At 36.9% G+C, this 57,671-nt stretch carries 53 protein-coding genes (1 of these 53 running past the window's edge); 43 read left to right on the forward strand and 10 right to left on the reverse strand.

What is annotated here, in order from left to right:
* The first annotated feature begins 137 nt into the window (after window positions 1-137).
* The 8 genes from ACEN36_RS09030 (at window position 138) to ACEN36_RS09065 (ending at window position 9,029) form a co-directional block, all read left to right on the forward strand.
* On the forward strand, window positions 138-632 hold the full coding sequence (locus ACEN36_RS09030) for a DUF1538 domain-containing protein (protein ID WP_407126413.1): 495 nt from the start codon (window positions 138-140) through the stop codon (window positions 630-632).
* A 3-nt stretch (window positions 633-635) separates the two neighbouring features.
* Complete coding sequence (locus tag ACEN36_RS09035; protein ID WP_407126414.1) at window positions 636-1,304, forward strand: P-II family nitrogen regulator; 669 nt, start codon at window positions 636-638, stop codon at window positions 1,302-1,304.
* 273 nt (window positions 1,305-1,577) lie between these two features.
* Window positions 1,578-2,699, forward strand: coding sequence for a PfkB family carbohydrate kinase (locus ACEN36_RS09040; protein WP_407126415.1), 1,122 nt, complete (start codon window positions 1,578-1,580; stop codon window positions 2,697-2,699).
* A gap of 76 nt (window positions 2,700-2,775) precedes the next feature.
* The gene (locus tag ACEN36_RS09045) at window positions 2,776-3,291 is read left to right on the forward strand and encodes a signal peptidase I (protein WP_407126416.1); all 516 of its coding nucleotides are present in this window, start codon (window positions 2,776-2,778) and stop codon (window positions 3,289-3,291) included.
* A 572-nt stretch (window positions 3,292-3,863) separates the two neighbouring features.
* The gene (locus ACEN36_RS09050) at window positions 3,864-4,451 is read left to right on the forward strand and encodes a hypothetical protein (protein ID WP_407126417.1); all 588 of its coding nucleotides are present in this window, start codon (window positions 3,864-3,866) and stop codon (window positions 4,449-4,451) included.
* Between the two features lie 118 nt (window positions 4,452-4,569).
* A complete protein-coding gene (locus tag ACEN36_RS09055; protein ID WP_407126418.1) occupies window positions 4,570-6,327 on the forward strand; it encodes a hypothetical protein in 1,758 nt (585 codons plus the stop codon).
* A gap of 685 nt (window positions 6,328-7,012) precedes the next feature.
* Window positions 7,013-8,302, forward strand: a complete 1,290-nt coding sequence (gene ltrA, locus ACEN36_RS09060) for a group II intron reverse transcriptase/maturase (protein WP_407126419.1) — start codon at window positions 7,013-7,015, stop codon at window positions 8,300-8,302.
* A gap of 166 nt (window positions 8,303-8,468) precedes the next feature.
* Complete coding sequence (locus ACEN36_RS09065) at window positions 8,469-9,029, forward strand: GNAT family N-acetyltransferase (RefSeq protein WP_407126420.1); 561 nt, start codon at window positions 8,469-8,471, stop codon at window positions 9,027-9,029.
* Window positions 9,030-9,096: 67 nt separating this feature from the next.
* On the opposite strand, the gene ACEN36_RS09070 is transcribed toward ACEN36_RS09065, so the two are convergent.
* Window positions 9,097-10,440 carry an MATE family efflux transporter gene (locus tag ACEN36_RS09070; protein WP_407126421.1) on the reverse strand — a complete coding sequence of 448 codons (1,344 nt, stop codon included), beginning with the start codon at window positions 10,438-10,440 and terminating at the stop codon, window positions 9,097-9,099.
* Between the two features lie 338 nt (window positions 10,441-10,778).
* Here ACEN36_RS09070 and ACEN36_RS09075 point away from each other — a divergent pair, with 338 nt between their 5' ends.
* The gene (locus tag ACEN36_RS09075) at window positions 10,779-11,480 is read left to right on the forward strand and encodes a hypothetical protein (protein ID WP_407126422.1); all 702 of its coding nucleotides are present in this window, start codon (window positions 10,779-10,781) and stop codon (window positions 11,478-11,480) included.
* Between the two features lie 87 nt (window positions 11,481-11,567).
* On the opposite strand, the gene ACEN36_RS09080 is transcribed toward ACEN36_RS09075, so the two are convergent.
* On the reverse strand, window positions 11,568-11,780 hold the full coding sequence (locus ACEN36_RS09080) for a hypothetical protein (RefSeq protein ID WP_407126423.1): 213 nt from the start codon (window positions 11,778-11,780) through the stop codon (window positions 11,568-11,570).
* A gap of 183 nt (window positions 11,781-11,963) precedes the next feature.
* Here ACEN36_RS09080 and ACEN36_RS09085 point away from each other — a divergent pair, with 183 nt between their 5' ends.
* The 11 genes from ACEN36_RS09085 (at window position 11,964) to ACEN36_RS09135 (ending at window position 21,883) form a co-directional block, all read left to right on the forward strand.
* Window positions 11,964-12,797 carry a metallophosphoesterase gene (locus ACEN36_RS09085; protein ID WP_407126424.1) on the forward strand — a complete coding sequence of 278 codons (834 nt, stop codon included), beginning with the start codon at window positions 11,964-11,966 and terminating at the stop codon, window positions 12,795-12,797.
* Between the two features lie 137 nt (window positions 12,798-12,934).
* Window positions 12,935-13,846 carry an aldo/keto reductase gene (locus tag ACEN36_RS09090; RefSeq protein ID WP_407126425.1) on the forward strand — a complete coding sequence of 304 codons (912 nt, stop codon included), beginning with the start codon at window positions 12,935-12,937 and terminating at the stop codon, window positions 13,844-13,846.
* A gap of 686 nt (window positions 13,847-14,532) precedes the next feature.
* The gene (locus ACEN36_RS09095) at window positions 14,533-15,531 is read left to right on the forward strand and encodes a Gfo/Idh/MocA family protein (RefSeq protein ID WP_407126427.1); all 999 of its coding nucleotides are present in this window, start codon (window positions 14,533-14,535) and stop codon (window positions 15,529-15,531) included.
* 120 nt (window positions 15,532-15,651) lie between these two features.
* The gene (locus ACEN36_RS09100; protein ID WP_407126428.1) at window positions 15,652-16,938 is read left to right on the forward strand and encodes a DEAD/DEAH box helicase; all 1,287 of its coding nucleotides are present in this window, start codon (window positions 15,652-15,654) and stop codon (window positions 16,936-16,938) included.
* Window positions 16,939-16,968: 30 nt separating this feature from the next.
* Window positions 16,969-19,647 carry a sigma 54-interacting transcriptional regulator gene (locus ACEN36_RS09105; protein ID WP_407126429.1) on the forward strand — a complete coding sequence of 893 codons (2,679 nt, stop codon included), beginning with the start codon at window positions 16,969-16,971 and terminating at the stop codon, window positions 19,645-19,647.
* Window positions 19,648-19,814: 167 nt separating this feature from the next.
* Entirely contained in the window at window positions 19,815-20,123 is a 309-nt protein-coding gene (locus ACEN36_RS09110; protein ID WP_407126430.1) for a PTS sugar transporter subunit IIB, read from the forward strand.
* 192 nt (window positions 20,124-20,315) lie between these two features.
* Entirely contained in the window at window positions 20,316-20,618 is a 303-nt protein-coding gene (locus tag ACEN36_RS09115) for a PTS lactose/cellobiose transporter subunit IIA (protein ID WP_407097012.1), read from the forward strand.
* A gap of 78 nt (window positions 20,619-20,696) precedes the next feature.
* On the forward strand, window positions 20,697-20,918 hold the full coding sequence (locus tag ACEN36_RS09120; protein ID WP_407096998.1) for a hypothetical protein: 222 nt from the start codon (window positions 20,697-20,699) through the stop codon (window positions 20,916-20,918).
* Between the two features lie 12 nt (window positions 20,919-20,930).
* Window positions 20,931-21,104 carry a hypothetical protein gene (locus ACEN36_RS09125; RefSeq protein WP_407096997.1) on the forward strand — a complete coding sequence of 58 codons (174 nt, stop codon included), beginning with the start codon at window positions 20,931-20,933 and terminating at the stop codon, window positions 21,102-21,104.
* Window positions 21,105-21,167: 63 nt separating this feature from the next.
* Complete coding sequence (locus ACEN36_RS09130; RefSeq protein ID WP_407126431.1) at window positions 21,168-21,662, forward strand: SRPBCC family protein; 495 nt, start codon at window positions 21,168-21,170, stop codon at window positions 21,660-21,662.
* Between the two features lie 56 nt (window positions 21,663-21,718).
* A complete protein-coding gene (locus ACEN36_RS09135) occupies window positions 21,719-21,883 on the forward strand; it encodes a hypothetical protein (protein ID WP_407126432.1) in 165 nt (54 codons plus the stop codon).
* A 787-nt stretch (window positions 21,884-22,670) separates the two neighbouring features.
* Here ACEN36_RS09135 and ACEN36_RS09140 read toward each other — a convergent pair.
* Both ACEN36_RS09140 and ACEN36_RS09145 read right to left on the reverse strand, forming a co-directional pair.
* On the reverse strand, window positions 22,671-23,696 hold the full coding sequence (locus ACEN36_RS09140) for a YeiH family protein (protein WP_407126433.1): 1,026 nt from the start codon (window positions 23,694-23,696) through the stop codon (window positions 22,671-22,673).
* A gap of 76 nt (window positions 23,697-23,772) precedes the next feature.
* On the reverse strand, window positions 23,773-24,264 hold the full coding sequence (locus tag ACEN36_RS09145) for an N-acetyltransferase (RefSeq protein ID WP_407096993.1): 492 nt from the start codon (window positions 24,262-24,264) through the stop codon (window positions 23,773-23,775).
* A gap of 1,375 nt (window positions 24,265-25,639) precedes the next feature.
* Between ACEN36_RS09145 and ACEN36_RS09150 the strand changes: the two genes are divergently transcribed.
* From ACEN36_RS09150 to ACEN36_RS09170, 5 genes are all read left to right on the forward strand, one after another.
* Window positions 25,640-25,969, forward strand: a complete 330-nt coding sequence (locus tag ACEN36_RS09150; RefSeq protein WP_407096992.1) for a thioredoxin family protein — start codon at window positions 25,640-25,642, stop codon at window positions 25,967-25,969.
* An 87-nt stretch (window positions 25,970-26,056) separates the two neighbouring features.
* On the forward strand, window positions 26,057-26,908 hold the full coding sequence (locus ACEN36_RS09155; RefSeq protein ID WP_407096991.1) for an aldo/keto reductase: 852 nt from the start codon (window positions 26,057-26,059) through the stop codon (window positions 26,906-26,908).
* A 222-nt stretch (window positions 26,909-27,130) separates the two neighbouring features.
* Window positions 27,131-28,444, forward strand: a complete 1,314-nt coding sequence (locus ACEN36_RS09160) for an ABC transporter substrate-binding protein (protein WP_407126434.1) — start codon at window positions 27,131-27,133, stop codon at window positions 28,442-28,444.
* 121 nt (window positions 28,445-28,565) lie between these two features.
* Window positions 28,566-29,486 carry a carbohydrate ABC transporter permease gene (locus ACEN36_RS09165; protein ID WP_407126435.1) on the forward strand — a complete coding sequence of 307 codons (921 nt, stop codon included), beginning with the start codon at window positions 28,566-28,568 and terminating at the stop codon, window positions 29,484-29,486.
* Window positions 29,476-30,321 carry a carbohydrate ABC transporter permease gene (locus ACEN36_RS09170; protein ID WP_407126436.1) on the forward strand — a complete coding sequence of 282 codons (846 nt, stop codon included), beginning with the start codon at window positions 29,476-29,478 and terminating at the stop codon, window positions 30,319-30,321. Before ACEN36_RS09165 ends, ACEN36_RS09170 begins: the two co-directional genes overlap by 11 nt.
* A gap of 144 nt (window positions 30,322-30,465) precedes the next feature.
* On the opposite strand, the gene ACEN36_RS09175 is transcribed toward ACEN36_RS09170, so the two are convergent.
* Window positions 30,466-31,704, reverse strand: a complete 1,239-nt coding sequence (locus tag ACEN36_RS09175) for an aminopeptidase (RefSeq protein ID WP_407126437.1) — start codon at window positions 31,702-31,704, stop codon at window positions 30,466-30,468.
* 520 nt (window positions 31,705-32,224) lie between these two features.
* On the opposite strand from ACEN36_RS09175, the gene ACEN36_RS09180 reads away from it, so the two are divergent.
* On the forward strand, window positions 32,225-32,776 hold the full coding sequence (locus tag ACEN36_RS09180) for a TetR/AcrR family transcriptional regulator (protein WP_407096986.1): 552 nt from the start codon (window positions 32,225-32,227) through the stop codon (window positions 32,774-32,776).
* A gap of 36 nt (window positions 32,777-32,812) precedes the next feature.
* On the opposite strand, the gene ACEN36_RS09185 is transcribed toward ACEN36_RS09180, so the two are convergent.
* Entirely contained in the window at window positions 32,813-33,265 is a 453-nt protein-coding gene (locus ACEN36_RS09185) for a flavodoxin (RefSeq protein WP_407102858.1), read from the reverse strand.
* 103 nt (window positions 33,266-33,368) lie between these two features.
* The gene (locus ACEN36_RS09190) at window positions 33,369-34,217 is read right to left on the reverse strand and encodes a formate/nitrite transporter family protein (RefSeq protein WP_407126438.1); all 849 of its coding nucleotides are present in this window, start codon (window positions 34,215-34,217) and stop codon (window positions 33,369-33,371) included.
* 425 nt (window positions 34,218-34,642) lie between these two features.
* On the opposite strand from ACEN36_RS09190, the gene ACEN36_RS09195 reads away from it, so the two are divergent.
* From ACEN36_RS09195 to ACEN36_RS09245, 11 genes are all read left to right on the forward strand, one after another.
* Complete coding sequence (locus ACEN36_RS09195; protein WP_407126439.1) at window positions 34,643-35,386, forward strand: MurR/RpiR family transcriptional regulator; 744 nt, start codon at window positions 34,643-34,645, stop codon at window positions 35,384-35,386.
* Window positions 35,387-35,515: 129 nt separating this feature from the next.
* Window positions 35,516-36,952 carry a glycoside hydrolase family 1 protein gene (locus ACEN36_RS09200; protein ID WP_407126440.1) on the forward strand — a complete coding sequence of 479 codons (1,437 nt, stop codon included), beginning with the start codon at window positions 35,516-35,518 and terminating at the stop codon, window positions 36,950-36,952.
* A 48-nt stretch (window positions 36,953-37,000) separates the two neighbouring features.
* Window positions 37,001-38,347: a PTS sugar transporter subunit IIC gene (locus ACEN36_RS09205; protein WP_407126445.1), complete on the forward strand. Its 1,347-nt coding sequence runs from the start codon at window positions 37,001-37,003 to the stop codon at window positions 38,345-38,347.
* Window positions 38,348-38,416: 69 nt separating this feature from the next.
* A complete protein-coding gene (locus tag ACEN36_RS09210; RefSeq protein ID WP_407096981.1) occupies window positions 38,417-39,325 on the forward strand; it encodes an ROK family protein in 909 nt (302 codons plus the stop codon).
* Between the two features lies 1 nt (window position 39,326).
* Window positions 39,327-40,133 carry an alpha/beta hydrolase gene (locus ACEN36_RS09215; protein ID WP_407126441.1) on the forward strand — a complete coding sequence of 269 codons (807 nt, stop codon included), beginning with the start codon at window positions 39,327-39,329 and terminating at the stop codon, window positions 40,131-40,133.
* A gap of 170 nt (window positions 40,134-40,303) precedes the next feature.
* On the forward strand, window positions 40,304-41,602 hold the full coding sequence (locus tag ACEN36_RS09220) for a PTS sugar transporter subunit IIC (RefSeq protein ID WP_407102856.1): 1,299 nt from the start codon (window positions 40,304-40,306) through the stop codon (window positions 41,600-41,602).
* Between the two features lie 18 nt (window positions 41,603-41,620).
* Window positions 41,621-43,039, forward strand: coding sequence for a glycoside hydrolase family 1 protein (locus tag ACEN36_RS09225; protein ID WP_407126442.1), 1,419 nt, complete (start codon window positions 41,621-41,623; stop codon window positions 43,037-43,039).
* A 149-nt stretch (window positions 43,040-43,188) separates the two neighbouring features.
* The gene (locus ACEN36_RS09230; protein ID WP_407126443.1) at window positions 43,189-43,911 is read left to right on the forward strand and encodes a GntR family transcriptional regulator; all 723 of its coding nucleotides are present in this window, start codon (window positions 43,189-43,191) and stop codon (window positions 43,909-43,911) included.
* 118 nt (window positions 43,912-44,029) lie between these two features.
* Window positions 44,030-44,785 carry a type I methionyl aminopeptidase gene (gene map, locus ACEN36_RS09235; protein ID WP_407126444.1) on the forward strand — a complete coding sequence of 252 codons (756 nt, stop codon included), beginning with the start codon at window positions 44,030-44,032 and terminating at the stop codon, window positions 44,783-44,785.
* A 656-nt stretch (window positions 44,786-45,441) separates the two neighbouring features.
* Complete coding sequence (locus ACEN36_RS09240) at window positions 45,442-46,485, forward strand: acyltransferase (protein WP_407096975.1); 1,044 nt, start codon at window positions 45,442-45,444, stop codon at window positions 46,483-46,485.
* A 104-nt stretch (window positions 46,486-46,589) separates the two neighbouring features.
* On the forward strand, window positions 46,590-47,513 hold the full coding sequence (locus ACEN36_RS09245) for an aldo/keto reductase family oxidoreductase (protein ID WP_407096974.1): 924 nt from the start codon (window positions 46,590-46,592) through the stop codon (window positions 47,511-47,513).
* Window positions 47,514-47,902: 389 nt separating this feature from the next.
* On the opposite strand, the gene galE is transcribed toward ACEN36_RS09245, so the two are convergent.
* From galE to ACEN36_RS09260, 3 genes are all read right to left on the reverse strand, one after another.
* Window positions 47,903-48,916: a UDP-glucose 4-epimerase GalE gene (galE, locus tag ACEN36_RS09250; protein WP_407096973.1), complete on the reverse strand. Its 1,014-nt coding sequence runs from the start codon at window positions 48,914-48,916 to the stop codon at window positions 47,903-47,905.
* A 124-nt stretch (window positions 48,917-49,040) separates the two neighbouring features.
* Entirely contained in the window at window positions 49,041-50,129 is a 1,089-nt protein-coding gene (locus tag ACEN36_RS09255; protein WP_407096972.1) for a glycosyltransferase, read from the reverse strand.
* 72 nt (window positions 50,130-50,201) lie between these two features.
* The gene (locus ACEN36_RS09260) at window positions 50,202-50,948 is read right to left on the reverse strand and encodes a WecB/TagA/CpsF family glycosyltransferase (protein WP_407096971.1); all 747 of its coding nucleotides are present in this window, start codon (window positions 50,946-50,948) and stop codon (window positions 50,202-50,204) included.
* Between the two features lie 390 nt (window positions 50,949-51,338).
* Between ACEN36_RS09260 and ACEN36_RS09265 the strand changes: the two genes are divergently transcribed.
* The 6 genes from ACEN36_RS09265 to ACEN36_RS09290 form a co-directional block, all read left to right on the forward strand.
* A complete protein-coding gene (locus ACEN36_RS09265) occupies window positions 51,339-52,415 on the forward strand; it encodes a glycosyltransferase family 2 protein (protein WP_407096970.1) in 1,077 nt (358 codons plus the stop codon).
* 6 nt (window positions 52,416-52,421) lie between these two features.
* Window positions 52,422-53,849 (forward strand): lipopolysaccharide biosynthesis protein, encoded by a 1,428-nt coding sequence (locus tag ACEN36_RS09270; RefSeq protein ID WP_407096969.1) that lies wholly within the window; start codon window positions 52,422-52,424, stop codon window positions 53,847-53,849.
* 21 nt (window positions 53,850-53,870) lie between these two features.
* Complete coding sequence (locus tag ACEN36_RS09275; protein ID WP_407096968.1) at window positions 53,871-54,824, forward strand: glycosyltransferase; 954 nt, start codon at window positions 53,871-53,873, stop codon at window positions 54,822-54,824.
* Between the two features lie 2 nt (window positions 54,825-54,826).
* On the forward strand, window positions 54,827-55,969 hold the full coding sequence (gene wecB, locus ACEN36_RS09280; RefSeq protein ID WP_407096967.1) for a non-hydrolyzing UDP-N-acetylglucosamine 2-epimerase: 1,143 nt from the start codon (window positions 54,827-54,829) through the stop codon (window positions 55,967-55,969).
* 38 nt (window positions 55,970-56,007) lie between these two features.
* Entirely contained in the window at window positions 56,008-57,195 is a 1,188-nt protein-coding gene (locus ACEN36_RS09285; RefSeq protein ID WP_407096966.1) for a hypothetical protein, read from the forward strand.
* A 173-nt stretch (window positions 57,196-57,368) separates the two neighbouring features.
* Window positions 57,369-57,671: the beginning of a sugar transferase gene (locus tag ACEN36_RS09290; RefSeq protein ID WP_407096965.1), read on the forward strand. The gene runs 1,083 nt beyond the window's last position; the window shows 303 of its 1,386 coding nt (coding positions 1-303); the start codon lies at window positions 57,369-57,371; the stop codon falls past the right edge of the window.

Below are 57,671 nucleotides of genomic sequence, written 5' to 3' on the forward strand. Positions count from 1 at the left end.
GGCTTTTATTACTTTATATTTCTTATCTTCATTCATCGTTAGTATTATCCTTTTCATGATTTTATTTTATCATTTTGGGACATTTTATGCTTCGACCTACTTAGGACATTATCACGTTCGAACGATATCTTGCTGGTATGGATGCATCTGTTTATTTACTTCTGATTGCTTTTGTGTTAGGATTGGTTACGATTTTGGCTGAACCGGCAGTGTATGTTTTAACACAACAAATTGAACAAGTAACGAATGGATATGTAAAAAGAAAAGCTGTCTTAGTAGCTCTCTCTCTTGGTGTAGGTTTAGCAGTGTTGTTGTCCGTTATTCGAATCATGGTACCAGGACTAGAATTATGGCACTACTTACTTCCAGGATATATCATTGCTATCGGGTTGATGTACATCGTTCCTAAAATGTTTATCGGGATGGCGTTTGATGCTGGTGGTGTTGCATCGGGACCAATGACGGCAACCTTTATCTTAGCATTTGTTCAAGGTGCTGCTCAATCGATCGAAGGGGCAGATGTTATACGGGACGGATTTGGTATGATTGCTATGGTAGCTATGATGCCGATTATTACTTTACAATTACTTGGTTTGATCTTTAAATTGAAATCAAAAAGAGAGGATCGTTAAGATATGGCAGAAAATTCCACAGTAAAAGAAAATATAGATCTGCTCTGTCTTATCGTCAATGACGATATGGGGAGTGAAGTTATCCGCATTGCTAAGAAAAATGGTTGTAGCGGTGGAACGGTCTTCTATGGTTTTGGAACGATCAATAATAGTCGCTTAAAAATGCTTGGCTTAGACAATATTCGTAAAGAAATTGTGTTGATGATAGCAGAAGAATCAAAAAGCGAAAGCATCATGAAGGTTCTTTTTGAGAAATTAAAATTAGCACGTCCAAATCGCGGAATTGCTTTTACTATTTCATTACTAAACATTCTTGGAAGAAGAAATAGTATGTATGATCAAAATGCTCAAATTAGAGAGGATGACAGTGTGATGCACCAAGCCATTTTTGTTATTGTAGAGCGAGGACAAGCGGAAGAGGTTATTGATGCCGCTGTAGATGCAGGTTCTCAAGGCGGAACGGTTATTAGCGCACGAGGATCAGGAGTTCATGAAACAAGTCGTTTATTCGGAATGGATATTGAACCCGAAAAAGAAATCGTCTTGATTTTATCGGAAAAAGATAAAGTAGATCCAATCGTAGCGTCGATTAGTAATGCGACTGAAATCGAGAAACCTGGAAAAGGGATCTTATTTACGGTTGATGTAAAAGATACAAAAGGACTATTTTAAAACCTCTAGTTTTTAAATATGGATCTTACAACTAATATTAACCGCAGCCCTAAATGGATTTTTATGAAATCCATTTAGGGCTGCGGCTTTAAATTTCGGTTCTATAATGAATAGAGTTTTTGCTGATATTTGTTTCTGTTCCTTTAAACGACTGACGTCATTAATGCTATAGAACTAAAATTTTTGACTTAAGGATAGAGCTTAACTAAACTTAAGATAAGAAAAGAAAACATTATCATTGTTGTAACTAATTTAAACTCGGAGGAATGTCAAATGGCGCTGAATGAAAATGAAAGAAAAATTTTGGATGTGATACGAGAAGATCCATTTATATCACAACAAAGTCTTGCAGAAACGATTCAACTTTCACGTTCAGCGGCCGCCAATATTATTTCCGGATTGGTTAAAAAAGGGTATCTACTGGGAAAAGCGTACGTCATTAATGAAGAACGGCCAGTAGTATGTATTGGCGCAGCGAATATCGATAATCGTTACATTGTACAAGACGATTTAATAAGGAATACTTCCAATAAGGTACAGGCTACTTCTTCATTAGGGGGAGTTGCAAGGAACATAGCTGAAAATTTAGGGAGATTGGGCGAGCATGTAGATCTCATTTCAGTTGTCGGAAATGATGATGATTGGAAAAGAATTAAAGACCATTCAAAATACTTCATTGGTTTGTCCAGTGTTACAGTGTTGGACAATCAAGCGACAGGAAACTTTATCGAAATTATCGGAAAAAAACAAGAAATATTGATTGGATTATCGGATATGTCAATTTATGACTGTCTCAATCTAGAGTTGATCAATAAGCACTTGGAAAAGATACAAAGAGCCAAATGCGTCATTGTAGACTTGAATTGTTCCAAAGAAACGATTGAATTTTTACAAGCTTTTACAGCTCGATACAATATCGAATTGATTTTGATCACGGTATCTACACAAAAGATGGTGAATCTGCCGGATAGATTAGACGGTATCACTCTTATTACAAAACATGACGAAATGGAAGATAAGTTTCAGCGTCCAGTCCAAACAGATCAAGAATTAAAAAAAATGGTCCAATTGGTTTTAAACAAAGGAGCTAAACAAGTTATGATTTCTAAAGACAGCGACAAAGTGGTCTATGGAAATTATGAATCCATCCAGATATTTGAAAATCCTCAGTACAGTAAAGGGCGCTATGAATGGGGGCAGAACGAAGCTTTATGTGGTGCAATGGTGTATGCAAACTTTCATCAGTATGAAGAATTGGGTTACGACAGTATTCAAGTAGGACTAATAAATGCTTACTTAACGCTTGATTGCCTGCAAATTGTCCGTCCTGACTTAACTCCGGATAAATTAAAAAAAGATATAGTAAACTACCCCATTACGGGCAGAAAGATATAGAACCATATTTATACTAGCTCAATGACACAACTTGTGTTATCTTTTAACTAAACACAAGAAATGTGAGGAAACCAGCGTGAAATACATTAAATATATTGGGAATGCATTGTTAACAATAGTCATTTTGCTTTTTGCAGTCACTGCAGCCATTAGTTTCTTTTCTGGACCGGATGATGAAGGTTTATTGGGGTACAAAGGATATACTGTTGTCAGCGGGAGTATGGAGCCTGTCTTTTCAGCAGGAGATTTTATTTTTGTCAAGACAACTCCTATTGAGGAAATCGAAACAGATGACGTGGTGACTTTTCTCCGGGATGAAGAATTTGTTACCCATAGAGCAGTTGAAGTTACCAATACAGGTCTGGTAACTAAAGGAGATGCCAACAATATAGCGGATCAAGGAGAAGTGACTGAAGAGAACTATATCGGCGAACTGGCTCTTATTGTACCTTATTTTGGATATGTAGTCGTTGCGACACAGCAGCCATTAGTTTTAGGCGGGCTGGTAGCTTTGTTGGGACTTTACTATATTTTGATATATGTTAAAGGGAATAAAGAAGAGAAACAGCGTGTTGAAGACGTCAATAATTAAACCGTGAAATAGACAAATCAAGCATTATTAGAAAAATGTCATTTTTCATTCACAATTAAATAATATACAAAAAAGGACATACACTTTGAATAACCATTTATTCAAAGTGTATGTCCTTTTTTGTTCCGCTATGCACAAAGAATACGATAAAAATTTTGTATAAAAAAGCATGTTCTTACAGAAAAAAATGCTTGTAAAAAATAAGTGTATAAAAATTAGACAACTTATTTAATAAGCCCGATGAAAATGGAAAAAGTTATAAAAAAATATTTTTATTAAGTATATAAATACGTTAAATGAATATTTTGATAGGACAAAAGTTGTATAAAATGAATATAAAGATTGTAATGTTTTGTTTTTTATTAAAAAAGTTCATATACAAGCATAGTTTGAGATTCAAAAAAATAAATAACGATATGGATTTTAATGTATTTATAAACAAAAGTTTTGTTATATTAATTAGTATTAGTTTATAGGAATAAAAATGAAATGTTTGATTTTAAAAAACAATAGTATTATATTAATAAATGGTAAATAATCCGTAAAAATAAAAAATGGAGGAATGATTAGAAATGAAAAAAATCAAAAAGTATTTTCCGCTTATTATAGGATTGCTGTTATTACTTAGTGTGGCTGCTTATGGAACTCGGGCTTATTTCTCGGATTCAACAAGTCAAGAAGCTGGGATTGAACTTACTTTAGGTGACGTAGATGTTGAAGGGACGCCAGGAACCTGGAAATATAATCAATTTAATACTGAGGAACATAACGACAAAATAGTAATAGTAGGAGCTGAAACAGAACCTGATTTTGCTGATTTAGGAACAGAAGTTACTATAAAAAATGCCAGACCTGGGGATTCCTTTTCAAAAGTTTTCACTTTTAAAAACACGGGAACGTTGGATCAAAAATTGGCTTTTACAACTACAAATAATAATAAAGATAGTATTTTTGATGTGACTTGGAATGGGACTTCTGATGAGGTGGTAAAACCGGGCAATTCAGTACAAGTTGAAATGATTGTTACTGTATCTATAGATGGAAACCATCAGCATGGTGTAACCGACTCTGCTAATACATCTGATCTAAAATCTACCCTAAACAAATTAGTTTCGGAAACAGTAGAAGTTAATGCTGTACAAACTAATGCTCTCGAATAGCATTTAAAATCACAATATACAAAATAATTTAATGTGCTATTAATGCTACCCTTTAGTGATTCAACTAGAGGGTAGTACCATATATAGCTCTAAAAATAATAAAGGGGGACACTTTCAAATGGATAAAAGAATCAAAAATAAACTACGTCTGGTAACTTTTTTTGTACTTTTGTGCCTTTTGATTGTACCAAGTCACCCTGTTTATGCTTATTTTTCTGATGCTATTTCCGAAGATACTGGAATCAATTTAACTCTAGGTTCAGTAGATCTGTCTGTTGAAAATGATGTAAATAACGAAACTACAACTGGGCATACATTGAAAAGCGAAAATAATAAAGTTGACCTTAAGAGTTTAATTAAAAACAATGGAACATTAAGTGGAAAATTGGCGTATAAAATAAATCTTACAAAAGCGGATGGTACATCTATAAGCAATGATTTGTTGCAATCAATAAATCTGAAAATAAATGACGAAGACGCCAAAATAAATAATCAATATAATTTAGTATCAAATGTTGATAGCAATGCATTAATCTTAGATCCCGCTGAATCCAAAGATTTCTTAATTCAAATGGAAGTAACCGATTTTTCAAATCAAAATGAAAGTATTAAAATGCATGTTGAATTTCTCTTGTTCCAAACAAATGGAACTATTGAGAAACCTTTATTTCATGATCAGGAAGCTGTATCATATGCTTTTGAAATAGAAAAAGAGGAAGTGGTTACGCCTCCTAAAGAAGAGAATGAGGAGTATTGGCCGACTAACGGATGGAAAGACAAAGGGAATATTCGGTACAATTTAGAAGATTATAGTCCGATTATGTATTTTAGTGAAATAGCTGGTACCACAAAGATAAAAAATTTGAACGACATTATTATTTATATAGAAGTAAAGGCTCCAGAAGGTGTTGATTTAGACGAATTATCAATTAGTTCTCCTGAGGATATGTCTATTGAAGTACATCATGTTAATGAAAATAAGCGACAGCTTAAAGTGACCTTCTCAATCAATAAGAACAAGTTCAAGCGACAAGTTCTTTTTGATCCTATCGACAAATATTCAATTGCTGCTTGGAGAGTGAAGAATACATTTGATTTTAACTATCAAAATGCACCGATATCAGTAAAACGAATTTTACTTTCTACAGATGAGGCAGGAAATCGAAACTTTAGTCCTCGACCAATTAATCTGTTTGGAGAAACAAGAGAGATTCACTTTGCCCAAACGAATCAGCATAATACTCCTTGGCTAAGTGAGCCTTTAGAAAACATTTCTTTTGATGATAAAGTAGAGGTTTCAGTAAAGATAGAAGGAAACAATAAAAATCTCGTACAGATTGGAGAAGACGCTACAGGAAATGCTCAGTTTACTCTTCAACCTACTCAACTCACTGAAGAAATGATGTCTGGTCCTCAATTATCAGTTTTATTAACGGGGACTTCAGGGGAAACAATTGAAATAAAGAGAAACATCCAATTTTTGCCAACTAATTCAGAAGTATATTGGCCAGAAAAAATGGATACTACTTGGGTCACGCGAGACCTGGAAGGTAATTTTACAACTAGTCAAGCTTCTGCTAAGTTAGTTGTAAATAATGGGAAATATAGCTCTGAAAATATGTTTATCTATATAAAAAATTCTTATAAGGAAGCACTTCAGTTTTCTTTAACTAAACCAACAACTTTTCCAGTCCAAATAATTGAGTATAGTGGAAGTGGAGATTACATGCGGGTAGTGTTTAACTATAATGGTTCTAACGCAACGATACCACCTTATTCAAATTCTATTAGTGATGGATTTACCTTTACTGTCGAAAGGGAAATTGGCGGGAGTTTAATATACTCGAAGTATTTGACAGTTGAATTATTTCCGTAAGATGAGACAGTCAAGAAAATTACTTTAAAATAAAAGAAATTGGATATATTATTAGAAATCACATTCACAAACTAAACATAAATCTTTACGGGGAATTAACGGAAGATACACATTCCGTTGCTATACTAGGTATAGTCATAAGCGCCCCTTGATTAGAGACCAAACCATTGAGGGCCAGATATTCTGGTCCTTTTTTGGTTCGCCCAGCATGGGCGAACTCTAACGGGTGTAAGTCCCGAATGCGACCTGACAGTGGTAAGCATATAGCTGACGGCAAGGGTGTCCACCGTGAGGTGGAATCTGAAGCCCAAGGCAAAACTCTGGTCTGACGAACAGAAATCACATAAGAGGTGAGTCGAGTGGATAAAGCTGCCAAAGAAGCTGAAGTCCGATAACTGTTATAACTCGAAGCATATATGTGGCAGATAGATGGAGTGAAAGAGTTCGCACCTTAACTGGGGAGGTCTCATGATGTTATACCAAATACACTTAGTGATAAGTGCTTGACTCATGAGAAGTCAGCAGAGGTCGTAGTAGTGAAGACAGCTAGTGAAAGCTAGAAAGAGCGAAGGACCGAACAATTTTATCGTTACAAACATCTTTATTGGAGGTCGCCAAAGACTACTGGCTACGATAGCGTAAAAGTAGATAGCTGCCTTACGAGAACAGAAAAGGAGTAACAAGCATGCATGAAAACAGGACACTGGATAGAATCCTATCCAGAAATAATTTAAACGAAGCTTTTCGACAAGTGAAACGGAACAAAGGTGCCGCAGGCATTGATGGTATGTCTATCGAAGAGGCTAAAGAATATCTTCGTCAACATAAAGAAGACATTATTCAGGACATTCGCCAACGTAACTATCAACCTAAACCCGTCAGAAGAGTAGAAATACCTAAAGCATCGGGTGGAGTCAGACTACTGGGGATACCGACAGTTGTTGACCGGGTTATTCAACAAGCGATTGCACAAGTTCTCACACCTGTTTTTGACGAACATTTCCACAACAGTAGTTATGGATTCCGTCCAAATCGTAACGCTCATATGGCTATAACGCAAGGGTTAAGAGACATGAACGAAGGGTACCATTGGATTGTCGATATTGATTTAGAGAAGTTCTTTGACACAGTTAACCATGATCGACTGATGAATCTGGTCTCTCGGAAAATAACCGACGGTGATGTGATATCACTTATTCGGAAATATCTCGTGAGTGGCATTATGGTAAACGGAGAATATGAGGAAAGCCCAGTAGGCCCCCCCCAAGGGGGAACCCTTTCGCCGTTATTGAGTAATATCCTCTTAAATGAACTCGACCAAGAACTAGAGAAAAGAGGTCTACGCTTCGTGCGATACGCAGATGATTGTATTATCTGCGTTAAGAGCGAATTCGCAGCGAAGCGCGTGATGCGTTCGGTCACACGATATATTGAGGAAACTCTGGGTTTAACTGTTAATACGACTAAATCGAAAGTCATTAAACCAAGTGACCCAACCTTTAAATTTTTGGGATTTGGATTCTATTGGTCGAGAGCAAACAAAGGCTATCGAGCAAAGCCCCATGCCGTATCAATCGAGACGTTTAAATATAAACTTCATCAGCTAAGCAAGAAAAGCTGGGGAATTGATATGGCTTACCGTATCGTTAGACTGAATCAAGTCATCAGAGGATGGGTGAACTATTTCAAAATAGGAGATATGCATACAAAACTCAAGAAAATAGCGAGTCATCTTCGTTATCGACTGAGGATGTGTATCTGGCACCAATGGAAAACAGCCAAGAACCGAAGGAAAGCACTCATTAAACTAGGAATGAGCGACTATAATGCCTACATGAACAGTCACAGTTCCAAAGGAACTGCCCGAATAGCCCAGTCCTGGGTAATGACAACGACAGTAACCAATAAGATACTAGCCCTTAAAGGTCTAGTATCTCCAGATAGTTACTATTTAAAACAAAAGCATGTTATATAAAATTGAACCGCCGTATACCGAACGGTACGTACGGTGGTGTGAGAGGACGGTAAATAAATTAATTATTTACCTCCTACTCGATATTTTTACATAATTTTTTACCTTTCAAACAGATTGTTTGAGCACATAGCTGAGTACATATAAGATATTTTAGGAGGTGAGAGGATTGTTACCGGTAGACATTGCTTCATATGAACGGATGAATACGAAGAATTTGGTTTTACGAAAAGCGACTATTCGTGATGTAGATGACATATTTGAAATTCGGAACAATCCTCAACTCTTTCGTTATCTCGACGATCATGTGGATGAGACAAAAGACGTGACGAAACTATACCTCGCGCGAATGAATAAAGGGCAAGAAGAACATAAATGGATTATCTGGGTCATAGAATGCAAGGCTGATCGAAAAGTTATTGGGACTATTTGTTTAACCAATATCAATGATGAAGAATCCTCTGCAACCGTGAACTTTGTCATGCATCCTGATTACCAAAACCAAGGGTATATGCAAGAATCTTTAGACACTGTAGCGATGATTTCGTTTGATAAATTAGGCTTAAAAAAGTTGATTGCTGTTGCGGATATCGAAAATAGAGCTGCTATTGAGTTAGTAGAAAATTCAGATTTTCGTTACTCTGAAACCATTTATCACTATTATTCAATTAAAAAAACGAAAACCAAATTAAATAAGTATATTCTAGTAAATGAATACAATTTCTTTTAAGAGGAGAGATTGTATTCTTTTGCATTAAAAAAGAGAACTCCATTTAAAATAGGGGTTCTCTTAACTATTACATTAAGGTTTGCGTTTTCGATTTATTGAAATAATGAGTTAAAAAGACTAAGGTCAGGATAAGAGTTAATCCTTCAGTAACGGGCATCGTTAACCAAACACCTGTCAAATCAAAGAATGAAGCTAATAAAAATAAGATAGGAACAATGAGAATAAGTCCTCTCAATAGAGAAAGGATAAACGATTGCCTTGGTTTAGCGACCGCTGAAAAGAAAGCGATAGTAACAATATTGATGCCCATAAATAAGAAAGCTGTAAAATAAAGCTTAATGCCTTCTTTAGTGATCGAAGCCAGCAGCGGATCGTTTTCTCCGTTGAACCATTGGATAATGGTATCAGAATACAGTAAGCCTGCTCCGTAAAAGAGAATTCCGAAGAATAAAGCAGTGGAAAATCCATACACCATTAAATGAAGAACGTGTTTATGGTTTTTAGCTCCAAAATGAACGCTGGCGATTGGTTGGATTCCTTGTCCGATTCCGGTGAAAATACCGATGCAGACAAGAGAAATATTAGCAATGATGCCATATGCGGCCACCCCGATGTTACCTACTAAATCTAAAATAATTTTGTTGAACATAAAAATAACCAGTCCCGATGAAAATTCTGTAATGAAAGAAGGGAATCCGATAGAAAATATCGAAGTAAAGTCAGTTGATTTCCATTTGAAAGAAGCGAAAGCTAAATTTCGCCTTGGAGAACGTTTATGCAGCGTCAAAATCAACAAACTAATGATTGGGGAAGTAGCAGTTGCTAAAGCAGCTCCTATCATCCCCATTTGTAAGGGAAAAATAAACAAGTAATCCAATACAATATTGGCTAAGCTTCCGACCAACATTCCGGTCATAGCCAAATTAGGATTCCCGTCATTACGGACAAAACAAACAACGATATTATTGACAATAAAAAAGAGAGCGAAAAAGACAATGACACTAAAATATTCTTTTGCCAGAGGAACTATTTTTCCGGTTGCCCCTAATAAAGCCATTAAAGGATCCATAAAAAGGAAGCCTAACACAGTAAGAAGTATTCCTACTATTAACCCAATCACTAGGGTCGAAGTGAAAATTTGATTGCTTTTTTCGATGCGTTTTTCGCCATGAGAAATGGCATAAAGTGTCGCCCCTCCCATTCCAAGCATTAATCCAATACCGTTTACTACATTGTAAACCGGAATCACCACATTCAAAGCTGTTAGGCCATCTTGTCCCACTCCATTGGCCACAAAAAAGGTATCCGCTAAGATGTATAAAGAAAGACCCAGCATACTAAATAAGCTCAAAGAAACATAGTGCAGAAAGGATTTATGTAAGGGTTGCTGTAAGATATCTGTAGAGTTCATATTTTTTCCTCCTAAAATAAAAAAGACACCATTTCTATTGTCCAAGGCCTATGACAACAGGAATGAGTGCATTAAGGAACGTGTTGTCCGGCGACAAACAAGTTCTAGCGCATATAAATTTGATTGAAGTATAGCATATAGAGGAGATTAGGTCAAAAAGGGGGGGATCTCAACAAGTGAAATTAAAATCCAGAAAAGCGATTACATCTATTAACTTATCTTGTTTTTGACCGATAAGATAAGTAACAACTAAATTAATTATTCCTATATACAAGTTCTAAAGTACGTAACAACCATATAAGTTTGTTATTCACATCCATTTGAACGGAGGAAATCTCATGAAAACTACAGTTAACCGCTCCAACTCTAACTTAAAAAATGCTCTCTCGCCCACTAGAATTAGTGCGGCTTTTTTTGTCTTCTTTTTTCTACTTTCAGTCATTGTAGCGGGTCTATTTAATACAGCAAAGGCTGAGACCGTTTCGCTTGCGGAAAGTTTGGGATATGACTTAGTTGAAATGACAAATGAAAATAGTGAAGTACCAATGGAAATTATCATTCAAAAGGAATCCGTTTCTAAAAAAGAAACCATGGCTATTGCCAAGGAATTGAAGAACGAAAAGGACCAAGAAGTAGTTGTTTTTGCGAGTACAAAACCGATTTTTCAACAAGTGCCAGTTGAATACCATGAAAATGTTGAGTATAAAGTGACGATTACAGAAACTAAAATAGAAACCATTGCATTTGATGTTTACAATGATAGCCAACCAGGTGTAGCTGTACATCAGAATTGGGATTTAAGCGATAACGTTTTAGATTTAGTTACAGGAAAAGTAACGGTTAAAATAGAAATGGACAGTCAGTGGTCAAAAGAGATGATTCTTTCTACAGCGCAAGCATTGTCTCAGCAAATTATAGCTAGCAATCAAGAAAGCAGCGTTTCATCAGTGTTTTTCGAAATTACGGTTGGCAAAAAGTTGTATTTATATGATTCAGAACAGTTCTACACTATTGGAGAATACCAGGTTTCGGATATTTAAAAGAATAAGTGCAATATTATAATAGAAGAAAAAGCAACAGAGATAGGGTAGGAAAGCACTCCACCTTATCTCTGTTGCTTTTTTAGCTTACTCTTTATCTGAATATTTTGTTTCTTCTTTGACCTCTTTCAATTTACTAGGATCGCCAAAGGATTGGAAATCTTCTGGAGCTGTTTCGCTTTCTTTTTCAGCTTCCGTTTTTTCTTTGTCAGTTGGTTCTGATTCTTCTTGTAATCCTTCTTTGGCAAATAGAGGGTTTACGACAGGAAGTTGGCCATCTCCAGGTGGTTGTTGTACCATAAAGGCACCTCATTTCTTTTTTTTATTTACTAGCTTCATTATAGCATAATTAACTTGTAAACGCTTTTAATTTGGTTGTGGAAATCCTAAAAAAGACGACGCAATTCTTCTCTTATCACAAAAAAGTATGGTAAACTAAAGGAAAGAATTTAGTGATTGATGAATTGTATCGGAGGAAGAATTATGATTTGGTTTATCTTAGGGATTTTGATTGTTCTACTAGCGATTTACTTATATTTAAATAATACATTACTTGAAACCACTCGTTACACTATTGGTGTTCCTTTTTTAAAGGAGCCATTAGAAGGAGCTAAAATCGTTCATTTGTCTGATTTTCATTTGCCAAAAGAAGGCATCTCAATTCAAACGTTATTGAAAAAGGTAGCTCAAGAAAAGCCTGATGTGATTGCTTTGACGGGAGACTTGATTCAAGTAGATGAAAAATTTCCGGCTAAAAAGTTGGCACAACTATCCAAAGGATTAGCGGATATTGCCCCTACTTATGCAGTAACGGGAAATCATGACTTAGGTGGCGGACACTTAAGAGAGTGGGAACAAGTCTTGAGTGAAGCTGGGGTCACGGTTTTAATTGACGAAGCTGTATGGCAACCTATAAAGGGAAGCGGTTTGGTAATAATGGGGTTATCTGAAAAAGAAAACTTTGAAATGACACCTAAACCGATTTTAAAAGGGGTGGAATTAGCAGAAGGATGGAAAGATGAGACACGTATCTTACTAGCGCACCATCCCGAATTTTTAGAAGAGTATTTAATGGATCTAACGCGTGTGCCAGATGTGATTTTGTCAGGGCATGCTCACGGTGGGCAAATTCGCGTGCCTTTTGTAGGGGGACTATTTGCCCCAGGACAAGGACGTTTTCCAAAATATACGTCGGGTGTTCATTTCGATCCCCATTTGCCGAATAAGCGGATGGTAGTCAGTCGTGGAATCGGGAATTCTTCTTTTCCATTCCGTGTGAACAATCGACCTGAAATGATCGTCATTGAATTGAAGTAATAAAGTAGGCATTCTTCCAAGCATTTGGAAGGTGTCTTTTTTATTTTTGAAAAAAATTTGTAACTGTAAGTGGTTTCTTTTGATGTTTGAAGTGGGGTTAGATAAACTAGGGGTAACATAAATAGGAGGCGAAGCATATGGTAGTAAGCTTATATGACAGAATTCCTTTGAATAATGGTTACACGATTCCGCGTATTGGATTAGGTACAGCAGGATTATCCGGCGCTGAAGCGGAAGAAGCGGTATTCTATGCGTTAAATCAAGGTTACCGTTTGATTGACACGGCAGCATCTTACGACAACGAAGAAGAGGTTGGTCGTGGTATTAACTTAGCGATCAATGCGGGCATTAGTCGGGATGAAATTTTTGTAGTTACCAAAATTGCTCCAGAAGATATGGGATTTAATAAGACGATTGATGCATTCGAAGCGAGCTTGGAACGATTGAACACGCAATACATTGATTTGCTGCTGATTCATAAGCCAGCAAAAGATGACGAAGTAACACTAGACACCTGGAGAGCGATGGAAGATATTTATGCTTCTGGGCGAGTGCAATCGATTGGAGTTTCGAACTTTAGCCGTGGTCATTTAGCGATGTTGCTGGATGAAGCTAAAGTCAGACCGGCAGTAAACCAATATCAAATGTACCCTGGGGCAAGTGACCGCAGTACCAATGGTTATTGTGACGATGAAAATATTGTCTCTATGGCATACTCCCCATTGAAAAAAGGGAAAGTGCAAAAAGAACGAAGATTGATGTCTATTTCAGAAAATTATGACAAATCACCTGAACAAATTGCTTTACGTTGGTCAATTGACCGAAATGTAGTTCCTATTCCACAGTCTGGAAACAAGGACCATATTCGGGACAATATCAATATATTTGATTTCAGCTTGAGTGATAATGATATGACAATTCTAAATAATTTAGACGTTCCAAGAAAAGACCGAGATACCGGAGATGGAGGAGGAAATACTGATCGGACCAATCGTCGTAAAAATATTCAAAAAGGACGAGGCAGCGGAACAGGACGTATGAGACACTAACCGTTGTTGTGTTCAGAGTAAACAAATATCTGTTCAAAAAGACCACAAAAGCTGACAGTTTCTTACTGAATTTGTAAGAAGCTGTCAGCTTTTTGACTATCAGCTGTTTTTCTACAGTTTTTCAATCAACACTAAAGTGCTTGAAAGTATCGGTATTATGTGTGAATAGTTTGGTGGGAGTTATGGTGGACGGGATGCGTTGCTAGTACTATATTGCAGTAACATTTAATACGATATGGTAGATAAGAGTTTGATTCGGACCATAAGTGGTGAAATCATTTGAGGATATGGTAGATGAAGTAGGTTTCAAGTACCATATAGGTGAAATACAAGGTTCAATATAGTATTTTAATCCCTTCACCCTGCAGCTCTATTTGAAAAAACGTACGTATAAGCTTGATCAGTGGAATTTATTCTATTTTCGAGGAACGAGACAAAAAGTTGTAAAGTGGTTTTCACCTCATCTCATCTATTCTAAGATTAACAGCTTTATTTTCAGCTTTGCTTTTACTATTAGAGGAGATTTGGTAAAATAAGAAAATGGAGAGGTATTTTATTTGATTGGAAGCGTGCGAATTGCCTCGTTTAGCTTTGGGAGAAAAGCTTTCTGATCTTAGGAGCAATAGTATACAACAGGATTACCATCTTATTCATAATAAACTCAAAATTACTGGAGGTTTTTTTGTATGACTTTAAATCTTGGAATTATTGGAACAAACTCTATTACAAATGTTTTCGTAGATGCTGCGTTGGAATCGAAACTCTATTCTTTAAAAGCGGTTTATTCACGTTCTGTAGAAAAAGCAGAATCTTTTGGTAAACCATACGGAGCTGACGTCTTTGAAACAGACTTGACTGTTTTTGCGCAACACCCGGAAATCGATGTGGTTTATGTAGCTTCTCCGAATAGTTTGCACTTTGAGCAAGCGATTGAGTTGATGAAGCATGGCAAACATGTGATTGTAGAAAAGCCGATGTTCTCTAATCCAAACGAATGGGAAAAAGCCACACAAAAGGCTAAAGAAAACAAGGTATTCTTGTTTGATGCAGCTCGCCATATCCACGAAGAAAATTTCCAGCGAGTGAAAGTGGAAGTTCAAAACATTGAGAATATCCAAGGGGCTAATTTGACGTACATGAAATATTCTTCTCGTTATGACAATGTGTTAAATGGAGAAGAACCGAATATCTTTTCATTGAAATTCTCTGGGGGAGCTTTAGCAGACTTAGGTGTTTACTTGATTTATGCAGCCGTTTCTTGGTTCGGTATGCCTCAGTCTTCTCATTACTTTGCGCAAAAAGTGTCTACAGGGGTCGATGGAAAAGGGACTATGATCTTACGCTATCCGACGTTTGATGTCACGATGCAGACAGGAAAAATTGCAAGTTCTTATTTGCCGAGTGAAATTTATGGGTTAAACAAAACGATTTCCCTAGATGGTGTTACAGGAATTTCAGCTATTGAAATCATTGACCGTAAATCAGGATTAAAAGATAACATTGCTAAATCTGCTCAAAAATCTCCTATGATCGAAGAAGCTATTGCATTTGCAGATGTGATCAATCACGCAGAAGATGAAGAGCGCTTAAAAGACTATCAAGAATGGACAAACCTGAGTCAACAAGTCAATCAAGTACTTTATGAGCTGCGAAAAGACGCAGAAATCGTTTATCCAGCAGACTAAAAAAAGTGAAAAATGTTTAGGCTGAGAATAATGTCTCAGCCTTTTAAACTGTTTTTCGAAGAGCATCATAAAAAGGGCGATCGAAAAGACCTAAATACCGTAAATAAGAGGAGCAATCACATGAATGAACAATTAATCCCTGCATTCCAGAAACATTGGAATGATTCCGGTTTTGGCGCACCAACGGCCATTCAAACGGAAGTATATGATTTATTAAAAGAGAAGAAAGACGTAGTAGGAATCTCTCCTACTGGTAGTGGAAAAACATTGGCTTATTCTATTCCGCTATTGGAACAGATTGTGCCAACAGAAGGAATGCAGTTATTGATTTTAGAGCCTTCTCAAGAATTGGCCGTTCAAGTTGGACAAGTTGTCAGTGAATGGGCTAAAGCGTTGCAATTGACTACAATAACGTTAATTGGAGGGGCCAACATCCAACGCCAGATTGACAAATTAAAAAGCAAACCTGAAATTATTGTCGGGACACCAGGACGTATCTTAGAATTGGCCGATAAACGCAAATTAAAGCTGCATCAAGTGCAAACAGTCGTGTTGGATGAAGCAGATCAATTGTTGGGACAAGATCAATTGAGCACAGTACGTGAAGTGATCAAAAAAATGCCAAGTGATCGTCAAATGGGATTCTTCTCAGCTACCAGCAACGCATTGATGCAAGATTTGTCTAAATGGTTCAACGTGGAACCAATCTGGAAAGATGTTACAGCAATAGATGATTCAAAAGGTGAAATCGTTCATGCTTATATCGAAACGCCGATTCGCAAACGAGATGCGACATTAAAACAATTGAGTCATTTACCGGATTTTAGAGCGTTAGTCTTTTTTAATGATGTAGCTAGTTTGACGGCTGCATTGGATCGTTTGCGTTTTGAAGGAGTTTCAGCTGGCGTATTGCATAGCGAACGGAACAAAACGGAACGTCAACAAGTCCTGCAAGACTTCCGTAATGGAAAAATCCAATATTTATTGACGACGGATCTAGCTTCAAGAGGTTTAGATATAGAAGCCTTGGATTACGTGATTCAATACGATATTCCTATCTCTAAAGAAAGTTATGTTCACCGTTCTGGGCGTACAGGACGTATGAGACGCAAAGGGACTGTCTTAACGTTAGTCAATGAGCGGGAACTGCGTAATTTCAAACAATTGATCGCTCCGTTGGAATTGTCTTTGATCCAATTGTACTTATATGGTGGGGAATTAGTGACCGAAAAAGTAGTTCAAGAAGAAGCGCCGCATGCTGAAAAAGAAACCATCAAAAAAGTTGTTCCTAAAAAAGTTAAGAAACCTATGTCTACACAACCTGTTGAGGCACCTGTGAAGAAAAAGAAAAAGAATCGTACGAAAAAAACGAAGAATAAAGGAGCAAGACGTAAAAAATCAGAATAGTTTTTTGCTTAAAAGGAGAATGTGTTGAAGATGAGCAATCGTAAAGACTTAGTATTGAAGTATTTACAGCAAAATCCAGATGATTCCTTTTCTGCAAGGGAGCTTGCAGAAGCGCTTGAACTTGATCGAACAAATGTGAGCCGCTATTTAAACGAGCTGTATGCGGATCATAAAGTCCACAAAATTGTCGGCCGTCCGGTATTATTTCAATTCAAATCGCCTCGTTCTAAAAAAGAAGATGGGGAAAGCAAAGCTTTTTCAAAAATGATCGGGTATAATTTGTCTTTAAAAATTATGGTGCAGCAAGCTAAAGCGGCTATACTTTACCCGCCTAGAGGCTTGCATACGATCATTTTTGGTCAAACTGGGACTGGGAAATCTGTTTTTGCCCGCAGCATGTATGAGTTTGCTTTAGAAGCTAAAGCAATGCCGCAAGATGCCCCTTTTATTTCATTTAACTGTGCCGATTACGCTCAAAATCCACAACTATTGTTTGGGCACATTTTTGGAGTGAAAAAAGGGTCGTATACGGGTGCGACTGAAGATACACCAGGTTTGTTGAAAAAAGCTGATGGCGGGATTCTGTTTTTAGATGAAATCCATCGGCTGCCTCCTGAGGGGCAAGAAATGTTGTTTACGTTTATCGACAAAGGTGTCTATCAGCCTTTAGGAGAAAGCGGCAAAGAGTATGAAGCAAGTGTTCAGATTATCGGGGCTACCACTGAAAGTTCTGATGTATTGTTGTCAACATTCAAACGACGGATCCCCATGTCGATTACCTTGCCGCCATTGTCGGAAAGAACCATTGATGAACGGTATCAATTAGTAGCAGCTTTCTTACAGCAAGAAGCCCGTCGTTTGAATCAGGAGATTGTTGCTGAACGGGACGTCATCTTAGCCTTTATGCTTTATCATCCTGAAGCCAATATTGGACAAGTGGAGCGAGATTTAAAACTGGTTTGTGCGAAAGCTTTTTTGCATTACCGTACGAATGATGAAGACCATTTGAACATTACGCAAAAAGATTTGCCATTACAAGTACAAAAAGGATTATTGCTCAAAAAAGAAGCGCCAGATCGCCTGAATCGAATCATTAAACCGCAGCAAAACCGGTTTGTTTTTGAATCAAATCACCAAGATTCGGATTATTTTTTAGGTTCCGGAGAAGATATGAGTGTCTACAATGCGATTGAAGAACGCGTAGATGAGTTGCTCAGATCAGGTGCTCAAAATATCGACTTGGAGAAGTTTGTACAAAATGGCATGGGACATTATTTCAATGATTACATTGAGCAGTTGGCGAGTAGAGAAGTACAGAAAGAATTGATTTCAACGGATATTTTGGAAGCTACCGAAATGGTCTACGATATAGCAGAAAAACGCTTGAATCGAACATTCAATAACAGCACGCGTTTTGCTTTTTCATTGCATTTGCAAAGTACATTAGACCGTATTCGAGAAAATCGACCTATTATCCATCCTAACTTAAATGGTGTCCGTAAACAGTATTCCAAAGAGTTCCAAGTAGCTATCGAATTGTCTTCCTTGATTGAAGAGAAGTTTGTGATTGAGATACCATTAGATGAAATCGGTTTTATTACGATGTTTCTGACGATCGATTTAAAAGAGAAGTCAGAAGAGCTGCAAGAAAAAGTCGGCGTCTTTGTAATGATGCATGGAAAATCTACTGCCAGCAGTATGTTGGAAACGGTCCAAGAATTATTGGATACTAAATTTGGGATTGCTCTAGACATGCCGTTGACGATGAAAGTCAAGGAAATGTACGAATGGGTCAGGATAACGATTCGGGATCGCATGAAAGATTATGCACAAGGCATCTTATTGCTGACTGATATGGGATCGCTGAATTCATTTGGGGATATTTTAGCAGAAGAGTTGGATATGCCTATCAAGACTTTGTCGATGACGAGTACTCCGATTGTGTTGGAGGCTGTTCGAATGGCCAGTTTAGGCAGGTCATTAGAAGACATTTATCAAAGCTGTCAACGTGGAATGAGCAACAGTATCCAGCAAAATTTCACAGTAAAGAAAGACAAGAAACCTGTTATTGTGGTGACTTGCTTTACTGGAGAAGGAGTAGCGAAAAAGCTCGAAGAAAAATTAGAAACAGAAATTGATACGACCATGACAAAAATTATTCCGCTCCAATTTCTGCAGCGAGAGCAATTTCGTCAACGAATTGATCAATTAATGGAAAAATATGACTTAAAAGCTATCGTAGGAACAGTAGGCTTTGATTATTCCTCAGTTCCTTATTACTCGGCTTTTGATATTTTTGAGGGCAACAAATTAACCGATTTAAAGCGTCATTTAGAATTGGATTTTCCAGTAGAAGAAATGGCTCATTCACTCGAAGGAACGATTAAATCGGTGGATTCTGTCCAAGAATTGCTGGAATTGGTGCGAGATGTAGTAGATAAATTACTGGTTAACATGCAGTTTCAGATTGATGCGGGTGTAAAAGTAGGGGTCATCCTTCACCTGGTATTCTTGGTTGATTCTTTAAGAACAGAAGCTTTTTTACGTCCGTTTCCTAATAAAGAAATGTTTGTTAAACAAAATCGAATCTTGATGGATGTGACTAAAACAACGTGCATCGTATTGGAACGTCGTTATGAGATCCAATTTCCAGAAGATGAGATAGCGTACTTGGCTTACATGTTGTTAGAAAATAAGACTCATGAATGACAGAAATACACACTAAAAACAAATGTGTAACCATTTGTTTTTAGTGTGTATTTTTACAATGGTGAGAAAGCCTTTTCTGATAACGTTTACTTTTTAAAAAGTTGGCACGAAAATTGCTTATATATAAGTGTAAGGTAAAAAAATATCATATATGGAGTGAATATAAAATGAAAACAATTATGTTAGTATGTGCAGCAGGTATGAGTACAAGTTTATTAGTAAGCAAAATGGAAAAATCAGCAGAAGCAAAAGGAATCGAAGCAGATATCTTTGCCGTTTCCGCTTCAGAAGCTGATGCTAACTTAGCGAATAAAGATGTAAACGTTCTATTATTAGGACCACAAGTTCGCTTCATGAAATCTCAATTTGAAAAGAAAGTTGCTGATAAAAATATTCCAGTAGACATCATCAACATGCAAGACTACGGTATGATGAACGGTGAGAAACTACTAGATCACGCATTAACATTAATCTAGAGAGTATAGCAAACCGTTTAAGAGAGTGGAGAAAAGCATCCAGCCTATTGGTTTATAGCCACATAGGCTGCTTTTCGCAGCTCATTTAGTAAACTAAACGTACGAAGAAATAAAGATAACCTAATACAGTCAATCTCGTAGTAATGGAAGGGAAGTTTTATTGTGGTAGATGAACAAAATTTAGAAACGATCATGGGTCTTATTATTAATGGCGGGAATGCTAAAAGTGATGCTATGGAAGCTATCCAAGCTGCTAAAAAAGGAAACTTTGAAGAAGCAGACCAAAAAATCAAAGATGCTGATAAATCATTATCAGAAGCACATAAATCTCAAACAGGTATGTTAACGAAAGAAGCCTCTGGGGATGCCGTTACGATATCTTTATTGATGGTACATGGGCAAGATCATTTGATGAATGCCATTACTTTCCGTGATTTAGCAGCTGAAGTTGTAGATGTTTACAAAAAAATAGCTGGCGTTTTGATTGAAGAGTAAACCAACGACAAGCTGCGAAAAGTGAGTATCCCTTTTTGTAGCTTTTTCAGTTTAAACAAAAATTAGGAGGAAATAAACATGATTCTTTTAAATGCACCGATTCAACAAGACAAAATAATTGACACTTTAACTCATTACAGTGAAAATGGGGTTAGCTACAATTTCATAAAAAAAGAAGGTATGAAATTGTACTTTGAATCCACTATGGATAACGAAGAGGAAGCAGCTCAATTAGCTAAAAAAATTATTAAAGGTACAGATTACGGTTCTATATTGTATTTTCAAGCTACAGTGGAATGAGGGAGATAGGCAATGCTTAAAAACGGAATGTTCATCATGTCTTTAGGATTTATTGCGCTGATATTAGGCCTTACAGGTCCAGGTGAGAACAGTGGTTGGGTTTTAGCATTAGCCGTAATCTGTATTGTGGCTGGTTTTATTTTGTATTACCAAGCTGAAAAGAAAGAAAAGATAAATAAAGATTGATACAATGAAAAAGACTCTGATTTTTAGAGTCTTTTTTAATACTACAAAAAGGAAAGAGGTTTTATGATGACAGCGACTATCCAACAGTTTGAAGACAAGGTGATTGCAGAATTTGAACGAGAATTTCCGTATGAAATAGAATTAGTTTGGAAAATGCTAGCAGACAATCAGTATTTGCAAAAGTGGTTCCCTGAATTGAGTGTAAAGTCGCTTGAAGAAAATGGCAAGATTTTATTTGATATGCAAGATGGGACTTTTGAAGAAATGACCATTACGTCATTGAGTGAACCGAATGTTTTAGAGTACACTTGGGACAGGGACTTGGTTCGATTTGATTTAACGCCTTCAGAAAAAGGAACTCACTTAGTATTCAAAGAGACCATTTCTGAAGTGACAGAGCATACTCCTCGAGATATCACAGGTTGGCATATTTGTTTGGATGCGATTGAATCTATACTTGCCAACGAAGAAATGCCAGATACGCAATTGGTGTTTAATGAGTTGTATCCTGTGTACAAAGAAAAATTTGCGACGTTTGGAGAAGAGACAGGACAATAAAGCATGAATGGCATAAATAGGAAAAAGAGTTGCATGTTCCGAAGAAAAGCAAACCGATGATTCTTGAAATCTCGCCTATGAATTATCTTGTGATAGAAGGAGTAGGCCATCTTAATGAAGAACTGTTTTCTAAAAAAATCGAAGCTATGTATTCTGTTTCGTATGGAATTCGGATGTTGCCTAAAAAAGGAGAATCAACTGTATTGGGAATTGACTTTTAGTACACGAAAAAGCTGAAGAACGGATTGTCTGCTCTTCAGCTTTTTACCGTTCTCCAGTATTAACGTTGGTAACTAAAACAATGTTTACTCATTACTCGTTAATCGTTGCTTGGAGCAGGACATGAATGAATCTGAGTCAGCCGGCAGCGCTATTGTTTTAGTTTATTAGTCAAGTGAGGCCTCATTTTAGGTTCACTTGAAGAATAAGTACGGTTTATTAGTCAAGTGAAAGCTTAAGTGAACGCTACTTGATCAATAAATCCCATTTATTCATCAAGTCGGACATTTTCCATTCCTCACTTGATGAATAACCCTCATTTGCTCCACAAATGAAGGCCTCTTTTCACATTGAATAGAGCATTCCTTCCGAAGAAGCCGCTGAATATCGTGACTCTACTCGAATAAAAACAACACCGGCTAGTTTAAGTCCGATTTTACGTCTTTTCATGAACAGCCAAAATGCCGGAATAAATTTCTTCACCAACACTAAAAGATGAAGAACCTTTTTACCGTAAAATGAACGATAGCCCTCTCTATTTAGGAGAAGGCTATCTAACTAATCAATATTCAATATTTTTAGGTTGTCTAAACTATTACTCATTTTCAATATTTCAATTTATACAATGTATTCCCTAACCTCTAATACATCCTTGTAGCCCCATAGCTACTCCAGTGTGAATAAACTTGCCGCGTAAAACATAAAACTCGTATATCAATATCTTTCGTGTATTAATTAGTATAACACAATTTTAACGAAATAGCTAATCCTATTATATTGATTTCTGTTCTACACTTGCCCCAGCACTATTTGAACGACAAATGAAACCACGACTACCAGTGAAGAAATAATAAATCCATGCAGCATCGGTTTAAAACCCGATTTAGCTACTTCATAGAAGTTAGTCTTCAACCCGATAGAGCCGAGTGCCATCACCATCAAAAATTTGCTGATGATAGAAGTGATATTGCTGACCGATTCTGGAACGAGGCCGGTGCTTTTAATAGCTACCATCACTAAGAAAAATAGAATGAAAAAGGGGAAAATGCTTCGGATGCTGACTTTTTTCCGTGTGATCGTTTCCCCATTGGCCAATTGTTCTTTCCGTCTCATACGTGCATTGATGATCGAAAAAATCAAGACGACAGGGACGATAGACAGAGTCCGAGTTAGCTTGACAATGACGGCATACGCACCGGCTGCATCTGAAAAAGCATACCCTGCTGCGACTACGGAAGAAGTATCATTCACTGCTGTCCCAGTCCATAAACCAAATCCTAAATCACTCATCCCAAAGTACATCCCAGCTATCGGAAATAAAATCACCATCAAGATATCAAAAATAAAAGTAGCAGAAATCGAGTATGCGACATCACGATCTTCCGCCTCAATAGTTGGAGCGATCGCTGCAATCGCTGATCCTCCACAAATACCCGTTCCCGCTGAAATCATACTCGACAATTTCCAGTTCATGTTGAATAATTTTCCAATAAGGTATCCTCCGCCAAATGCAGTCAGCAAGGTAAAGACCATGACGATCAAGGAATACTTTCCGACGTTTAATACTTGCGTAAAACTAAGTGTCAGGCCTAATAAGATAATCGATAATTTCAATATTCTTTTGGAAACAAATTGTATGCCTTCTTTAAAAATCGTGTATCTTGAAATTAACGGGTTTAATAACATCCCGATCAATAAAGCAAAGACACTTCCACTAATAACGCTATTTGGGATCCAAGCACTGATTTGATTGGCTGCTACCGCCAGTGCTGCAGTTAATAAAACACCCGCTGTATACTGTTTGACTTTATTCAACGATAAATCCTCCTCTATATTTCTTACCTCTATGATCTTACTCATTTAAAAGGAGAATTTCAACTCTAGATTCATCCTAGTTAGATCTGGTTTTTTGAAAAGCGACTCTTGGCGTTCCGTCATTTACATAAATCGTACCGCACTTTTGGTACCCATTTTTTAGGAGCATTTTTTGCATCGGGATGTTAGTTTCGTGCGTATCAACCTTGATATTGGGTATTTGCTGAAAACACCATTCTAAACAAAAAGCTCCTACTCCTTTTTGCGATCGCAGTGATCCTAAGCGATGCACAACTCCGTATAAACCATCATTTAGCCATTTTCCGTCGTAGATTTCACGATAGGTGGCATCTTCTCCGATCGCAAATGTAAATACTCCAACGATTTCTGCTCCATCTAAACAAACATAACTTGTCCCTTCTTGAATATCGTTGATCAGTAATTCATCACTGGGGTAGCCATTAACCCATTGCTGGTCATTTCCATTCTCTCGCATATATTTCCTTGCTTCAGTATAAATATGCTGAATAAGCGACAACTCGTTTCTTTTTGTAGGTCTAATTTGCATTTCTCTTCACCTCTTATTATTCACAAATAACTATGTATAAAAATTCTACCATAAAATCATCTTAATGATAGGTGGAAAGCAAAAGAATTTTGTCCGTCTGATGAGATGTTCAATAATGGAATAATAGCGGGAGAACATGATGTGAAAAAGATGGATGATGAAGAAGCTTGAGATTTTAACATCAAATAAGGAACCTGAATGATGAAGTTCAAGTTCATAACATCAATCAACCGCTCTACAGAATTAATATACAGTTTACCAGTTAATTGTAAAATAAAAAGAAGCTTCAAACTCAAACAGAGTAGAAGCTTCTTTCTATTTTTAGCGGCCCTAGAGAGATTTGAACTCCCGACCTAACGTTTATACTGATAGGTAACGTTCATCTGCAACCTTACTTGATCAGATTACTTGTTTTCCCCCAGTCCACACCCTGCAGGCGACTTTCGTCGCACAAGGCGTTCCATCAATCAAATATTCGTTGAATAGAGAAAAATCTCTTACGAATAGAATAAGTTATTTTTACATTGACTGAGCAATGCAAAAACTATGATATTGGAAATAAGTGCATTATGTTCCAACGAATGATTTGATTGACTAGCCATCTTTCCTCCGCTGGTTGTTATCCCAGTTTCATCGGTACTACACAGCTGCTGCCGCAACTATTCAATAGCCATTATCCTGCTATTTAGAACCCTCAAATAGGAGATAGCGGTTCTTAGCTGCTTCCAACGTTCCGTTATTACTAGCTTTACAGTTAAACTTAGGTGCTTTCTATAAATGTTTCAGCGTTTTTGATCCACAACCATTTAACCAAAAACTATTGAGGTACATCCTCAACAACAGTATCTGCTTTCCTAAACAAGCCACCGCGCTTTAATTCATTCCATAAAATGAAAAAACATCCGTACATTCGAAAGTTCGTCAGTGCTAAAGCACATTCTCACCGTATTTAATTTATAGCCCTCCGACTACTAAGCGCATGCTGTTCGCCGACTTCACCGAACTTTTGACAACACCCAACTATTTTCAGGGATTGCCAATCGGAGATCAAGGTATTTCTCAAGCGGTTGACTTGAGTGTGCTTTTTTCATTCCGCACAATATCGTAATAACAGTTAAGCCTTATAGGCTCTTACATTTTATAGACTTTTTCAAATCTAGTTTGTAGTAAAACGTTGCGTACAGGAAACGTTTGCTCTATCCAACTGAGCTATAGGACCATACAACTAAATTCATTTTCTCATGATTCGAAAATCTTGTCTAGCACTTTTCGACTTTTCCATTTAGATAAATGAAGTGAATGTGACTTTGCACCTGTTTGTGAATCATGAGATGCGTGTTACAATGATAAAAAATGGTTAAAGGAAGAGGATATTATGGAATCATTTCAACAAGCCCATTCTATTGAAGAAGTACGCCGATTTATTCAAGAAAATGAACTAGCCTTTGTGTATATTTCTCGAGAAGACTGCAGTGTTTGTCATGCAGTACGACCTCAAGTGCAAAGTATACTTGAAAACTACCCACGCATTCGATCGATTCAAGCGGATGCTGATCATATTCCTGAAGTAGCGGGAGATTTTACTGTCTTCAGTGTGCCGGCGCTGCTGTTATTTGCTGAAGGAAAAGAATTGATTCGCGAAGCTCGTTTTGTGAAAATGGACGACTTGGATCGTCAGTTCAAGCGGATAGTGGAAAATTACTAAAGCAACTTCATCATTCGTATCGTTTTACATTGTGTTCAAATAATTGATAAGATAAGACGGTAAAACACAGTGAAAGGGATGAAGAGAATGAGCAAGGTAATTCCAACATATACATTAAATGATGGTCAAGAAATCCCTGTGATCGGTCTAGGAACCGTTGGGATAAAAGGTGCAAAAGGAGTAGCGGAAGTGATGGATGCCCTGGATAATGGGTATCGTTTGATCGATACTTCTACGAATTACAATAACGAAGGCATGGTCGGAGAAGCTGTTCGCAGAAGTTCTGTACCGCGTGACCAGATTCTATTGAGTTCAAAATTGCCGGGAGCCAAACATCAATACGAAGATGCTATCCAAATGATTCAAGAGTCTCTGTATCGTATGGGGATCGATTACTTTGATAAATACTTGATTCATTGGCCTTTGCCAAAACAAGATCAGTATGTAGAAGCATGGCAAGCATTGGTGGATGCTCAAAAATTTGGTCTGATTCGTTCTATTGGAGTTTCCAACTTCTTACCAGAACACTTGGACCGTATTATTGAGGAAACAGGGGTCACTCCGGCTACCAATCAAGTCGAACGCCATCCTTATTTCACGAATAAACGTGTAATAGAATACAATAAGGAACACGGTATTTTAACAGAAGCATGGAGCCCATTTGGAAGAGAAATTAATGACTTACTAGAAAATGAAATCATTGCTGCGTTGGCTGAAAAACATCAAAAATCAGTTGCGCAAATCATATTGCGTTGGAATTACCAAGAAAACGTGCTGGTCATTCCGAAAGCTTCTAGTGCTAAACACCAACGCGCCAATCTTGATATTTTCGATTTCACTTTGAGTGAAGAAGAAATGAAAAGCATCGATAGCCTAGATAAAGGACTAGATGGCTTAGTAGAAGGGCAACATCCAAATGAATATGAAGAGTTTGACTAAATAGAACTACTAATGATGAAAGGGGCTGGGACACTAATGTTGTCTCAGCTTCTTTGCGTGTGTATTGAGTTTTCTAAAATCGTATTAGTAGGAGAACAAGAGGCATTTGTTAAAATAAATGTAAGCTCTTACTTGTTTCTGAACCTGCATCATTCCGCATAAGCTCACCTTTTTGTAATACCACACATCATTTCAATCACATCACAAATTGGAGGGATTCAAATGTCAAAAAAGAAAGCATTTTTACTTATGAGCAGTTTAACGTTAGGAGTTTTGGCTGCATGTGGCAATAATACAGATAATACTGAAGGAGGAGACGGCTCAGGAGATGTAACGATTCAATTTATGACCTCTTCTGTAGAACAAGAACGTTTAACGGTCATCGAAGGAATGATCGACCGATTTGAAGAAGAAAATGACGGCATAACAGTAGAAACTGTTCCGGTAGAAGAAGGGCAATACAATACGAATGTAGTTACTTTGGCTCAAGCAGGAGAATTACCGGCAGTCATTGAAGTAGGACAAGATTTTGCAAAAACAATGGCAAATGAACAACTGATCGATGTAGAGGCCACTACTCAGTTGGTGGAAGATATTGGTCCACAAAGTTATTACGAAGGCGCATTGAATTTATTGAGCAGTGAAGATGGAGAAGGCTACTTGGGAGTTCCATTAAGCGGATGGGTGCAAGGGATTTGGTACAGCCAATCAAAACTTGAAGAAGCCGGAATCGAGGAGCCTGCTAATTGGGAAGAATTATTATCAGCAGCTGAACAACTGACAGATACAGCCAATAATCAATATGGTATTGCGTTGCCAACAGTTGAAGGACCATTTTCAGAACAAGGATTCTCGCAATTTGCTTTATCAAATAATGCCAATATTTTAGATAATGAAGGAAATCTGGACTTAGATACATCAGAAATGCGTGAAGCACTTGAAATGTACCAACAATTAGCTGAATACACTATGCCTGGTTCAAATGATACCACACAAGTAAACGATGCCTTCTCAAATGGAAGTGCAACAATGGCGTTGTACTCAACATATATTTTACCTGGTATCTATGAAAATGGTGATCCAAGCGATATTGGTTTCATTATTCCAACCGAAGAAAGTGAAGCTGTTTATGGGTCTGTTACAGCATTGACGATTTCTGGAGGATTAGAACAAGCAGAAAAAGATGCTGCAGAAGCCTTTATTGCATTTATGTCTGAACCAGAAAATATGACTGAATGGGTACTGATGTCTCCAGGAGGCGCACAGCCTGTCAGTGATGAAGTAACTAATAGTGAAGAATATCAAAATAATGAAGTAGTTCAAGCCTTTGGAGAGCTGTCGACAGAAATCGCCGGTTCATTTGATGCTATTCAAGTTTTTGGATTAGTTGAGGGACAAAACTTCACTCATATGGGAGCAATCACTGGGTCTAATGCGATTGGTACGTTGATCAATCAAATTACAGTCGGAGACGCAAGTATTGATGATGCAATAAACCAAGCTCAATCGACAATCGAAGATGTTATGCCAAAATAAGGCTAGCTCCATAAATAAGCAAAGCGTGGCCAAGTAAGGTAGACGAGCTTACTTGGTCAATTTTTACAGAAATAACAATAAACTAGGAAAAAATTAGTATTTTATTAAGGAAGTGAGAGAAATGAAGCCACCCCAAAATCCAACAGAAACAAGGGGAAAAAATAAAAAAATTAAACGCAGAACAGGTGATTCAAAAATTGCATTAGCATTTTTATTGCCAACGATCATCTTATTAGCTGGGTTGGTTTTGTATCCGATGATTGAAAATATCCGTATCAGTTTCTTTGATGTACCTTTGAATCCAAATTTGGATGAGATTTTTTTAGGGCTAGAAAATTATCAAACGATATTGACCGATCGGGATTTTTATCGATCACTTGGTGTAACAGTATTGTATACAGCCTTAACAGTTGTCGGAAGTACTATTCTTGGTTTAGGAGTAGCGATGTTGTTTAATCGAGAGTTCAGATTCCGAAAATTGTCGCGTTCGATCATTATTTTATCTTATGTTACGCCGTCTATCTCGCTAGTATTTGCATGGCAATATATGTTTAACAATACTTATGGCATCATCAATCATTGGCTGGTAGATGTAACAGGTATCTTAGATGAAGCTCCATTATGGTTTGACAATCCTGCATCAAGTTTTGCATTGGTCACTATTTTTGCGATTTGGCGTTACTTTCCATATGCATTTATTTCCTTTTTGGCCATATTGCAGACAATGGATGAAACACTATATGAAGCCGCCGAAATCGATGGAGCAAATGCCTGGCAGAAATTCGTGAACATTACTTTACCTGCCATTCGACCTGTATTGATCACCATCGTGACTTTGAGAACGATTTGGACATTCTATATGTTTAACGATGTTTATTTGTTAACTAAACAAGTCGATGTGATCGGGGTTTACCTATATGAGCAAGCTTTTTCTCAAAATGACATGGGACAAGCAGCCGCCATCTCCGTGGTTCTTTTTGTTATCTTATTTACAGTTATTTACTTCTCACGTAGAAAGGTGGATGTCACAAATGAAACGTAAAAGAAAAAATGCGCTGAGCCGAACGTTGTTTTATATCTTACTAGTGCTGATCTTAGTTATATCTCTGTTTCCGTTTTTCATCATGTTGATGACATCGTTGAAACCGACTAATGAAGCGATCTCTTATAATCCAACTATACTGCCTGAAGTAGTAACGCTGGAACATTACCAAGATGTCTTTAACCCGTCTTTATTTCCGTTTTTAACGTATTTTAAAAACAGTATGATCGTTTCTTTCCTAGCAGCATTCATCTCTGTATTTATCGGGATTTTTGGAGCATATGCCATGTCGAAATTAAATTTCAAATTTAAATCCACAATGAATTCAGCTTTTTATACTGTGTACATGTTTTCAGGAATTCTATTGGTGGTCCCTTTATTTAAAATCATTTCATCGCTGGGACTATACAACACACGAACATCGATCATTATTGTGATGATCGTACAAACGTTGCCAACATCTATTTTTATGCTGAAAAGTTATTTTGATACGATTCCTAAAAGTATTGAAGAAGCAGCAATGATCGATGGATTGACGCGTGTACAGATCGTCTTTTATATTACTATTCCACTGGCGATATCAGGAATTGCATCTGTTTTCGTGTATGCCTTTATGGTTGCTTGGAACGATTATTTGTTTGCTTCTATATTTGTTTCCAGTTCAGAATTCTTCACCTTAACAGTAGGGTTAAACAGCTTGTTTGCGACTCCTGATTATGTTTGGGGGAGAATGATGGCTGCTTCCTTACTGACTGCATTACCTGTAGTCATCATGTATGCTTTATCTGAACGATTCATTAAGAAAAATTTAGTAGAAGGTGGAGTAAAAGGATAGAAACACCATAAGTTTCAATTGCTTGTATTGAAGGTTTTGTAGCCGAGATGTTAAAAAAAGAGCATGAATTTATCTCTCCATACAAAAAACCAGCCATCCGAACGATAATGTCGGATGGCTGGTTTATCTTATTTACTTAAAAAATTATGCCCATTCACCGTTACGGAAAACAGGAACAGTTGAACCGTCTGCTTTGATACCATCGATATTCATGTCTTTAGAACCAATCATAAAGTCTACATGAACAGTAGAGCGGTTTAAACCGGCTGCTTCCAATTCTTCTTCTGACATTTCAGTTCCGCCAATGATATTGAATGCGTAACCTGATCCCAATGCTAAGTGGTTTGAAGCATTTTCGTCAAATAAAGTATTGAAGAAAGTTAAGCCAGATTGAGAAATTGGAGATTGGTTAGGTACCAACGCCACTTCACCCAAACGTGCAGCTCCTTCATCTGTTTCGACTAAGCGTTTCAAAGTTTCTTCACCTTGAGCTGCAGTTACGTCCGTCACTTTTCCATCTTTGAAATGGAATTCCATATCTAAGATAGTAGTTCCAGCATAGCTTAATGGTTTTGTACTGCGAACTACACCATCCACACGATTAGCGTCTGGAGCAGTAAAAACTTCTTCAGTCGGCATATTTGCCATGAAACGTTCTCCGCGAGCATTTAAGCTTCCAGCACCTTCCCAACGGTGGCCAGCAGGTAATCCAACCGTTAAGTCAGTTCCTGGAGCGGTGTAGTGTAAAGCTGTAAATTGTTGCGCGTTCAATTCTTCAGCTTTTGTTTCTAAAGTCACATCTTTTTCGTTCCAAGTTGCTATAGGATCTTCATCGTAAATATGAACGGCTTTGAAGATAGCATCCCATAAAGCATCTACTTGTTCTTCCGTAGTGTCTAGTTCTGGGAAGACTTTAGCTGCCCATTTAGCGCCTGAAGCTGCAGCAACGACCCAGCTCACTTTGTTGGCTTGAGTAGCTTTACGTTGTTCGATCATGGCTTTACCAGCTGCAGATTGATAAGCAGCGATTTTTTCTGCATCAATTCCTGCTAGAGCATCTGGGTCAGAAGAGCGAACGCTGATACGGCTAGCCCCTTTAGCAATGTGGTCTAAAGACTCATCGATTTTGTATTGCGGGATATCTGTCAGACGTTCCACTGGTGTGTTCATCGTGACTTCACGGTTTACCACGTCATCTGCCCATTTGACAATGACTTCTGTAGCTCCTAAAGCATAAGCTTCTTTTGTAATCATACGAGCAAGTGAAGCTTGGTCTACATCAATAGATAAAACGACTGTATGCCCCTTTGATACATTTACTCCCGATTCTACAATCGCACGAGCATATTTTTGTAAGTTTTCTTCGAAATTTGGTAATACCATATTTTTATTCCTCCTGATTTTATTTCATGTTCGTTGATATTCATACTGCACTTTCATATCATAGCATACGCAAATAACAAAACACAATTTGCTAACAAAAAAATTTCAACAGATTACAATGTTGTAACGAATGCGTGTTTGAAAGTCTTTCCGGTATTTTAGTGGAACACACTATGTTATAATACGAATAGAGAAAGGTTGACTTTCTAAAGAAAAACTTTCGTTATATTGGGAAGCAACTTGTTTTTATAGATGTACAAGTGATACAATAAACCTTGTGCTTTTGTGGCATTCATAAGTAGTTGAAAATGAAAATTTAAAAGAGATTATTGGTAGATTTCTTGATCGCTTTAGAAAGAATAATGGACTTTAGTTTTTTAAGTTGAAAAGCTATTGATTTGTAGACTGCTTTCTCTATCGTTTAAGAACTTTTTTTCATAGGTATTATAACCAGAAGGTAATACTGCATCCGGAACTATAACTGTTTCGTAAGAGTTTAAAGAATTTAGAGGTGAAAGATATGGCAAGAAAAAAGACCATTATGAAGTCCAGCATTCTGGATACAGCTTATGAAGTTGTCAGAACTGAGGGGTTTGATGGATTTACTGCACGCAATATTGCAAAAGAAATGAACTGTTCTACGCAACCGATTTACTTGGAATTCAAAAATATGGATGACTTGAAAAAAGAATTATTGGTAAGAATAAAAGCTCATTTGACGGAAACGATTTATGTCCAAGAAAGAATAGAAAAACCTGTTCTTAATGATGCTTTGAATTATCTGTACTTTGCAAAAGAAGAGTCTGTATTTTTTAAGGCGCTGTATTTGGAAAATCGCTTAGATGCTGAGCAAATTTTTGCTATTTCTCATGACGTGGTGTTAGATTCATTTGAAAATGATGAAAAAACTAAGGAATTGTCCAAAAGCGAAAAAGAAAAATTCTTCAGCTTATTTTGGGCTAGTGTGCATGGACTAGCATCTCTAATTGCTCAAGAATTGATTCCTTTTAATGAAGAAGAATTAATCGGTTATTTAAAACAATCCTTTAAAGGTTGCTTAAAAGTAATCTAAATAAAAAACCTCAACGTTTTTGACGTTGAGGTTTTTTTATTGAGCATTTACTTTTTCGACTAGAGCTTTGGCAAAGGCGTTTAACTTTTCGATATCTGCTTCTTCGGGATCTAAATCAACTTTGACACTTTCGGCACCCTGAACTGCTCCAGCTGCCTTAAGTTGTTCTGTAAAATCATCGACTGATTGACAAAATTTTTCATAAAAGGTATCTCCAGAACCGAAAGTCCCAAAAATTTTCCCCGTTAAATTTACATCAGCTAATTCCTCATAAAAGTCCACGATTTCATCGGGCAAATTCGCATCCGTTCCGTAAGTATAAGTAGCAACCAGACACAAGTCTACATCCAAAAAATCTTCGGGATCAGCTTGCATACTTTCTTCTACCTGAACCTCTACACCTAGTTCTTGTAATGTTTCCTCAACAATATCGACACATTGAGCGGTATTCCCCGTTAAACTCGCATAAACAATCATAGCACTGGTCACGTTTTTTTCATTCCTTTACGGTTAGATTCTCAAAATAGTATACCAAATTTTGAGGAGCAGTACCAATCAGAAAGAACACAAGGAACTCAATGACAAATGAGGTTTAATCGGCATAACGCGTTTTCCCATTGTTCAACCATGAATAGTTTAGGCCCATTATTAAACCACCACCAACATAATTTCCTAATGTCGCAAAAAAGATATTTGTTACAACAGCAGCAATTGTCATTCCCGGAACATTTCCACCGCTGGCAAAAAATGCCAGAGAGAAAGAAGAAAAGTTGGCAATAACGTGTTCAAAACCGAGAAAAGCAAAAATAAAGATCAGAAATACAATAGCTAATACTTTTCCTGCATCATCTTTCATTCGCATAGTAACAAAGAAAGCTATATTCACGACCATATTTGCAAATATCCCCTCAACAAATATTTGTAAGGGTGCTTTAGCCAATTTGCCTGAAACAGCAGTGATTAAGTAGTGGTCTATGGCAACATCATGGAAGACACCTGTATAAGATAAGGCCCAGCTAATCATAATAGCTCCAACAGCATTAAAAAGAATGCAAGTACCCAAAATACTCAATGCTTTTTTCCAAGGAAGAACTTTTCGATGTACAGCAGTTGTCATATACATCATATTAGAAGTACCCAATTCAGCATTCAAATAAATGATCATGACTAATGACCAAGTGAACATAAAAGCATACCCGAATTTACCCCATCCTGGTGTTAAATGTTCAATAGAATTTCCCATACCGACTGCGATCCCAGTACCCAACGTTAAGTAAAAACACGCTAACATGGCTCGCATAATATAACGACCGATGCTCTTATCAAACAAGTCTGCTTTTTTTAAGATGCATTTTTCGATGTCGCCCATCATACCAGTTGAAAAACCTTCTACTATATTTTTACTTTGCCCTACAGATGCTTCAGCTACCTTTTCTTCCACTTATTTTCATCTCCAATTTAATCAAATGATTTAATTCACAATGTTTATCATACACTATTTTAAATTAAAAAGAAATTCTTTGATTATAGATAATGTTTGAAATGTGAATTATTTTAGAATAACTTTGAATAAGAAGAAAAGACCTTAAAAAACTAACATAACAGAGAAGGCTTCCACTGCATTTGTTTCGGCTTTTTTATTGTGAATTCCTTTACTAATACACATTTCCCAAAAAATTAAGAGAGTATGATTCTTATGCGCAAGACTAGATTTTGATTAAATCGTTGAACATCAAGGAGGGAAGCTCCATGATGAAGATTAGCGTTTGAACATCAAGGTTGAAAGCTCCATGATGAATGATAGTGAGGGACAAAGACTTGTGTTAAAATAAAAAAGATTGATAAGAGAGAACAGGGGGAAAGAGTGTGTTCAATTTTGAAGCTATTAAATCATTTACAGAAACAGACCGCGTTATTTATGATTACATCCTGCAGCATAAGGAAGAGATTTATTACATGCGTATTCGCGATTTGGCGGAAGCAGCTCATGTTTCTCCAGCATCCGTAGTTCGTTTGCTGAAAAAAAGCGGGTATGAAAGTTTTGCAGAGTTTAAGTCAGAAGTTCGCCGTCAGACGAAACAAAATCAGCAACAACCAGTATTTGATACAAAAGAAATTGTAGATGAATTTTTTAACCGAACACTAACCAAAGATTACAATCAGCAGTTAGACAAGGCCGTTGAACTAATACATAAATCCGGATTGGTCATTTTTTTCGGTATTGGGACATCCGGAATTCTAGCAGAATATGGTTCTCGACAATTTATTAATTTAGGGAAACGAACCTTTTTCGTAAAAGATCCATTTTACCCCATAAAAAACGCCAGTGAAGATTTTACAGAATCAGCTGCTATCATTTTATCGGTCTCAGGAGAAACGGAACAAGTTCTTGAACAAATGGAAGCCTTAAAAGAACAAGGCAGTAAGATTATCAGCATTACCAATACTTCGGGAAATACATTAGCTAAAAATTCGGATGTGAATTTAGCTTATCATCTCACGCCGGAATTGGTGGGAAAAGAAGTGAATATTACTTCTCAAGTGCCCGTTACTTTTCTACTAGAGACTTTAGCACGAAAAAATTACACGAAGCGTAAACGAAAAGAATGAAACGTATTGTTTCAATATTGAAATATATTTCAAAAAACTGAAACCGGATTCTTTTTGTGAAAAGGTTATTGTGTTATGTAAAAAAACGGTTACAATAAAAAGTGTAAGAAAAGAAAAAGAGGTGAGGAAATGGAACACAAACAGTTGACGCCTTTTCCGGAAAACTTTCTGTGGGGATCGGCTTCGGCTGCCTATCAAGTAGAAGGTGCGATGGAAGAAGACGGAAAAGGACTTTCTGTCTGGGATGAATTTGTTAAGATTCCCGGCAAAACATTTAAAGGAACCACTGGGGAGGTGGCAGTAGATCATTATCATCGTTACAAGGAAGACGTACGATTGATGGCAGAACAAGGGTTGAAAGCTTACCGTTTTTCGGTAGCTTGGAGTCGTGTGATTCCAGATGGAGATGGGGAAATAAATGAAGAGGGGATTCAATTTTATGAAAATTTGATTGATGAACTGTTGGCACACAATATTGAACCAATCGTTACACTATACCATTGGGATATCCCACAAGCTTTACAAGATAAATACAAGGGCTGGGAATCTCGTCAAGTAATTGCAGATTTTACTCGTTATGCAACGATCTTATTTAAACGCTTTAATGGAAAAGTAAACTACTGGGTGACGTTAAATGAGCAAAATGTGTTTACATCGCATGGTTATATGATGGGAAGCCATCCGCCAGATGTAAAAGATCCCAAACGCTTTTATGAAGCCAATCACATTGCAAACTTAGCGAATGCTTCTGTCATTCAGGCTTTCCGTGAATTAGGGATTTCTGGGAAAATTGGTCCGAGTTTTGCTTATGGTCCAACGTATGCACTAGATTCTAGACCAGAAAACCAATTGGCAGCGGACAATAACGAAACGTTCAATGCCCATTTCTGGATGGACATTTATGTATTTGGGAAATATCCTAAACTAGCGTTGAAATGGTTAGAAGAAAATAACTGGGCACCTACAATCGAAACTGGGGACTATGAAATGTTGGCAAGTGGCAAGCCAGACTTTATGGGCTTAAACTATTACCGCAGCTCCACAGTTGAATTCAATCCTTTAGATGGTGTTGGCGAAGGAAAAATGAATACTACCGGAGAAAAAGGGTCTACTGAAGAAGGTGGGATTCCAGGATTGTACAAAGGAACGGATAATCCTTATGTAGAAAAAACCAACTGGGATTGGGACATTGATCCGACTGGTTTACGCATTGCTATGCGCCGTATCGACAGTCGTTATGACTTGCCGATATTAATTACGGAAAATGGACTGGGTGAATACGATACATTAGAAGAAGACGGTTCGATTAACGATACATATCGAATTGATTATTTAAAAGCCCACGTCAAAGCCATTCAAGAAACGATTTCTGATGGAGTAGATGTATTAGGGTACTGTACATGGAGTTACACAGATTTGTTGAGCTGGCTGAACGGTTACCAAAAACGGTATGGTTTCGTTTATGTAGACCGTGAAGAAAACGATGAAAAAGAACTCAAACGATACAAAAAAGATAGTTATTTTTGGTATAAAGAGGTTATTGATGCGAATGGATTAACAGATTAAAACATGCTCAAAACAATTTGATTTATTGGAGGAAACCAAATGGGGTTTATGGATAAATTTGAAGGCGTTTTAGAGAAGACTTTAGTGCCTTTATCAATCAAGTTAAACAGTCAACGCCATATTGGAGCGATCCGAGATGCATTTATTTTAGCTTTTCCATTAACAATGGCAGGTTCATTGATTTTACTATTAAATTTTGCGGTCTTATCACCAGATGGCTTTATCGCATCTCTGCTAAATTTAGACAGTATTTTTCCTAATTTAGCAGAAGCACAAAATATTTTTGCACCGGTTGTTCGAGGAACCAATGACGTATTGTCTATTTTCATCGTCTTTATGATTGCTCGGAACTTAACTGAAACATATAAACAAGATTCATTGTTAGGTGGATTAACAGCTATCGCTACATTCTTTATCTTGTATCCGCCTTATCAAAATGTGGAAGGCGCAAATTACTTAACAACTCAATTCATCGGTGCACAAGGGTTGTTTGTAGCGATGATTGTTGGATTACTGGTTGGTGAAATTTTTAGTCGTCTTTCATTGAACAAACGATTGAAAATTAAAATGCCAGAGCAAGTTCCGCCGGCTGTTGCTCGTTCTTTCTCAGTGTTGATTCCGATTATTTTGATTTTAATGCTCTTCTCTATTGTAAATTACGTTGTGGCACTATTTTTCCCAGATGGAATTAATGAATTGATTTACTCATTGATTCAAGCACCATTAACAAATATCGGAGGAAACGTTTTTGCCGTTATTATTTTGGCACTTGTTTCCAACTTGTTATGGGTATTGGGAATTCATGGTCCTAACACCATTGCAGCTATCCGTGATCCTATCTTCTCACCAATGGGAATTGAAAATTTAAATTACATTGCTGAAAAAGGAACGACTTGGGGTGTTCCTTACCCAATCAACTGGGGTTCTATGAATGATGGTTTTGGTAATTATGGTGGTAGCGGGATGACACTTGGTTTGTTGATTGCTATTTTCTTAGTGTCAAAACGAAAAGACTACCGTAATATTGCTAAATTATCCATTGCTCCAGGTTTGTTTAACATCAATGAGCCCGTTGTATTTGGACTTCCAATTGTGTTGAATCCAATTATGATCATTCCTTTTGTATTCACACCAATCATCAATATTTTAATCGGGTATTTCTTTACAGTTAGTGAAATTATACCGCCTATTGGTTACTCGGTCCCATGGACGACGCCAGGACCATTGATTCCGTTCTTGGGTACCGGAGGAAGTTGGGGAGCATTAGGCGTGGGGCTCTTGTGTCTAGGAGTTTCCGTTCTGACTTACATGCCGTTTGTTATGGCAACAAATAGAGCAGCTGTAAAAATGGAAGAAATGGATAACGCACAAGACACTACAAGCGCAAACGCTTAAAATTTGAAAAACTATCTGCCTCTGATTTATGGAGGCGGATAGTTTTTTGACGAAAAAGGAGATAAAATGATGAATACAGTTTGCTTCGACATCGGCGGAACGTATATCAAGTATGCCTTAGTGTCAAATATTGGAGAGATCTTGCAGCAAGATAAAGTAGAGACCCCTTATCAAAAAGATGCGTTCCAACAAGAGATAGCAGCGATCGTAAACCAATTTGCTCTCGATTATGAAGTGAATGCAGTCGCCATCAGTATGCCAGGGTACATCAATCCTGAAACGGGATACGCTGAAAGAGCGGGGGCTTTAGTTTATTTGGATCACATGAATTTGATCGAGTTACTGAGTGAAAAAATCACGCTGCCGATTTATATCGAAAATGATGCTAACTGTGCAGCTTTAGCTGAGCGGTATTCAGGAAGTGCTCAAGGGATTGATAACTTTATCGTCATGACCATTGGCACCGGAATCGGAACAGCTTTGTTTTTAAACGGAAGTCTCTTTCGGGGAGCCAGTTTTAAAGCTGGTGAATATGGCCATTCCCGAATCAACTATCAACAGCAGCCGCATGCTACCATGCACGATATATTTTCTACTCGCGTTCTCGTCAAACGGTATAAGCAGCTTCTAGGCATAAGCAGTACGGAACACGTAACAGGTGAAGCTGTTTTTGAAGCTGCTCGAAAAAACCCAGCAGTGGAAGCACTTTTAACTGAATGGGTACAGTGGATATGTGTGGGAATCTATAATTTAGCTTGCACTTTAAATCCTGATAAACTATTAATTGGCGGCGGTGTTAGTGCCAACCCTGAACTAATTCCAAGGATTCAAGCACAAATGAAACACGTTGATGAGCGTTGGGTGACTGATTTTAATGTTCCAATTGAACCATGCCGCTATTTGAACGATGCTGGAATCTTAGGAGCCTATTATTTTGCTGCACAGCAACAAACAATCAAACCAGTAGAGGAGAAATAAGATGGCTATTTTAACCGGATCTTTTCAATCAAAGGAATTAATCAGAAAAGTCAGCTTCACTGCCATTATTCCTACAACCACTCGTTCAATTTATGAACCTGAGAATGCTGAATCTGACAATAAAGATGAGCCTTTAAAAACGGTGTATTTATTGCATGGATGGGACGGAAATCATGAAGACTGGCTGCACAACACACGAATCGCCGAACTGGCGATAAAATACCACATCGCTATCTTTATGCCAGATGGACAGAATAGTTTCTATGTGGACCAGCCGAATGGAGATCATTTTGGAAAATTTATCGGAGAAGAATTTGTTCATGAGACCCGCAAATTATTTCATTTGTCGGATAAAAGAGAAGATACAACGATTGGCGGATTATCGATGGGTGGTTATGGGGCGCTGAGAAATGGTTTCTACTACCCCAAAACGTTCGGCAATATTTTAGCGTTCTCAAGTAAAATTTTTACAAAACGCTCATCTTCAGATATTGTTTTTGACCAGCCAATCTCTCGGCGGTACCAAACGTTGATTAAGGGAGAGACCACAGCCGCTTTACCTGATGATATGGATATCGAAGAATTAGCGGTAAAAGTTTTTGAATCAAAAGAGGGCAATCCAAGACTCTATTTATCTTGCGGGACGGAAGATAGCTTGATTGACGAACAAAGAAGTTTCCATCGCTTCTTAAGAGAACACGATTATGCACATGAATGTATTGAAGCCCCAGGCGTCCATAACTGGGATTATTGGAATACCAGTATTGAACAAGGACTGGAATGGCTGTATGGGAATGCGGAAAAGTAATCATTAAAGAATTGGGAAGAGCCGTTGTGGTCAATGGATAGTTGACCACAACGGCTCTTTTTTTAAGATGTGTATTAATTTGTATTTACAAATTAATACACATCTATTTACAATTATTTTGAAAGGGGTTACAATAAAAATGTAAAAAAGATACAAAGGAGGAAGAAAGAATGGAAGATAGTAAATGGGTCATGTGGCTAGGGAATTTTGCAGCTAAGGTAAACAGTTACAAATACATTATTGCGATCAAAAATGCTTTTACGATGTTATTGCCAGTCATTATCACTGGTGCATTTGCCACTTTGGTTTCAAATATGGTATTTGGAACTACGAGTGGTCTAGCCGCTGTTAACGGTTTTGGATTTTTGGAGAATTTAAAACCGATCACTGATTCAATCAGCTATGCAACGTTAAATTTTTTGACAATCAGTGCAGTGTTTTTAATTGGGATGGAGCTAGGGAAGCTAAACAACTTAAAAGGTTTTTTTCCTGGATTACTAGCTGTTATCAGTTACATAGCCGTTATCCCCAAAACAATTGATGCCTTAGTCAATGAAGAGCCGGTTGCTGTAGTAGACGTAATTGCTAAACAGTACACGAATAGTTCAGGTTTATTTTTAGGAATGTTTATTGCTATTTTATCGATTGAATTATTTAGCTGGTTGCAGAGACAAGACAAATTAACCATTCATATGCCGGACTCTGTGCCATCTAATGTTTCTGCCAGCTTCTCAGCATTGATTCCTACTATTTTGACTATCACAGCTATCGCTACATTAGGATTTATTGTATTGGCTGTTACAGGAATGTCACTATATGACATTATTTATACGATTGTTCAAGAACCGTTGTCCAACTTGGTTTCGGGACTACCGGGCATATTATTGCTGATGTTTGTTTCTCAAGTCTTTTGGGTGATTGGGATTCATGGGAATCAAATCATCAAACCGATTCGTGAACCTATTTTACTAGCTGCGATTGCTGAAAATACAGCTGCTTTTGAAGCTGGAGAAGCTATTCCAAATATTATCAACATGCCTTTCTGGGATATCTATATGAGTATTGGTGGATCTGGTGTGACTTTTGGATTACTGATTGCTATTTTCATTGTCAGTAAGCGTGAAGACTACCGTTCTATTTCTAAATTATCGCTAGCACCAGGATTGTTCAATATTAATGAACCAATGATTTTTGGATTACCCATCATGTTAAACCCGGTAATGGCGATTCCATTTATTATTACGCCTTTAGTTACTGGAGTCATTGGCTATTTTGCAACAGCTATTGGATTTGCAGGACCAGCAGTCGTGATGATTCCATGGACAACGCCACCAATCATCAGTGCTTACCTTGCAACAGCAGGTAGTCTTGGAGCTGTTGCGACACAGTTGATTTGTATCGTTGTGGCGACTTTGATTTACTTGCCATTTGTAAAAGCTTCAAATGTGACAAAAGCAGTAGCAGACTAAACTTAGAGGAGAGATTTCGTGATTAAAACAATACCAGAAGATTTTATCGTTGGAGCAGCATCATCCGCATGGCAAACAGAAGGCTGGAAAGGCAAAAAAGAAGGACAAGATTCCTACTTAGATACGTGGTACAAGAATGAACGCCACGTTTGGCATGATGGATACGGACCAGGGGTAGCGACAAACTTTTATGAACGATACGCAGAAGACGTTGCCTACATGAAAGAGATCGGCTTGACTCATTACCGGACCTCTATCAATTGGTCTCGCTTCTTTACCAATTATGAAACTTTTGAAGTAGATGAAGAGTATGCACAACACGTGAGCGACTTGATTGATGCTTTACTGGATGCTGGTGTTGAACCGATGTTGTGTCTGGAACATTATGAATTGCCGACTACCTTACAGGAAAAGTACGATGGTTGGAGTTCGAAAAAAGTCGTTGAATTATTTGTCGGTTACGCCGAAATCGCCTTTGAACGGTACGCTGATCGAGTAAAGAGCTGGTTTACATTCAACGAACCGATCGTAATCCAAACACGTGTGTATTTAGACGCGATCCGTTACCCCCATGAACAAGATACGCGCAAATGGATGCAATGGAATCACCACAAAGTTTTAGCTACAGCAAAAGTGGTCGAATTGTACCACCGAAAAAAATACGATGGAGAAATCGGTGTCGTTTTGAATCCAGAAGTGACGTATCCACGTTCTTCTTCGCCTGCGGACAAAAAAGCAGCTGACATGTATGACTTATTCTATAACCGAGTCTTTATGGATCCATTGGTAAACGGGGAGTATTCAGAAGAATTGTTTTTAACGATGGCATCTCATGACATTACCTTTGACTATACACAAGAAGAGCTGGATATCATCAAAGAAAATACGGTGGATTACTTAGGTGTGAATTTGTACTTTCCGCATCGTGTCCAAGCACCTAAGCATCAGTGGAATGAAAATACTCCATTCCATCCTGCCTATTACTTTGATCCGTTTGAATTACCTGGTCGTCGGATGAACAAATCACGCGGTTGGGAGATCTATCCACAAATCGTCTACGATATGGGAATGCGTTTAAAAGAGGAATATGGGAATATTCCATGGATCCTGACTGAAAACGGAATGGGCATTGAAGATGAAGAACGTTTCATGAACGAAGAAGGAGTTGTTCAAGACGATTACCGCATTGAATTTGTCAGCGAACATATCAGCCGCTTATTAGATGTGCGCGAAGCGGGTTCGAATTGTAGAGGGTACATGCTGTGGGCCTTTACAGATTGTGTTTCGCCTATGAATGCCTTTAAGAACCGTTATGGATTGGTACGGATTGATCTAGAAAACAATCGCGACCGTTCGTTAAAAAAATCGGCTTTTTGGTATAAAGAAATGATTGCACAACGTCAATTGGTTCTCCCGGATGAGCCTGAATTTAAATAGCGCAAATAAAAAAAAGAGTTGATTCTGTCAACTCTTTTTTATTCCTTTAAATTTGACTATACAATTTAGTTCACTGATATGTATAAGTAGACAGCTTCGTGCTATACTAAATAAGAATTCCCGTTATCTTATGAGGTAGGTGAAAAGTGGTGGCAAAATACAAAGAAGTCTCAAATGAAATTCGAAAACGTATCAAAAACGGGACATACCCCATTGAAGACCGAATGCCTGACCAAACGACATTGGCAAAAGAATTCCAAACGAGTCGCGTGACTATTAAAAAAGCGTTAGATCTGCTGACAGTTGTCGGTTTGATTTATACGATTCAAGGCTCTGGAACGTACATCAAACAGAATGCCCTCCAATTAGCAGAATCCAGTATCCGCATTGGACAAAATATTGGTCTAACTGATCATGTGGACGAAAGCATGGAATTGGAAAACAAAACGTTGAAATTCGATGTGCGTTTTCCGACAGAAGAAGAGTGCGAACAATTGCTGCTCAAAAAAGAAGATCCGGTATATGAAATTGAAAGGTTGCGTATTTTGAACAATCAGCCTTATTCATTGGAACATTCGATCTTGCCGCTGACACTTGTTCCAGGCGTGACTCAAGAGGTGTTGCAGCAATCTATGTATGACTACATTCGGAATGAATTAGGGATCGTATTTGGCGAAAATCGGCAAACGATTCGAGCCGCTCAACCGGATGAATTGGATAAGGAATATTTAAACTGTTCAGAAGACGAACCGGTCCTAGAAGTGAGTAAAGTGATGTTCACTTCAAGTGGCATACCTTTGGAATATTCTAAAGTTCGACACCGATTTGACATGGTGGAGATGTCTTTCGTGAATCTCAATACAGAACTATAGTAAGCGTATTTATAGGCTTTTGGGATAAATAACAGACAGAGTTACCCTTCACAATCTGTGAAAATGCGTTATAATAGTAAGGAATGGACAGTGTAAAAAATAGAAATGAGGAATATAAGTGATTACATTAAAGTCAGCACGTGAAATTGATGCAATGGATGAGTCCGGTACTTTACTAGCGAACATGCATATTGCATTGCGTGATTTTATTAAACCTGGGATTACTAGTTGGGACATTGAAGAATTTTGCCATAAATTTATTGTTGATAATGGAGCTATTCCAGAGCAAATTGGTTTTGAAGGATATGAATACGCAACTTGTGTCAGTGTCAATGATGAAATTTGCCACGGCTTCCCACAAAAAAAAGTCTTAAAAAACGGCGATTTAATTAAAGTGGATACGGTAGTTAATTTGAAAGGTGCATTGAGTGATTCTTGCTGGAGTTATGTTGTTGGAGAGTCTACTCCAGAGTTGGACAAATTGATGGAAGTAACTCTTACAGCTTTATACAAAGGAATCGAGCAAGCACAAGTTGGAAACCGCATCGGTGACATCGGTCATGCAATTCAATCTTATGTAGAACCTGAAGGCTTTTCAGTCGTACGTGAATTTATCGGACATGGAATTGGACCAACTCTTCACGAAGCTCCATCTGTACCTCACTATGGTGAAGCAGGTAAAGGCTTGCGTTTGAAAGAAGGAATGGTCATTACGATCGAACCCATGATTAATACTGGTACATGGAAATCAAAAATGGACAATAATGGTTGGACAGCTCGTACAGAAGATGGCGGAATCAGCTGCCAATTCGAGCACACATTAGCGATTACAAAAGATGGTCCACGCATTTTAACTTCTCAAGGAGATCAATAAATAAACTAGCGTCATCATTAGTCGAATTCATCGACTGGTGATGATGTTTTTTGTTTAGTGAGGAGAAAGCTAGAGTTGTGAGAAAGGTTAGGTGTTCCAATTTCCAGTGAGAAAGACAAAACAGGAACGCAAAATCAATTTAGGCAGGTTATTCATCAAGTGAGCATGGAATTGTTTCCCACTTGATGAATAAAGTGGGTTTACTCATTAAGTGGCATTAAAAGAAGTGCTCACTTGACTAATAAAGCATGTTTATTCATCAAGTGAACATTGAAAGAAGACTCACTTGAAGAATAAATTAAAATAACAACGCCACTGGTTGTCTCAAAGCCACTGTATTACTGTTCCAACAGAGTTTAAGGATAGAGTGATAAGAAATATCTTATGTTTCGTGAATAAATGTCCGCAAAAACCCCCTTTAGTCCCCTTTGAACCACTTGCAGCCTAAATTCGTAACTATGCGTGTATATAAAAAATGCACCTGAAAATTAAGTGTTAGCCTAACTTTCGGTGGAGCGTTACCGATTCAGTTCAATCCTATTTAATACAATCACAAGAACGAGTGTGACTAAACTACTGACCCTGAAGAGCAGATAGAAGAACCTTTTCATAATTGTTTGGTATAATACAGTACGATAATGAAAAAGGAGTAAATTATGAAAAATCGTTTATGGTATGTAGATTTAATTCGCATCACGTCCATTTTTTTAGTCATTGTTGTCCATGTTTCATCCAGCAATTTTGATTGGTACCAAATCAATTCGATGGAATGGCAGACATTAAATGCTTTTGATGCGGTAGCGCGTATTTGTGTGCCGTTATTTGTGATGATCAGCGGAATATTTTTCTTAGAACCCACAAAAGAAATTGGAATCAGAAAATTGTACCGCAAAAATATTTGGCGGATCGTACGTGTATTCCTTTTCTGGTCATCTTTCTATGCTGTTTTTATGGCGTTCTATCCATTTCAGTCCTTTTCCACAGATCAAGTGAAGGAAACGATCGATCGCTTTACAGAAGGTCATTTTCATTTATGGTTTTTATTTCGGATTGTAGAATTGTACATTATGACGCCATTTTTACGCAAAATAGCGGAAGATAAGAAGTTGATGCGGTACATAATGGCGTATTGTTTTGTATTAGGCTTTCTCATTCCGACGATTCGCCAGTTTCCAATTGGTTCTACAGTAACGATTGCAGATGACTGGATAAATCTGGACATTACGTTTGGTTATGTCGGATATTTCTTTGCGGGAAGTTATTTGTACCGCTATGGAGTAACACCGAAAGTAAAGCGCTGGATCTATGGATTGGGAATTGTGGGGCTGTTAGTAACCTTGTTCGGAACCAGCTATTTATCTTTAGAAGCCGGAAAACCAGTAGGGTGGTTGTTTGAATATTTGACACCGAATGTCATGATGACCAGTATCGCTGTTTTTGTGTGGTTCAAAGAAACTTTTAACAATCGTGTTTTTTCTGAAACAGCTAGAAAATGGATCAAGGAATTCTCCGATATTTCCTTTGGGGTTTATTTGAGCCATGTATTGATCATCTTTCTGTTGAACTCAGCTAACATAGATACCCAATTGTTGAACCCCTTGATTTCGGTTCCTTTATTAGTATTACTTGTGGCAGCTTTGGGTTATGTTGTCGTGAAAATGCTGATCAAAATACCTGGACTCAAAAAATGGATTTTATAGAACAATGCTAAAAGCAGTGGCTCAGGAGAGGACTTTTTCAGGTAAAGAGTAGTATACTATGATGGAAAACGATTTCAAAAAAATAGTGAAGCGGAGGAAGACAAGTGAAAAAAATCAACATAGGTCAATCAGGACTAATGGCATCTCAAATTTCTCTTGGTATTATGCGTATGAATGCTTTGTCCAACGAAGAAGCTAAAACAGTTATTGAGACTGCTATTCATGAAGGTATTGATTACTTTGATCATGCCGATATTTATGGTAAAGGAGAATCAGAGCAAATTTTTGGACAAGCTTTTAAAGAATTAGGTATCTCGCGAGACAAAGTGTTGTTGCAAACGAAAACGGGAATTGTTCCAGGAGTGATGTTCGATTTTTCAAAAGACCACATCATTGAATCTGTAGAAGCTAGTTTGAAACGTCTTCAGACAGATTATGTCGACACATTACTGTTGCATCGTCCCGATACGTTAGTAGAACCAGAGGAAGTAGCAGCTGCTTTTGATGAACTGGAAAAAGCGGGAAAAGTGCGTTATTTCGGTGTCAGCAACCAAAATCCGCTCCAAATTGAATTGCTCAAAAAAACAGTTCAACAACCTTTGATTGCTAATCAGCTGCAATTGAGCATTACACATGCACCAATGATCGATGCTGGGTTTAATGTCAATATGATCAATGAAGCCTCAGTAGTCCATGATGGTGGGATTTTGGACTACAGTCGGCTAAATGATATGACCATCCAGCCATGGTCGCCATTCCAAGCAGGAAATGGCAAGAAAGGGTTATTCTTTGATCACCCAGATTATCCAGAACTGAATCAATTGATCAATGAAATGGCCGCTGAAAAGTCAGTAGCTCGTGAAGCTATTGCTGTTGCTTGGTTGTTGCGTCATCCAGCACGAATGCAGCCGATTGTGGGAAGCATGAATCCGGATCGTATCAAAGCTATTTGCCAAGCGTCAGAAATCACCTTGACTCGTGAAGAGTGGTATAAATTGTATAAGAGTACTGGGAAAGTTTTACCATAAACTGCAGGAGCCATCATCTGAATTGGGATGATGGCTTTGTACTCGCTAGAAATCCGTCTAGTTCATAATGACAGTTACAGCAAGTTGAGGATTATTAAGTAGAAGCAGTCTATCTCACAATAGCGCTGACAGCAAGTTGAGGATTATTAAGTAGAAGCAATCTATCTCACAATAGCGCTGGTATAAAGGTGAGAATTGTTAAGTAGAAGCAGTCTACCTCACAATAGCACTGGTAGAAGTGTGAGGTTTATGAGCTAGAAGCCGTCTATCGAGCAATTGTGTACCCATTTGATCAAAAGAGTTTATCTTCTAAGTGAGTAGTGTAATAGAATAAAAAAATGCCCCATTCGCTGATGTAATGTTCATCAGCGAATGGGGCATTTCAGTTATTATTCTGCATAACCGTTTGGATTGTTATTTTGCCATTTCCATGAATCACGGCACATGTCTTCTAAAGACAATTCTGCTTTCCAGTCTAGTTCGGCAGCAGCTTTGGTTGCATCAGAGTAGCATGTTCCGATGTCACCAGGACGTCTTTCAACGGTTTCGTAAGGCACTTTTTGACCTGTGGCTTTTTCAAAGTTGTTTACTACATCAAGGACGCTGTAACCAACTCCAGTTCCTAAGTTGTAAGCTTCAATTTGTTCTGTTTCTAAAACTTTTTTCACAGCTTTTAAATGTCCTTTTGCCAAATCAACTACGTGGATGTAATCGCGGACACCAGTACCGTCTGGAGTGTCGTAATCAGCTCCAAACACACTTAAATGGTCCCGTTTGCCGACAGCCACTTGAGTGATGTACGGCATTAAGTTATTCGGGATACCATTTGGATCTTCACCAATACGGCCGCTTTCATGTGCTCCAATAGGATTGAAGTAACGAAGAAGGGCGATGCTCCAAGAATGATCTGCAGCATATACATCCTGTAAAATTTGTTCAATCATCATTTTAGTTGTACCGTATGGATTTGTTGTGCTTAATGGCAAGTCTTCTGTAAGTGGAGAAACATTGTTCATTCCATAAACTGTAGCAGACGAACTGAACACAATTTTCTTCACGTTGTATTGTGCCATCAATTCGCACAGTACAAAAGTACCCGTTAAGTTGTTGTGGTAGTATTTCAAAGGCTCGGCAACCGATTCGCCGACTGCTTTGTAACCTGCAAAGTGGATCACTGCTTCAATATCATTTTCTTTAAAAACAGGTTCCAACGCTTCTTTGTCCAAAATATTCGCTTCGTAAAATTTAAAGCCTTTACCTGTAAGTTCTTTGATGCGGTTTAACACTTCTGGTTTACTGTTTGAATAATCATCTACAATAACCACTTCGTAATTCGCATTCAATAATTCTACTACTGTATGGCTGCCGATATAACCAGCGCCTCCTGTAACTAAGATTGACATAGTTTAGCCTTCTTTCTTAAGTTGGTTTCTTTAATTTAAAAGCTTCTTTCATCTGTTATATTTTACCATACAAATTTTTTTGTGGATAGCTTGGAATAGAATGCTTTATTACTTTAGACCCGTTTTACTGAAGCAGGTGTTGATAAAGAGCAACAGTATCGTTGTAAAAACGTTGAATAGAAAATTGCTCATGAGCCAGCTGATACACTTTTTCTCCTTTAGTTGCTAAGTTGTTGTGTTCCCAATCGCTGTAGGCTTCATTTAAAGCAACTGTCAAATCAATGACAGATCTTGGAGGAACAAGCCAGCCATAACTGTTATCTGGAATCAAGCGTTGGACATCGCCAACATCTGTAGCAATAAACGGCACCTTTTGTTTAGCAGATTCTAAGAGAACTAGCGGAAAGCCTTCATTATACGAAGCTAAAATTGTTACATCAGATTGGACAATTTGAGCTTCAACTTGAACGGCATCTAGGAACCCGTGAAATTGAACCTGATCTTGCAGCTTCAATGTTTGAACCAACTCTTCAAGGGTTGATTTTAGTTCACCATCACCTACTAAATGCAGTGTGAAATCTGTAAATTGAGCAGCAGCCAAGCTCTTCAACAAGACCTCGTGTCCTTTGATAGGATGCAGACGCGCAATACACGTTAAAGTAAAGACCTCATTTTTAGCTGACGGTTGATCAGGATCATTGTCAAATTGAATCCCATTATAAACAACGGTCATCTGTTCCTTTTTCAAACCTAGTTCAAGCAACGGTTCTTTTAGACTGTCTGACACCAATATCAAGTGATCCGCTTTTTTCAGACTAGCCGTATTTAATTTAGTAAAAATAGTACCTTTTATTCCTCTATTCATAAAATCCAATGTAGGATCACTGTGTACTGTAGTGACCCAAATAGGAGGAACTTTTTTGTGTACAGCGGCAAAAATAAAGTTGGCTCGTGCACCGTGGGTATGAACGATGTCAAATGATCCATCTGAAATAAATTGCACCAATCGTTTTAAAATCGCTAAATCATAACGGGAACGTTGTTCAAGAACATGGACTCGAATACCCAATTTTTTCGCTTCTTCAGCGATAATGCCGCGTTCCAATACTAACAATTCGGCTGTTTCTGAATCAAATTGAGAGAGCAGTGATAAAATATGGTTTTTACCGCCGCCGTCTTCTAACCCTGCGTTTATATGAAGTATTTTCATCATTGATTAACCTCGTTTATTATTCATTTGATTTCTTTATTTTCACAAAAAAACTGAACAACGTATTGTTCAGTTTTAAGATTGTTTATTGCGAAGCTGTTTTTTCTCTTGCTTGACTTCATGCAAAAAGTGAGGCAAAGCCATCATCCGCTTGATACGGTAAGGTTGTTTGATCAAACGATACAGCCACTCAATATTTAATTGGATAAATATTTTTGGTGACCGTTTGGACTTTCCAGATAAAACATCAAAACTACCGCCAACTCCCATCAACAACCCCTTAGGAGCCGTTTGCAAATATTGGTGGATCCATTTTTCTTGTCTGGGATAGCCGATTGCCACAAATACCATATCCGGGTTAGTTTGTTGAACTTGTTCAATGATCGATGTATCAGACAAATCAAAGTAGCCATTTCTTGCTCCAACCAACTGAAGAGAAGGATAGCGTTCGTGTACTTTTTGAACAGTACTTTGCAAAACGTCCTCTTTAGCACCTAATAAGTACACCCGACTGCCACTTTTATTGGCTTCTTCAAGCAAACTGATCATGAGATCATATCCCGCAACACGTTCTACGATAGGTGTGCCTAATATCTTAGAACCCTTAATGATGCCGATACCATCAGCAATGACATAGTCCGCTCCTTTTACGAGTGACATGTAAGAAGGATCTTTTTTGGCATACATCACGATTTCTGGATTAGCTGTTACTACAAATGTTTTTTTGTTTTGCTGGATTCGATGCATTAATTCTTTGAGCAGAGTTCCTTTTGTCTTATTGTCAAAATGAACTCCCAGTACCGATACTTTTTTATGTTCCATAATTACCAATCATCCTTAACACCTTCACTAGTCTAAACTTTTTATTTATCATACCATTGAAGTAGAGTAGAGATAAAGCAAAGTTTCCATTTTTATTGAATTAAAAATATGGTTGAATATTTTTTTAAACAATTTATTTTCTAATAAATAAGTTCTACTTTAGTATAACGGAAAAAAAGAAAAAAATTTTTATAGTTGAGTTGGAAAAAAAGTATCTATGTAACCTTGGAGCAATTTGTTCTCATTATGAAAGTATGTAGAATAACAATTTATGTATATAATGACTGCCTAAAGTTCCTTGAAAACTCTTAAGAAAACTGTAATGTTTGAGATGTAAGATTATGCTATAATAGGAAAAGTTGTAGCATCTTTGAACAAAGGGGAAGACCGATGAACAAAGTATCGATTATTATGCCAATATATAATGTGGCAGCTCAATTAGAGAGAGCTATTCAATCTGCCCTCAATCAAACATATAGCAATATCGAAGTTATTTTAATAAATGATGGATCAACAGATAAGTCTGGGGAAATTTGTGATGAATATCAACGAAAAGACAAACGTATTAAAGTCGTACACCAACAAAACGCCGGCTCAGGATATGCTCGTAACGTAGGACTTGATATAGCAACGGGTGTGTATCTTTATTTTGCGGATCCTGATGATTACTTTGAAATGACTTTAATAGAAGAAACGGTAGCAGTAGCAAAAAAAAATAATGCTGACATGGTAGTGTTTGGCTACTATAACGAAGTTTTCCAAAAAAATGGACAAGTTGACACGACAAAAAAACTACCTATATTGAACGGAGAATTTTCTCAAGTAGCTTTCCATAATCAGTTTCGTGAGCATTATGCAGTTTCGCCATATGCTTTATGGAACAAGTTGTATCGGCGAGACTTTTTGATGCAGCATAACTGCCGATTTACCAATCAAAAAGTAGGACAAGATGCATTATTTAATCAGTTAGTACAACGTGATGTCGAAAAAGTATTTTATCATCCAAAAGCCTACTACCATTATGTATCTATGGAAGGCTCTGCAGTTAATCGCTATCGTGAAGAACGTTTTGTTTATGAATACAATATTGCTAATTGTTTTGAGAATTGGATGCAATTCTGGAATAAAGATCAAGAGTACAAAGATTTAGTTTATCGTGAATATTGGGGGGCTCTTTACTTAGAATTAAGTAATTTAAGCTGGAAGGACTCTCCTTTAACGAGTCGGCAAAAAACGATTCGCATTGCGACGTTGATGAAGGATAAAAAAATCAAAGAAGCTGTTTACGGTATACTCTTGGAAGAAGAACCCAATGCTTTTGTTAAACAATTATTGCAATTATTAAGAAAAGAACAATACGCTAATGCACTACGGGTAATGCGGTTTAGAGTAGTTGTTGGTAAAAACTTTCAACAACTATTTGCTTGGTTGAAAAAAAAATTAGTGAAAAATTATAGATGGAGGTAATAGATTATGGGAATGGCAGATGAATTTAAGAAAGGAATATTTTTCAGTGCAATAGGGAAGTACTCCAACGTGGTGATTCAACTGCTAGTAACAGCAATTTTATCACGTATTTTGACCCCTCAAGAATATGGAATTGTGGCGGTAGTAAATGTCTTTTTAATCTTTTTTCAAATGTTAGCTGATTTTGGTATAGGGCCAGCCGTTATACAAAATAAGACTTTATCAAAAGGAGATATAAATAGCATTTTTAGTTTCTCACTTTATTTAGCCCTTATTTTGGCTATCATTTTTGCATTTCTTGGCACTCCAATAAGTGCTTTTTATGGTGATGATGTTTATAAACCTATCAGTATGGTTTTATCAGTGTGTTTGTTTTTCTACGGTATTTTAGTTGTTCCACAATCTTTATTACTGCGAGAGAAAAAATTTGGTACAGTTAATATTGTAACAATTTTAGCAAATCTGGCATCAGGTATCATATCAATCATTTTAGCTTTTGCAGGATTTAGCTACTATGCATTAATTATTGGAAACACCGTAAAAGCTATGTGTATGTTTCTTGTTTTTTATGTTAAAACACCAGTGAAAATAAACTTTAATAGAGATTTTTCTCCATTAAAAAAAATATTTAGTTTTTCAAAAAATCAATTTTTATTTAATTTTATCAATTACTTCTCAAGAAACTTAGATAGCATATTGATTGGGCGATACTTTTCAGCAAGTGCATTAGCTTTTTATGATAAAGCTTATCAAGTGTCTTTGTATCCAAATCAAATTTTAACGAATGTTATTTCTCCTGTCATTCAGCCAATTATGTCCGATTATGAAACAAATCTTGATAAAATCAAACAAGTATATATAAAAATTACGACAGTTTTAGCCACAATAGGTATGCCTTTATCTGTATTTTTATATTTTCATGCAGGAGAAATTATCTTATTTCTGTTTGGAGACCAATGGGGTGGAAGTGTAGCTCCTTTTCAAATATTAGCAATTTCAGTTTGGGTTCAAATGATTTCTAGTAGTACTGGTGGGATTTTCCAATCTGGAAATAGGACCGATTTATTGTTATTGTCTGGAATCTTATCTTCTATTGTAACAATTATTGCTATTTTTATTGGTATTTCAACAGGAAGAATTGAATATGTTGCGCTTATGGTAATCATAGCTTTTGGAATCAATTTTATTCAAGCAAATTATTTATTAATGTATAGAATGTTCGATTCGAATTTTAGTGATGTTTTCAAAGCATTAATAAAACCTTTCTTTATGGCGCTTATACAATTTGTAGTATTTGTTGCAATGCCTGAGCTCCCATTTAATAATTTATTTAACTTAATAATTCTTGGAGTAATATTTGTAGTGCTGTTTGGTTTGGGGTTATTAATTACTGGTCAAATAAACTTATTTAAACAAGTTATTATTAGAAAGTAAGGTATTGAAAGGAAGAAATGAATGAAACAATATCCCTTAGTGTCTGTCATTGTACCAGTCTATAATGTTGAAGATTATATTGAGGAATGCTTAGATTCTATTATTGAGCAAACATATTCTCATTTAGAAATCATTGTAGTAGATGATGGCAGTACTGATACCAGCAATCAAAAAATCCAGCCTTATACTACTGATAATAGAGTGAAATTAATTGAACAAGAAAATAAAGGTTTATCAGGAGCAAGAAATTCAGGGTTAAAAGCTGCTGTAGGAAAATATGTTTTGTTTGTTGATTCAGATGATTACATTGAACGAACAGCTATTGAAATATTGATAAATCAAATGGAAAATCAGAATGTAGACTTGATTCGATTTAACGGGAGAGCTTTTTTAGATAATATGAATACACTGATTGAGCAGAATAATTATAACTTTAGTCACCGTTTAGAAGAAGGAAAGATTTATACCATTGACTCGTATGATGCGAATCGAAGGTCCTTTGTTTCACCAGTCTATTTATATATAGTAAGAAGAGAAATCTTAGGAAAAAACCACATTACCTTTTATGAAGGTATTTTACATGAAGATGAACTATTTACAGCACAAGTATTTTTAGCAATTGATTCAATGATGTATCAAAATGCATTTTATTATCATCGTCGTTACCGAGAAAATTCGATTATGACGGATCAAAACCCAAAACGATTAAATAAGACAATCGATTCTTATTATCGTATTTATATAGAGCTGGAAAAACTGTATGTAAAAGATGAAGTTATCAAAGAACAAAAGAAGCTAATTAAAAGGCAGATGCTGTCGATTTATTCAGGAGTTATAAACATTCCATTGCCAGCAAAAGAAAAGGAACAAGTATTAAAGCAAATGAGTGCAATTACTATAACAGAAAAAATATATTTGAAAGTACAATATGCAGTTCATGCTATCAGAAATAAAAGGAACAGGAGGGAGGTTTAAAAATGAAGAAAATAAAAGTGATGACGGTTTTTGGTACTAGACCAGAAGCTATCAAAATGGCTCCCGTAGTCAAAGAGCTACACGAACAATCCAAACGATTTGAATCGATTGTGGTAGTAACTGCTCAACATCGTGAAATGTTGGACCAAGTATTGGGAACATTTGATATCAAGCCAGATTATGATTTGAATATTATGGAAGAGGGTCAGACCCTTTCGACGATTACCACAAATGTCTTACTTGGTTTGGATAGAATTATGAAAGAGGCTAAACCTGATATTGTGTTGGTTCATGGAGATACAACCACAACTTTTGCTGCCAGTATGTCAGCTTTTTACAATCGAATTAAAGTAGGCCATGTTGAAGCAGGTTTGCGTACATGGGATAAATACTCTCCATTTCCAGAAGAAATGAATCGACAATTAACAGATGTTATTGCTGACATTTATTTTGCGCCAACTACTAATAGTAAGGGAAATTTACTAAATGAAAACCGATTAGAAGAGAATATTTATATTACCGGAAACACAGCTATTGATGCACTGCATCAAACAGTCAAAGAAAATTATCCTTTGCCAATATTTAATAATATAAGTTCGGATAAGAAATTAATTCTTGTTACCATGCACCGTAGAGAAAATCTAGGCGAGCCAATGGAAAGAGTTTTTAAAGCAATCCGAAATGTAGTAGAACAGCACCTCGAAATAGAAATCGCTTTTCCTGTTCACTTAAATCCAATGGTACAACAGAAAGCTGAAAGAATTTTAGGTAAGCATCCACGTATCCATTTGATTAACCCATTAGATGTCATTGATTTTCACAATCTAATCGCAAAAAGCTATATGATTATGACTGATTCTGGCGGTGTGCAAGAAGAAGCTCCATCATTAGGGAAGCCTGTTCTTGTTCTTAGAGAAACAACTGAAAGACCAGAAGGTATAGAAGCAGGAACGCTAAAACTTGTTGGTACTCAAACGGAAACAATCGTACGAGAAATGACAAACTTACTTGAAAATGAACAAGAATATAAAAAAATGTCAATTGCTAGTAATCCTTACGGTGACGGAAATGCTAGTAAGAGAATTGTGAACGTAATAGCGTACGCTTTTAGTTTGGAAGATTCACGTCCTGAGGATTTTTTATAATTGTTGTATGATTTTTTAATAGGAAGTAGGTTTAATTTTTGGGAAATAATACTTTAATCATAAAATGGAAAGAATTTAATAACAGTTATAATCATGTTTGGTCTATTCTTATCCTATCCTTAATGAGTATTTCTTTTGTTTTAACTGACTGGATGATCGATATCTTTACAATAGCAGATTTTATTTTTGCTTTAGCAGGACTTTGCCTTTTACTTAGTGGGAATTATAAAGTAAAAAGTAATCAAATAATTTGGTTACTATTGTTGCTAGCAGTTATAGCGGCAAATATAGTACTGAATCTAAATTTAAATGAGCAATTTATCTTAAAGACAGGAATAGCGGCATTTATTAGAGTTGCTTATTATGGAGTAATTGTGGTGGGAGTTTATAATTATGTGAAAGATCAAAAACTAGAGGCACAATTTTTAAAAATATTAAACATAGTTGCTGTAATAGTCTGTATTATTGGAATTTATATTACTATTGCATTATATTCTGGTGGGGATCTTTCATATGAATTTTTTTGGACATTTACCCGGACTGATTTATTGAGTTATGCTTTTAATGAAAATACAGAATTTATTCGAACAAGAAGTATATTTTCAGAACCTGCTTACTTAGGTTACTTTTTAAATATTATTCTAGCATTAAACTACTTTAATAAAACAAATGTAAAAATTCATAGAGGTTTTTCCTTAGTGATTACACTCACATTACTAATGACATTTTCTTACAGCGCTATAGGTATCATGTTAATGATTCAACTAATGAAATTCATGACTCATAAGAGTGTGGAAAATTTTAGATGGTCTAAAAAATATATTGTCTATATTCTAGTACTTTTAATTGTTATCTTTTTTGCTTGGGATTTAATCAATGCGACGATTATAAATCGTACAGCAGATATTTTAAGTGGTAAAGATGGATCAGCTTATTTCAGAATTATAAGAAGTTGGGACTTTGTAAACACTGAACACATTTTTTTAGGGAATGGTATTGGACATACACCAAATATTTGGAATATATATGCCTATATAATATCCGATTTGGGACTAATAGCTTTCATTTTGAGTTGTGTATTTAGTTTTTATCTTTTGATAATTAACTTTAAATTAGGATTAGTTTTTATTGCGTTGAACTTTCAAAAAGGCGGGTACTTAAATCCTGCATTTTCTATTTTTTTATTGTTAATTTTTATTTATATAGGAAAGAAAAAAAGAAAATAATACAAACAATAAACTTATAATTTTTGTATATTTGAGTTATCAATTTTAAAAAATCTAGTTATAATGTTAAAAAGTGCTGTATGAAACTAAAGTGAAATAGGAATCAGTTCAGTGATATGTTATTATGAGTGATGAAAAATTAAAAATATGAGATTGATTTGGAGGAAAATGGGATGGCTCAAGGAGAAAAATTCACCAAAACGAAAAAAATAGTCATAGTGGCAGTAGATGTATTACTGTACCACTTATCTATTCTCCTTTCTTTTTATGTGCGTTACCAAGGCAATATACCAATGTATAATTATCAGGCTTATAAACAAGCAAATATATACATTTTTGTGCTATTTGTCTTATTAAATTTACTGTTTGGGGTATATATTTTATACAACAAATCAATTACTGATTTTTTGTATCTAACAGTGATTATACAAATTATTACGACTATTTCTATTATGGCTGTAACCTTCTTCGGAAGA

The organism is Desemzia sp. FAM 23989 (genome assembly GCF_045528345.1).
Taxonomy (GTDB): domain Bacteria; phylum Bacillota; class Bacilli; order Lactobacillales; family Carnobacteriaceae; genus Desemzia.

What these genes read in the sequence shown, in the direction of transcription:
- ACEN36_RS09160 (WP_407126434.1), top strand. Translation starts at nt 27,131, where the DNA reads ATGTCAAAAAAGAAAGCATTTTTACTTATGAGCAGTTTAACGTTAGGA.
- wecB (WP_407096967.1), top strand. Translation starts at nt 54,827, where the DNA reads ATGAAGAAAATAAAAGTGATGACGGTTTTTGGTACTAGACCAGAAGCT.
- ACEN36_RS09275 (WP_407096968.1), top strand. Translation starts at nt 53,871, where the DNA reads ATGAAACAATATCCCTTAGTGTCTGTCATTGTACCAGTCTATAATGTT.
- ACEN36_RS09095 (WP_407126427.1), top strand. Translation starts at nt 14,533, where the DNA reads ATGACTTTAAATCTTGGAATTATTGGAACAAACTCTATTACAAATGTT.
- ACEN36_RS09035 (WP_407126414.1), top strand. Translation starts at nt 636, where the DNA reads ATGGCAGAAAATTCCACAGTAAAAGAAAATATAGATCTGCTCTGTCTT.
- ACEN36_RS09120 (WP_407096998.1), top strand. Translation starts at nt 20,697, where the DNA reads ATGATTCTTTTAAATGCACCGATTCAACAAGACAAAATAATTGACACT.
- ACEN36_RS09175 (WP_407126437.1), bottom strand. Translation starts at nt 31,704, where the DNA reads ATGGTATTACCAAATTTCGAAGAAAACTTACAAAAATATGCTCGTGCG.
- ACEN36_RS09205 (WP_407126445.1), top strand. Translation starts at nt 37,001, where the DNA reads ATGGATAAATTTGAAGGCGTTTTAGAGAAGACTTTAGTGCCTTTATCA.
- ACEN36_RS09085 (WP_407126424.1), top strand. Translation starts at nt 11,964, where the DNA reads ATGATTTGGTTTATCTTAGGGATTTTGATTGTTCTACTAGCGATTTAC.
- ACEN36_RS09115 (WP_407097012.1), top strand. Translation starts at nt 20,316, where the DNA reads ATGGGTCTTATTATTAATGGCGGGAATGCTAAAAGTGATGCTATGGAA.
- ACEN36_RS09260 (WP_407096971.1), bottom strand. Translation starts at nt 50,948, where the DNA reads ATGGAACATAAAAAAGTATCGGTACTGGGAGTTCATTTTGACAATAAG.
- ACEN36_RS09165 (WP_407126435.1), top strand. Translation starts at nt 28,566, where the DNA reads ATGAAGCCACCCCAAAATCCAACAGAAACAAGGGGAAAAAATAAAAAA.
- ACEN36_RS09150 (WP_407096992.1), top strand. Translation starts at nt 25,640, where the DNA reads ATGGAATCATTTCAACAAGCCCATTCTATTGAAGAAGTACGCCGATTT.
- ACEN36_RS09030 (WP_407126413.1), top strand. Translation starts at nt 138, where the DNA reads ATGGATGCATCTGTTTATTTACTTCTGATTGCTTTTGTGTTAGGATTG.
- ACEN36_RS09110 (WP_407126430.1), top strand. Translation starts at nt 19,815, where the DNA reads ATGAAAACAATTATGTTAGTATGTGCAGCAGGTATGAGTACAAGTTTA.
- ACEN36_RS09055 (WP_407126418.1), top strand. Translation starts at nt 4,570, where the DNA reads ATGGATAAAAGAATCAAAAATAAACTACGTCTGGTAACTTTTTTTGTA.
- ACEN36_RS09155 (WP_407096991.1), top strand. Translation starts at nt 26,057, where the DNA reads ATGAGCAAGGTAATTCCAACATATACATTAAATGATGGTCAAGAAATC.
- ACEN36_RS09040 (WP_407126415.1), top strand. Translation starts at nt 1,578, where the DNA reads ATGGCGCTGAATGAAAATGAAAGAAAAATTTTGGATGTGATACGAGAA.
- ltrA (WP_407126419.1), top strand. Translation starts at nt 7,013, where the DNA reads ATGCATGAAAACAGGACACTGGATAGAATCCTATCCAGAAATAATTTA.
- ACEN36_RS09100 (WP_407126428.1), top strand. Translation starts at nt 15,652, where the DNA reads ATGAATGAACAATTAATCCCTGCATTCCAGAAACATTGGAATGATTCC.
- galE (WP_407096973.1), bottom strand. Translation starts at nt 48,916, where the DNA reads ATGTCAATCTTAGTTACAGGAGGCGCTGGTTATATCGGCAGCCATACA.
- ACEN36_RS09125 (WP_407096997.1), top strand. Translation starts at nt 20,931, where the DNA reads ATGCTTAAAAACGGAATGTTCATCATGTCTTTAGGATTTATTGCGCTG.
- ACEN36_RS09240 (WP_407096975.1), top strand. Translation starts at nt 45,442, where the DNA reads ATGAAAAATCGTTTATGGTATGTAGATTTAATTCGCATCACGTCCATT.
- ACEN36_RS09270 (WP_407096969.1), top strand. Translation starts at nt 52,422, where the DNA reads ATGGGAATGGCAGATGAATTTAAGAAAGGAATATTTTTCAGTGCAATA.
- ACEN36_RS09220 (WP_407102856.1), top strand. Translation starts at nt 40,304, where the DNA reads ATGGAAGATAGTAAATGGGTCATGTGGCTAGGGAATTTTGCAGCTAAG.
- ACEN36_RS09170 (WP_407126436.1), top strand. Translation starts at nt 29,476, where the DNA reads ATGAAACGTAAAAGAAAAAATGCGCTGAGCCGAACGTTGTTTTATATC.
- ACEN36_RS09070 (WP_407126421.1), bottom strand. Translation starts at nt 10,440, where the DNA reads ATGAACTCTACAGATATCTTACAGCAACCCTTACATAAATCCTTTCTG.
- ACEN36_RS09130 (WP_407126431.1), top strand. Translation starts at nt 21,168, where the DNA reads ATGATGACAGCGACTATCCAACAGTTTGAAGACAAGGTGATTGCAGAA.
- ACEN36_RS09145 (WP_407096993.1), bottom strand. Translation starts at nt 24,264, where the DNA reads ATGCAAATTAGACCTACAAAAAGAAACGAGTTGTCGCTTATTCAGCAT.
- ACEN36_RS09090 (WP_407126425.1), top strand. Translation starts at nt 12,935, where the DNA reads ATGGTAGTAAGCTTATATGACAGAATTCCTTTGAATAATGGTTACACG.
- ACEN36_RS09075 (WP_407126422.1), top strand. Translation starts at nt 10,779, where the DNA reads ATGAAAACTACAGTTAACCGCTCCAACTCTAACTTAAAAAATGCTCTC.
- ACEN36_RS09215 (WP_407126441.1), top strand. Translation starts at nt 39,327, where the DNA reads ATGGCTATTTTAACCGGATCTTTTCAATCAAAGGAATTAATCAGAAAA.
- ACEN36_RS09210 (WP_407096981.1), top strand. Translation starts at nt 38,417, where the DNA reads ATGAATACAGTTTGCTTCGACATCGGCGGAACGTATATCAAGTATGCC.
- ACEN36_RS09200 (WP_407126440.1), top strand. Translation starts at nt 35,516, where the DNA reads ATGGAACACAAACAGTTGACGCCTTTTCCGGAAAACTTTCTGTGGGGA.
- ACEN36_RS09080 (WP_407126423.1), bottom strand. Translation starts at nt 11,780, where the DNA reads ATGGTACAACAACCACCTGGAGATGGCCAACTTCCTGTCGTAAACCCT.
- ACEN36_RS09265 (WP_407096970.1), top strand. Translation starts at nt 51,339, where the DNA reads ATGAACAAAGTATCGATTATTATGCCAATATATAATGTGGCAGCTCAA.
- ACEN36_RS09255 (WP_407096972.1), bottom strand. Translation starts at nt 50,129, where the DNA reads ATGATGAAAATACTTCATATAAACGCAGGGTTAGAAGACGGCGGCGGT.
- ACEN36_RS09180 (WP_407096986.1), top strand. Translation starts at nt 32,225, where the DNA reads ATGGCAAGAAAAAAGACCATTATGAAGTCCAGCATTCTGGATACAGCT.
- ACEN36_RS09135 (WP_407126432.1), top strand. Translation starts at nt 21,719, where the DNA reads ATGATTCTTGAAATCTCGCCTATGAATTATCTTGTGATAGAAGGAGTA.
- ACEN36_RS09105 (WP_407126429.1), top strand. Translation starts at nt 16,969, where the DNA reads ATGAGCAATCGTAAAGACTTAGTATTGAAGTATTTACAGCAAAATCCA.
- ACEN36_RS09050 (WP_407126417.1), top strand. Translation starts at nt 3,864, where the DNA reads ATGAAAAAAATCAAAAAGTATTTTCCGCTTATTATAGGATTGCTGTTA.